The organism is Hydrogenophaga flava NBRC 102514, from assembly GCF_001571145.1.
Taxonomy (GTDB): domain Bacteria; phylum Pseudomonadota; class Gammaproteobacteria; order Burkholderiales; family Burkholderiaceae_C; genus Hydrogenophaga; species Hydrogenophaga flava.
This window is the reverse complement of sequence record NZ_BCTF01000003.1, coordinates 164,456-218,935: the sequence shown is the minus strand read 5'-3', so window position 1 is coordinate 218,935 and position 54,480 is coordinate 164,456. Positions and strand designations below refer to the sequence as shown.

54 protein-coding genes (2 of these 54 only partly in view) are annotated in these 54,480 nt (G+C 68.2%); 27 read left to right on the top strand and 27 right to left on the bottom strand.

The window, feature by feature from the left end:
- From boxC to boxA, 3 genes are all read left to right on the top strand, one after another.
- Positions 1-487: the end of a 2,3-epoxybenzoyl-CoA dihydrolase gene (gene boxC / locus HFL01S_RS04390; protein WP_066255211.1), read on the top strand. 1,184 nt of this gene lie to the left of the window's left edge; the window shows 487 of its 1,671 coding nt (coding positions 1,185-1,671); its start codon lies beyond the left edge, outside the window; its stop codon occupies positions 485-487.
- A 38-nt stretch (positions 488-525) separates the two neighbouring features.
- Complete coding sequence (gene boxB, locus HFL01S_RS04385) at positions 526-1,953, top strand: benzoyl-CoA 2,3-epoxidase subunit BoxB (RefSeq protein WP_066255209.1); 1,428 nt, start codon at positions 526-528, stop codon at positions 1,951-1,953.
- 206 nt (positions 1,954-2,159) lie between these two features.
- Positions 2,160-3,449, top strand: a complete 1,290-nt coding sequence (boxA, locus tag HFL01S_RS04380) for a benzoyl-CoA 2,3-epoxidase subunit BoxA (RefSeq protein WP_066255206.1) — start codon at positions 2,160-2,162, stop codon at positions 3,447-3,449.
- On the opposite strand, the gene HFL01S_RS04375 is transcribed toward boxA, so the two are convergent.
- Complete coding sequence (locus tag HFL01S_RS04375) at positions 3,443-5,869, bottom strand: DUF1631 family protein (protein WP_084383083.1); 2,427 nt, start codon at positions 5,867-5,869, stop codon at positions 3,443-3,445. The genes boxA and HFL01S_RS04375 overlap by 7 nt on opposite strands.
- Positions 5,870-6,009: 140 nt before the next feature.
- Between HFL01S_RS04375 and HFL01S_RS04370 the strand changes: the two genes are divergently transcribed.
- The 6 genes from HFL01S_RS04370 to HFL01S_RS04345 all read left to right on the top strand — a co-directional run bounded on the left by HFL01S_RS04370 (position 6,010) and on the right by HFL01S_RS04345 (position 11,334).
- Positions 6,010-6,654 carry a DUF3305 domain-containing protein gene (locus tag HFL01S_RS04370; RefSeq protein ID WP_066255200.1) on the top strand — a complete coding sequence of 215 codons (645 nt, stop codon included), beginning with the start codon at positions 6,010-6,012 and terminating at the stop codon, positions 6,652-6,654.
- A complete protein-coding gene (locus HFL01S_RS04365) occupies positions 6,651-7,451 on the top strand; it encodes a gamma-glutamyl-gamma-aminobutyrate hydrolase family protein (protein WP_066255198.1) in 801 nt (266 codons plus the stop codon). Before HFL01S_RS04370 ends, HFL01S_RS04365 begins: the two co-directional genes overlap by 4 nt.
- Positions 7,448-8,086 (top strand): DUF3306 domain-containing protein, encoded by a 639-nt coding sequence (locus HFL01S_RS04360; RefSeq protein ID WP_066255192.1) that lies wholly within the window; start codon positions 7,448-7,450, stop codon positions 8,084-8,086. The genes HFL01S_RS04365 and HFL01S_RS04360 overlap by 4 nt, the downstream gene beginning before the upstream one ends.
- On the top strand, positions 8,046-10,127 hold the full coding sequence (locus HFL01S_RS04355) for a 4Fe-4S binding protein (protein WP_066255482.1): 2,082 nt from the start codon (positions 8,046-8,048) through the stop codon (positions 10,125-10,127). The genes HFL01S_RS04360 and HFL01S_RS04355 overlap by 41 nt, the downstream gene beginning before the upstream one ends.
- Before the next feature lie 5 nt (positions 10,128-10,132).
- On the top strand, positions 10,133-10,750 hold the full coding sequence (locus HFL01S_RS04350; protein ID WP_066255190.1) for a TorD/DmsD family molecular chaperone: 618 nt from the start codon (positions 10,133-10,135) through the stop codon (positions 10,748-10,750).
- 101 nt (positions 10,751-10,851) lie between these two features.
- Positions 10,852-11,334: a DUF456 domain-containing protein gene (locus tag HFL01S_RS04345; protein WP_066255188.1), complete on the top strand. Its 483-nt coding sequence runs from the start codon at positions 10,852-10,854 to the stop codon at positions 11,332-11,334.
- Between the two features lie 27 nt (positions 11,335-11,361).
- Here HFL01S_RS04345 and HFL01S_RS04340 read toward each other — a convergent pair whose 3' ends face one another.
- Complete coding sequence (locus HFL01S_RS04340; protein ID WP_066255184.1) at positions 11,362-12,168, bottom strand: metallophosphoesterase family protein; 807 nt, start codon at positions 12,166-12,168, stop codon at positions 11,362-11,364.
- Positions 12,165-13,112: a diacylglycerol/lipid kinase family protein gene (locus HFL01S_RS04335; protein ID WP_066255182.1), complete on the bottom strand. Its 948-nt coding sequence runs from the start codon at positions 13,110-13,112 to the stop codon at positions 12,165-12,167. Before HFL01S_RS04335 ends, HFL01S_RS04340 begins: the two co-directional genes overlap by 4 nt.
- A 165-nt stretch (positions 13,113-13,277) precedes the next feature.
- Here HFL01S_RS04335 and HFL01S_RS04330 point away from each other — a divergent pair, with 165 nt between their 5' ends.
- Positions 13,278-13,946, top strand: coding sequence for an exopolysaccharide biosynthesis protein (locus HFL01S_RS04330; protein ID WP_218008595.1), 669 nt, complete (start codon positions 13,278-13,280; stop codon positions 13,944-13,946).
- A gap of 26 nt (positions 13,947-13,972) precedes the next feature.
- Here HFL01S_RS04330 and HFL01S_RS04325 read toward each other — a convergent pair whose 3' ends face one another.
- On the bottom strand, positions 13,973-16,009 hold the full coding sequence (locus HFL01S_RS04325; RefSeq protein WP_066255179.1) for a sensor histidine kinase: 2,037 nt from the start codon (positions 16,007-16,009) through the stop codon (positions 13,973-13,975).
- On the bottom strand, positions 16,009-17,415 hold the full coding sequence (locus tag HFL01S_RS04320; protein WP_066255176.1) for a sigma-54-dependent transcriptional regulator: 1,407 nt from the start codon (positions 17,413-17,415) through the stop codon (positions 16,009-16,011). Before HFL01S_RS04320 ends, HFL01S_RS04325 begins: the two co-directional genes overlap by 1 nt.
- 450 nt (positions 17,416-17,865) lie before the next feature.
- Between HFL01S_RS04320 and HFL01S_RS04315 the strand changes: the two genes are divergently transcribed.
- The 10 genes from HFL01S_RS04315 to HFL01S_RS04270 all read left to right on the top strand — a co-directional run bounded on the left by HFL01S_RS04315 (position 17,866) and on the right by HFL01S_RS04270 (position 28,257).
- A complete protein-coding gene (locus HFL01S_RS04315) occupies positions 17,866-18,084 on the top strand; it encodes a formate dehydrogenase (protein WP_066255173.1) in 219 nt (72 codons plus the stop codon).
- Between the two features lie 17 nt (positions 18,085-18,101).
- Positions 18,102-21,062 carry a formate dehydrogenase subunit alpha gene (locus tag HFL01S_RS04310; RefSeq protein WP_066255170.1) on the top strand — a complete coding sequence of 987 codons (2,961 nt, stop codon included), beginning with the start codon at positions 18,102-18,104 and terminating at the stop codon, positions 21,060-21,062.
- A gap of 11 nt (positions 21,063-21,073) precedes the next feature.
- Positions 21,074-21,679 carry a formate dehydrogenase FDH3 subunit beta gene (gene fdh3B, locus HFL01S_RS04305; protein ID WP_066255167.1) on the top strand — a complete coding sequence of 202 codons (606 nt, stop codon included), beginning with the start codon at positions 21,074-21,076 and terminating at the stop codon, positions 21,677-21,679.
- Complete coding sequence (locus HFL01S_RS04300) at positions 21,679-21,918, top strand: hypothetical protein (protein ID WP_066255162.1); 240 nt, start codon at positions 21,679-21,681, stop codon at positions 21,916-21,918. Before fdh3B ends, HFL01S_RS04300 begins: the two co-directional genes overlap by 1 nt.
- Positions 21,919-21,928: 10 nt before the next feature.
- Entirely contained in the window at positions 21,929-23,137 is a 1,209-nt protein-coding gene (locus HFL01S_RS04295) for a formate dehydrogenase subunit gamma (protein ID WP_066255159.1), read from the top strand.
- 16 nt (positions 23,138-23,153) lie between these two features.
- Positions 23,154-23,513 carry a hypothetical protein gene (locus HFL01S_RS04290; protein ID WP_066255155.1) on the top strand — a complete coding sequence of 120 codons (360 nt, stop codon included), beginning with the start codon at positions 23,154-23,156 and terminating at the stop codon, positions 23,511-23,513.
- Positions 23,514-23,552: 39 nt separating this feature from the next.
- The gene (locus HFL01S_RS04285) at positions 23,553-24,431 is read left to right on the top strand and encodes a formate dehydrogenase accessory sulfurtransferase FdhD (protein ID WP_066255153.1); all 879 of its coding nucleotides are present in this window, start codon (positions 23,553-23,555) and stop codon (positions 24,429-24,431) included.
- Between the two features lie 57 nt (positions 24,432-24,488).
- The gene (gene upp, locus HFL01S_RS04280) at positions 24,489-25,121 is read left to right on the top strand and encodes a uracil phosphoribosyltransferase (protein WP_066255149.1); all 633 of its coding nucleotides are present in this window, start codon (positions 24,489-24,491) and stop codon (positions 25,119-25,121) included.
- A gap of 173 nt (positions 25,122-25,294) precedes the next feature.
- Entirely contained in the window at positions 25,295-27,838 is a 2,544-nt protein-coding gene (locus HFL01S_RS04275; protein ID WP_066255146.1) for an ABC transporter permease, read from the top strand.
- Positions 27,839-27,849: 11 nt separating this feature from the next.
- The gene (locus HFL01S_RS04270; protein WP_066255144.1) at positions 27,850-28,257 is read left to right on the top strand and encodes a group II truncated hemoglobin; all 408 of its coding nucleotides are present in this window, start codon (positions 27,850-27,852) and stop codon (positions 28,255-28,257) included.
- A gap of 12 nt (positions 28,258-28,269) precedes the next feature.
- Here HFL01S_RS04270 and HFL01S_RS04265 read toward each other — a convergent pair whose 3' ends face one another.
- Both HFL01S_RS04265 and radC read right to left on the bottom strand, forming a co-directional pair.
- Positions 28,270-28,911: a Smr/MutS family protein gene (locus HFL01S_RS04265; protein ID WP_066255141.1), complete on the bottom strand. Its 642-nt coding sequence runs from the start codon at positions 28,909-28,911 to the stop codon at positions 28,270-28,272.
- 34 nt (positions 28,912-28,945) lie between these two features.
- Positions 28,946-29,638 (bottom strand): RadC family protein, encoded by a 693-nt coding sequence (gene radC, locus HFL01S_RS04260; protein WP_066255139.1) that lies wholly within the window; start codon positions 29,636-29,638, stop codon positions 28,946-28,948.
- Between the two features lie 132 nt (positions 29,639-29,770).
- Between radC and HFL01S_RS04255 the strand changes: the two genes are divergently transcribed.
- The 3 genes from HFL01S_RS04255 to serS are packed head-to-tail and all read left to right on the top strand — an operon-like array spanning position 29,771 to position 32,522.
- Complete coding sequence (locus tag HFL01S_RS04255; protein ID WP_066255136.1) at positions 29,771-30,220, top strand: FKBP-type peptidyl-prolyl cis-trans isomerase; 450 nt, start codon at positions 29,771-29,773, stop codon at positions 30,218-30,220.
- A complete protein-coding gene (ispH, locus tag HFL01S_RS04250; protein WP_066255133.1) occupies positions 30,220-31,176 on the top strand; it encodes a 4-hydroxy-3-methylbut-2-enyl diphosphate reductase in 957 nt (318 codons plus the stop codon). The genes HFL01S_RS04255 and ispH overlap by 1 nt, the downstream gene beginning before the upstream one ends.
- 23 nt (positions 31,177-31,199) lie before the next feature.
- The gene (gene serS / locus HFL01S_RS04245) at positions 31,200-32,522 is read left to right on the top strand and encodes a serine--tRNA ligase (RefSeq protein ID WP_066255130.1); all 1,323 of its coding nucleotides are present in this window, start codon (positions 31,200-31,202) and stop codon (positions 32,520-32,522) included.
- 85 nt (positions 32,523-32,607) lie between these two features.
- On the opposite strand, the gene HFL01S_RS25885 is transcribed toward serS, so the two are convergent.
- The 4 genes from HFL01S_RS25885 to HFL01S_RS04225 all read right to left on the bottom strand — a co-directional run bounded on the left by HFL01S_RS25885 (position 32,608) and on the right by HFL01S_RS04225 (position 35,472).
- The gene (locus tag HFL01S_RS25885) at positions 32,608-32,739 is read right to left on the bottom strand and encodes a hypothetical protein (protein ID WP_281179894.1); all 132 of its coding nucleotides are present in this window, start codon (positions 32,737-32,739) and stop codon (positions 32,608-32,610) included.
- A gap of 179 nt (positions 32,740-32,918) precedes the next feature.
- Positions 32,919-33,779 carry a peptidoglycan DD-metalloendopeptidase family protein gene (locus HFL01S_RS04235; RefSeq protein WP_066255125.1) on the bottom strand — a complete coding sequence of 287 codons (861 nt, stop codon included), beginning with the start codon at positions 33,777-33,779 and terminating at the stop codon, positions 32,919-32,921.
- Complete coding sequence (locus tag HFL01S_RS04230) at positions 33,776-34,939, bottom strand: Gfo/Idh/MocA family protein (RefSeq protein WP_066255122.1); 1,164 nt, start codon at positions 34,937-34,939, stop codon at positions 33,776-33,778. The genes HFL01S_RS04235 and HFL01S_RS04230 overlap by 4 nt, the downstream gene beginning before the upstream one ends.
- Positions 34,936-35,472, bottom strand: a complete 537-nt coding sequence (locus HFL01S_RS04225) for a DUF4399 domain-containing protein (protein WP_218008594.1) — start codon at positions 35,470-35,472, stop codon at positions 34,936-34,938. Before HFL01S_RS04225 ends, HFL01S_RS04230 begins: the two co-directional genes overlap by 4 nt.
- Positions 35,473-35,746: 274 nt before the next feature.
- Between HFL01S_RS04225 and HFL01S_RS04220 the strand changes: the two genes are divergently transcribed.
- Positions 35,747-37,867: an Ig-like domain-containing protein gene (locus tag HFL01S_RS04220; RefSeq protein ID WP_066255118.1), complete on the top strand. Its 2,121-nt coding sequence runs from the start codon at positions 35,747-35,749 to the stop codon at positions 37,865-37,867.
- Between the two features lie 18 nt (positions 37,868-37,885).
- Here HFL01S_RS04220 and HFL01S_RS04215 read toward each other — a convergent pair whose 3' ends face one another.
- Positions 37,886-38,518, bottom strand: coding sequence for an MSMEG_1061 family FMN-dependent PPOX-type flavoprotein (locus HFL01S_RS04215; RefSeq protein WP_066255115.1), 633 nt, complete (start codon positions 38,516-38,518; stop codon positions 37,886-37,888).
- 23 nt (positions 38,519-38,541) lie between these two features.
- Here HFL01S_RS04215 and HFL01S_RS04210 point away from each other — a divergent pair, with 23 nt between their 5' ends.
- Positions 38,542-39,327, top strand: coding sequence for a tRNA-uridine aminocarboxypropyltransferase (locus tag HFL01S_RS04210; protein WP_066255112.1), 786 nt, complete (start codon positions 38,542-38,544; stop codon positions 39,325-39,327).
- On the opposite strand, the gene HFL01S_RS04205 is transcribed toward HFL01S_RS04210, so the two are convergent.
- From HFL01S_RS04205 to HFL01S_RS04135, 15 genes are all read right to left on the bottom strand, one after another.
- Positions 39,290-40,039 carry a hypothetical protein gene (locus tag HFL01S_RS04205; RefSeq protein WP_066255109.1) on the bottom strand — a complete coding sequence of 250 codons (750 nt, stop codon included), beginning with the start codon at positions 40,037-40,039 and terminating at the stop codon, positions 39,290-39,292. The two genes, HFL01S_RS04210 and HFL01S_RS04205, sit on opposite strands and share 38 nt — an antisense overlap.
- A 99-nt stretch (positions 40,040-40,138) precedes the next feature.
- Positions 40,139-40,585: an SRPBCC family protein gene (locus HFL01S_RS04200; protein ID WP_066255107.1), complete on the bottom strand. Its 447-nt coding sequence runs from the start codon at positions 40,583-40,585 to the stop codon at positions 40,139-40,141.
- 97 nt (positions 40,586-40,682) lie between these two features.
- Entirely contained in the window at positions 40,683-42,170 is a 1,488-nt protein-coding gene (locus tag HFL01S_RS04195; protein ID WP_066255105.1) for a protein adenylyltransferase SelO, read from the bottom strand.
- A 179-nt stretch (positions 42,171-42,349) separates the two neighbouring features.
- A complete protein-coding gene (leuB, locus tag HFL01S_RS04190; protein ID WP_066255102.1) occupies positions 42,350-43,423 on the bottom strand; it encodes a 3-isopropylmalate dehydrogenase in 1,074 nt (357 codons plus the stop codon).
- Between the two features lie 24 nt (positions 43,424-43,447).
- Entirely contained in the window at positions 43,448-44,095 is a 648-nt protein-coding gene (leuD, locus tag HFL01S_RS04185) for a 3-isopropylmalate dehydratase small subunit (protein WP_066255099.1), read from the bottom strand.
- Positions 44,096-44,106: 11 nt separating this feature from the next.
- Complete coding sequence (locus tag HFL01S_RS04180; protein WP_066255097.1) at positions 44,107-44,358, bottom strand: hypothetical protein; 252 nt, start codon at positions 44,356-44,358, stop codon at positions 44,107-44,109.
- A gap of 35 nt (positions 44,359-44,393) precedes the next feature.
- Positions 44,394-45,815, bottom strand: a complete 1,422-nt coding sequence (gene leuC, locus HFL01S_RS04175; RefSeq protein WP_066255094.1) for a 3-isopropylmalate dehydratase large subunit — start codon at positions 45,813-45,815, stop codon at positions 44,394-44,396.
- Positions 45,816-45,846: 31 nt separating this feature from the next.
- Positions 45,847-46,788, bottom strand: a complete 942-nt coding sequence (locus HFL01S_RS04170) for a LysR family transcriptional regulator (protein WP_066255091.1) — start codon at positions 46,786-46,788, stop codon at positions 45,847-45,849.
- 138 nt (positions 46,789-46,926) lie between these two features.
- Positions 46,927-48,237, bottom strand: coding sequence for a citrate synthase (locus HFL01S_RS04165; protein ID WP_066255089.1), 1,311 nt, complete (start codon positions 48,235-48,237; stop codon positions 46,927-46,929).
- An 18-nt stretch (positions 48,238-48,255) separates the two neighbouring features.
- Complete coding sequence (locus HFL01S_RS04160) at positions 48,256-48,552, bottom strand: FAD assembly factor SdhE (protein WP_439648596.1); 297 nt, start codon at positions 48,550-48,552, stop codon at positions 48,256-48,258.
- A gap of 10 nt (positions 48,553-48,562) precedes the next feature.
- Complete coding sequence (locus HFL01S_RS04155; protein ID WP_066255086.1) at positions 48,563-49,267, bottom strand: succinate dehydrogenase iron-sulfur subunit; 705 nt, start codon at positions 49,265-49,267, stop codon at positions 48,563-48,565.
- A 31-nt stretch (positions 49,268-49,298) separates the two neighbouring features.
- Positions 49,299-51,101 (bottom strand): succinate dehydrogenase flavoprotein subunit, encoded by a 1,803-nt coding sequence (gene sdhA, locus HFL01S_RS04150; RefSeq protein WP_066255083.1) that lies wholly within the window; start codon positions 51,099-51,101, stop codon positions 49,299-49,301.
- A 3-nt stretch (positions 51,102-51,104) separates the two neighbouring features.
- Positions 51,105-51,470, bottom strand: coding sequence for a succinate dehydrogenase, hydrophobic membrane anchor protein (sdhD, locus tag HFL01S_RS04145; RefSeq protein WP_066255081.1), 366 nt, complete (start codon positions 51,468-51,470; stop codon positions 51,105-51,107).
- Between the two features lie 23 nt (positions 51,471-51,493).
- Positions 51,494-51,925 carry a succinate dehydrogenase, cytochrome b556 subunit gene (sdhC, locus tag HFL01S_RS04140; protein ID WP_066255080.1) on the bottom strand — a complete coding sequence of 144 codons (432 nt, stop codon included), beginning with the start codon at positions 51,923-51,925 and terminating at the stop codon, positions 51,494-51,496.
- 153 nt (positions 51,926-52,078) lie between these two features.
- Positions 52,079-52,903 carry a GntR family transcriptional regulator gene (locus HFL01S_RS04135; protein ID WP_066255077.1) on the bottom strand — a complete coding sequence of 275 codons (825 nt, stop codon included), beginning with the start codon at positions 52,901-52,903 and terminating at the stop codon, positions 52,079-52,081.
- Positions 52,904-53,092: 189 nt separating this feature from the next.
- Between HFL01S_RS04135 and HFL01S_RS04130 the strand changes: the two genes are divergently transcribed.
- Both HFL01S_RS04130 and HFL01S_RS04125 read left to right on the top strand, forming a co-directional pair.
- Positions 53,093-54,079, top strand: coding sequence for a malate dehydrogenase (locus HFL01S_RS04130; RefSeq protein ID WP_066255075.1), 987 nt, complete (start codon positions 53,093-53,095; stop codon positions 54,077-54,079).
- Positions 54,080-54,102: 23 nt separating this feature from the next.
- Positions 54,103-54,480 carry the start of an HpcH/HpaI aldolase/citrate lyase family protein gene (locus HFL01S_RS04125; protein WP_245644729.1) on the top strand. Its footprint extends 606 nt past the window's final position, so only the first 378 of its 984 coding nucleotides appear in the window; its start codon is at positions 54,103-54,105; its stop codon lies beyond the right edge, outside the window.

Sequence of the window (54,480 nt, the reverse complement as noted above, 5' to 3'; positions counted from 1 at the left end):
GGCCTTCTGCGCCGACCGCGCCTACATGCTGGTGCTGCCCGACGAGCCCCAGAAGCAGCCGGTGCTGACCCTGGGCGAGATGAACTTCGGCTACCTGCCGATGGTCAACGACCAGAGCCGCCTGCAGCGCCGCTTCTATGAAGAAACCGCCCCGATGGAAGCCGCGCGTGGCGCCATCGGTCAGGCACTCGACGGGGACGCCGCCTTGAAGCTGGGCCTGGTGACCGCCGCGCCCGACGACATCGACTGGGCCGACGAGATCCGCCTGGCGCTGGAAGAGCGCGCCGCCATGTCGCCCGACGCCCTGACCGGCCTCGAAGCCAACCTGCGTTTCGCGCAGAAGGAAAACATGTTCACCCGCATCTTCGGCCGCCTGACCGCCTGGCAGAACTGGATCTTCCAGCGCCCCAACGCCGTCGGCGAAAAGGGTGCGCTCAAGGTCTATGGCAAGGGCGACAAGGCCCAGTTCGATTTCAACCGCGTCTAAGCCCCACCACCGATCCACCCCACCCGCAGGAGACCAGCATGTCCGGTATCAACTACAGCGAGAAGATCCCCAACAACGTCAACCTCAGCGAAGACCGCACGCTGCAGCGCGCGCTGGAACACTGGCAGCCCAACTACCTGCAGTGGTGGCAGGACATGGGGCCGGATGGCTCGCAGAACTTCGATGTGTACCTGCGCACCGCCGTGAGCGTCGATCCGCAGGGCTGGGCCCAGTTCGGCCACGTGAAGATGCCCGACTACCGCTGGGGCATCTTCCTGAATCCCGCCGAGCAGGACCGCAAGATCCACTTCGGTGACCACATGGGCGAAGCCGCCTGGCAGGACGTGCCCGGCGAACACCGCGCCAACCTGCGCCGCATCATCGTCACGCAGGGCGACACCGAACCGGCGTCCGTCGAGCAGCAACGCCACCTGGGACTGACAGCGCCCAGCCAGTACGACCTGCGCAACCTGTTCCAGGTCAACGTGGAAGAAGGCCGCCACCTCTGGGCCATGGTCTACCTGCTGCACAAGTACTTCGGCAAGGACGGCCGCGAAGAGGCCGAAGCCCTGCTCGAGCGCAACAGCGGCAACGCCGACAACCCGCGCATCCTGCAGGCCTTCAACGAGAAGACGCCCGACTGGCTGAGCTTCTTCATGTTCACCTACTTCACCGACCGCGACGGCAAGTTCCAGCTCTGCGCCCTGGCCGAGAGCAGCTTCGACCCGCTGGCCCGCACCACCAAGTTCATGCTGACCGAAGAGGCGCACCACATGTTCGTGGGCGAGTCGGGCGTGGGCCGTGTGATCCAGCGCACCGTCAACGCGATGAACGAGCTCAAGACCGACGACGTGGGCAAGCTGCGCGCCGCCGGCGTGATCGACCTGCCGACGATCCAGCGCTACATCAACTTCCACTTCTCGGTGACCATCGACCTGTTCGGCGCCGACCAGTCGTCCAATGCCGCCACCTTCTACAGCTCGGGCCTCAAGGGCCGCTACGAAGAAGGCAAACGCACCGACGACCACGTGCTCAAGGGCAACACCTACAAGATCCTGTCGGTGGAAGAGGGCAAGCTGCTGGAGAAAGAAGTGCCCATGCTCAACGCGCTCAACGAAGTGCTGCGCGACGACTACATCAAGGACTCGGTGGGCGGCGTGGAGCGTTGGAACCGCATCATTGAAAAGGCCGGCATCGACTTCCGCCTGAAGGTGCCGCACAAGGCCTTCCACCGCAACATCGGCAGCCTGGCTGGCATCAAGGTCAGCCCCGACGGCCGCGTGGTGACCGACCACGAGTGGAACCAGCGCGTGGAAGAGTGGCTGCCGTCCGACACCGACCGCGCCTACGTCGGCTCGCTGATGGGCCGCGTCGTCGAGCCGGGCAAGTTCGCCAACTGGATCGCGCCCCCGGTCATGGGTATCAACCGCCAGCCGGTGGACTTCGAGTACGTCCGCTTCAACTGAGCGGCCAGAATCTGCCTGGGCTTTCACGCACGCGAGCCCGCGAGCGTAAGCCCGGGTGGCTGGCGCAGTGAGGTAAAGGAGGAGCCGGCCGCAGGCCGGCGGGGGACACGAAGGGAGTCAGCCACCCGGGTTCACGCGGTGCCACCACGAAGTCAACACCAGCAACACAATAGAGCACCACAAGAGCACAGCAACGGAGACCCAAGATGAACGCCCCCCTGGAAGCCGCCGTCATCAAGCAGCACCTGATCGACCCCGAGATCTGCATCCGCTGCAACACCTGCGAATCGATCTGCCCGGTCGGCGCCATCACCCACGACTCGCGCAACTACGTCGTCGACGTCAGCAAGTGCAACTGGTGCAACGACTGCATCTCGCCGTGCCCCACCGGCTCCATCGACAACTACCGCCGCGTGGTGCGTGCCAAGGCTTACTCGCTTGAGGAGCAGCTCGGCTGGGACGAGCTGCCCGCCGAGATCCCGGCCGCGGACCTGGCCGCCGCGGCCGCCGACGCCGGTGAACCTGTGGCCGCCGCAGTCGCCGAGCCCGAGCTGGCCCCCGTTCCCGACCCCAGCGGCCAGACCGCTTTCAACTCCGCCCAGTACGGCGCCACCATCCCGCCGTGGAGCGCCGCCCACGCCTACACCAACCTCTATGGCCCCAAGGCTGCACAGAAGACCGTGACCGCCACCGTGGTCGGCAACCTGCGCGTCACCGCGGTCGGCAAGGACTACGACACCCACCACATCGTGCTGGACTTCGGCCCCATGCCCTTCCCGGTGCTCGAAGGCCAGAGCATCGGCATCGTGCCGCCCGGCGCCGATGCGCAGGGCAAGCCGCACCACGCGCGCCAGTACAGCATCGCCAGCCCGCGCAACGGCGAGCGGCCCGGACACAACAACCTGTCGCTGACCATCAAGCGCGTGCTCGAAGACCATTCGGGCCAGCCGGTGCGCGGGGTGGCCAGCAACTACATGTGCGACCTGCAGGTGGGCGACACGGTGCAGGTGATCGGACCGTTCGGCACCAGCTTCCTGATGCCCAACCACCCGAAGTCCAGCATCGTCATGATCTGCACCGGCACCGGATCGGCCCCCATGCGCGCTATGACCGAGTGGCGCCGCCGGCTGCGCGCCAGCGGCAAGTTCGAGGGCGGCAAGCTGATGCTGTTCTTCGGCGCCCGCACGCAGGAAGAGCTGCCGTACTTCGGCCCGCTGCAGAGCCTGCCCAAAGACTTCATCGACAGCAACTTCGCGTTCAGCCGCACGCCGGGCCAGCCCAAGCGCTATGTGCAGGACGCGATGCGCGAGCGCGCCGCCGACCTGGCGCAGCTGCTGCAGGACCCGAACGCCTGCTTCTATGTCTGCGGCCTCAAGGCGATGGAAGAGGGCGTGGTGCTGGCGCTGCGCGACATCGCCACCGGGGCCGGCTTGAACTGGGACGAGGTCGGCACCGCGCTCAAGCGCGAAGGCCGCCTGCACCTGGAAACCTACTGAGCCTCGGCGGTCACGACCTGGTCCAGCGCCCGCGCCATCACCGGCCGGGTTTCGACCAAGCGCAGCCAGCGCTTGCCCATCAGCTTCTCGCAGCTGCGGCGCGTCATGGTGTGGGTGCGACCGCCCAGGCTGGTGAACATGAACAGGCTGGCTTTCTGGCTGCTCCAGACCAGCTGCGCACGCAGCCATTCGCCGCCGGAGTACAGGTCCACCCAGGTGCCGGTCGTCATGCGCGCGAGCATCAGAGCCGGTTCCACCGCGTCCGCGTTCGCTTCCGCGTCGGTGGCGCCAGCGGCTTCTTCGAACGCTTCGACCACCTCCGCCCCCTCAGAAGCTTCGCTGCTGGTGAGCGGCATGGTCTCACTGAAACCGGCGCTGGCCAGTTCGCGCGCGCCGATCCAGGGCTGATCGCGCGGGGTGGGTTTCTGCTGCTCGGGTGAGGCAGGTGCCAGCAGGGTGGCCAGCGCCTGCTGTTCCGAATCGCTTGCCTCGGGCGTGAGCGCCGTGGTGTGGCCGTCCACCCGGGCGCGGGCGCGCCGCAGGCGCAGCACGGGTTCGTGCAGCTTGAGCAGCGCGTCAAAGAAGGTCCGGGTTTCGTCGGGTGACTGGCCCAGGCTCTCCAGCCCCTGGCGCAGGGTCATCAGCATGCCGGGCACGATCTGGAACAGCTGGCTGGGCTGGCGCAGGGTCACTTGGCTGCGCGTGCTCCACAGCAGGTGGCCGATGACCTTTCGGTAACCAAACGGGTCCGGCCCCTTGCCTGGGTGCTGCAGCTCGGCCGAGGCGATGACCAACGACCACGAGCCGTACAGGAAGTCGAGCACGATGGCGGGCGCGTCGTAGAGGTCGGGCCGGTGGCTGATTTCCCAGGCGATCTGGTCCGCCAGCTCCTGGCGCCGCTCGGCGAAGTTCAGCGCCTGCAACTGCCGCTGCCGGCGCTGCTCCTGGGCCTCGTCGTCGCTCGCCCACTGCGCCTTGAGCTCGTCCAGGGCGGAGGCGAAGGGCTCGGCGTCGACCGACCCGCTGTCGTTGAGCGAACGGACCTGCTCGCGCACCGGTTCGAAGAAGGCCTCGAAGCCGGGCGAGAACTCGTCGTTGTAGCGGAAGCTGCGCTGGGCCACCGCCTCGATCCACAGGCGCGCCGGGTGGTCGTTGCGGCTGAAATAGCGCGGCTCGGCCATGGCCAGGCGCAGCAGCGCCGGCTCCAGGGCCACTACCGCCTCGCGCACCGGCGCCAGCAGCAGCGGATCGCCCGAGACCTGGTTGACCAGCTTGCGCACCACGTCCAGACCGACCGCCTGTGACACCTTGTCGGCCTGGTGCTTGAGTTCCAGCAGGACGCGGGTGCGTTCGTGCGGCGCGGCGTAGTCGCCCCACTGCTCCGCATCCAGCGGCGACGCCACATCGACCGGCCGCGCCGGGCGCTCCACCACGGGCAGGTCGCGGTATCGCGTGCGCTCCTGCTCCAGCTCCTCGGGCGCGGGCTGGGGCAGCCGGGCCAGCAGATCGACGTGGTGCAGTTCCTGGCGCACCTGCTCGAAATACGCGTTGTCCAGCGGGTGGTCGAACACCGCCTGCTCACCCGCCATGAAGGCCTGCAGCACCTCGTGCTGCAGCGGTGTCTGGGTGCGCGCCAGGTCCTTCATGCGCAGCGACATCGGCGGTGCGGGGGCATCCTGCCCCTCCCGGGCAAGGCCCAGCCCGGCCCGCTCGGAGGGCGTGCCTTCTTCCAGCCAGCCGCGCGTGGACAGGTGGGGCGCCGTCTGGGGCGCGCCGTCGGCCACCAGGCGGATGCGGTAGCCCGCCTCCTGCACGCGCGCCTGCTGCAGCATCAGGGCCACCTGGCCATAGAGCTGGCTCAGCTCCTTGGCGAGCGGGGCGACCACCTTCTGCATCCACAGGCTGCGCAACTGCGGGTCGGTCTCGCGCTCGGCCATCAGGTCGCGCAGTGTGCGCACGAACACAGAGGGTCGCAGCGGGTTCTTCTCGGCGTGCACGGTGTCAAGCCCGATGAGCGAGCTCATGCGGGCATCCACCATCGACAGCGACTGTTCGACCACCGGCAGCAGCGCCTGCAGCATGCGGGCCGCCTCCAGCGACTCGTTGATCGAGTTGTCATCCACCAACGCCAGCAGGGACGAGTCGGACATGCGCCCCAGAGACGAGGTGGGCCCGTCGTGGTCACCACGCTGGAAGGCCTGCTGCAGGCGCAGCGGGAACTGGGCGGTCAGCTGGTTGCGCTGGCGTTCCAGGCTGAACCAGGCGCGTGCCAGTAGGGTCCGCTGCGCCACCTCGCGGCTCTGGTTTTCCGCGTCCTGCAGCGCCGCCACCGTCACGTTCAGGCAGCGGCCCAGCAGGGCTGGCGCCTCCCTGAGCACCCGGTCAAAGCACTGATCGAGCAACGACGGGGCTGAAGACATGGCAAGGCGGAGACATATGGGGTTTTGTTGTGCGAAAACTCACGCAGATTACACCGAGGCAGGTCCTCCGTACAGGACGAGCTGGTCATTCACCCTGCAGATACAGCCGTCCATCGCCTTGGCGTACAGTCCGTTGTCCTATGAATGCCGAAGCACAAGTTTCTCCGTCGCCGTCCGGGCGCCCCTGTCTGCCGGTGGACGTGGTGATGCGGCGCGAGCCCGTCATGGGACCGATGGCGCGGTGGCAGCCCTGGCGCTGGGTGCTGGCCGACGTGATGGCGGCCGGGGCCCCCGGCGAGGTACCCGTGGGTGCCCCCGAACCGGTGGCCGGTGCACCGCGCGAGGTCCAGCCGCTGCCGGGTGCGGTGGTGGTGGAGGGCGCGCGCTACTGGCTGTTCACCGGCCTGCGCGCCACCCTGTACCGCGACGACGCTGAAGGCTACTTTCTGAATCTCAACAGCCCGTCGCCGTGTTTCTGGGTGTTCTGGCGCGCCGACGAGGAACGGCTGATTGATGGCGAGTCCATGGCCGTGCCGCAGATTGCCACGCTCAGCTACCACGACGCCGGCCGCTGGCTCGATGCGCAGGAAAAGGTGGACCAGGTGCCCGCCTCGCCCGAGGTGGTCGAGTGGCTGCAGGCCTTTGTGGCCGAGCACCACCACATCGAGCCCAAGCGCCGCAAGCGGCCCGACAGCTTCCAGCCGCTGACCGACCGGTTCGGCCAGCCGGCCCGCGTGAGCACCGACAAAGTGGGCCCGCGCCACAGCGGGGGAGGATCCAGATGATGCTTCGCATCGGCATCAGTGCGCGGCTGCTGCACGAACCCCCGCCGGGGCTCGGCCTGCCGCAGAAGCGCCTGCAGTTCCTTGAGAGCTCCATGGCGCACTGGGTGATGGCCCACGGCGCGATCGCGCTCATGGTGCCGTTCGTGGATGAAAACAGCCCCCACCTGGTCAACCGCGTGCCTGCGAGCGAGGTGGTGGACCTGCTCGACGGTCTGGTGCTGCAGGGTGGTGTCGATGTCTGCCCCGAAACCTACGGTGGCACGCTGCTACAGCCCGAATGGGCGGGCGACCCGGTGCGCGACCGCTACGAGCTGGCCCTGCTGCGCGGCTTCATCGAGGCGCGCAAGCCGGTGCTGGGCATCTGCCGCGGCGCGCAGCTGATCAACGTGTACCACGGTGGCACGCTGCTGCAGGACATTCCTTCGCAACGCCGCAGTCCGGTGCTGCACCAGGACCTGGCTCACTACGACCGGCTGCAGCACGAGGTGCGTTTTGAACCGGGCCTGCTGCTCGACCGGCTGTACGGCTCTGCGGTGCACCGGGTCACCAGCATCCACCACCAGTGTGTGGACCGCCTGGGCGATGGGCTGGTCGTTGAGGCCCGGTGCCCGCAGGACGGTGTGATCGAGGCCATCCGCGCCACCGGGCCGGGCTTCGTGCTCGGCCTGCAATGGCACCCCGAGTTCCACCTGCTGCCCACCGAGGCCCGCCAGGGCCTGATCGACAGCGGTCCGCTGATGGAAGCTTTCCTGCAGGCCACGCGCGAACGGGCGGACCGCCACCGCAATTCCGCATGAGCACCGCCGGCGACGACGGATTCCTCTCGCGCTGGTCGCGCCGCAAGGCGCAGGCCCGCACGGGCGAGCCGTTGCCCGAGCCCGCCGCGCCGGTGGCGCCCTCTGTGCCGTCTGCTGCGGCCGCAGCCCCGCTTGTGCCGCCCGAAGAGGTGGCCGCTGCACCCGCGCCCGAGGCCGCGGAAGCCCCGCCGGCGCCCACGCTGGAAGACACGCAGCACCTCACGCCGGCCTCCGATTTCCGCCGCTTCGTGGCCAAGGACGTACCGCCCGAAGTGCGCAACGCCGCCGTCAAGAAACTGTTCGCCGATCCGCACTTCAACGTGATGGACGGGCTGGACATCTACATCGACGACTACACCAAGACCGAACCCATCCCCGCCGCGATGATGGCCCAGATGGTCAGCGCCCAGTTCCTGAAACTGGTCGACGACCCCGAAGAGCAGCAAGCCAAAAAGGCCGAGAGCGCCGCCAGCGAAGCGACGCCCAGCGCCAGCGCCGAGCCCTTGCCGGCCCCCCAAGACACCCGCGCGCCAGACGCGGCAGCCCCACAAGAGACCCACGATGACCACGCTGATCTGCAACTGCAACCAGACCATGCCCCTGGACCCGAAGGCCCTGGGCCGGGCTCTGGATGAAGACCTGAGCCTGCACACCACGCTGTGTCGGCGCGAGGCGCCCGCCTTCCAGAAGGCCTGCCGCAGCCGCGACGACCTGGTAGTGGCCTGCACGCAGGAGAGCCGGCTGTTCAGTGAGCTCTCGACCCAGACCGAAGGCGCGGTGGACCTGGACGTGCGGCCGATCCGCTTCGTCAACATCCGCGAAACCGGCGGCTGGGGCCGCGAGGCACCGCAGGCCACGCCGAAGATGGCGGCCCTGCTGGCCGCCGCGCGCCTGCCCGATGCCGAGCCCGTGCCCACCGTCACCTACAACAGCGAAGGCCGCCTGCTGATCATCGGCCCGCTGGAGCGCGCCGAGGCCATGGCCGCGCTGGTCAGCGACGCGCTGGACGTGACCCTGCTGCCCACTGGCGGCAGCGGGCAGCAGGCGCGCCTGTACCCGGTGCTCGCCGGCCAGCTGCACCGCCTGCAGGGCTGGCTGGGTGCATTCGCCGTGACGGTGAACACCAGCAACCCGATCGACCTGGACCTCTGCACCCGCTGCAACGCCTGCGTGGCCGCCTGCCCCGAAGGCGCCATCGGCCTCGACTACCAGGTGGACCTGTCGCTCTGCAAATCGCACCGCGCCTGCGTCAAGGCGTGCGAGGCGGTCGGCGCTATCAACTTCCAGCGCGACACGCAGGAACGCGAAGAGAGCTTCGACCTCGTGCTCGACCTGCGCGACGCGCCCGGCTTCACCCAGCACGCGTTGCCACAGGGCTATGTGCACCTGCCGCCCACGGCCGATGCCCTGGCCCAGGTGCGCGCCGTCACCCAGCTGCGCGATCTGGTCGGTGAATTCGAGAAACCGAGGTTTTTCACCTACAAGCAGAAGGTCTGCGCCCACGGCCGCAACCAGAGCGTGGGCTGCAACGCCTGCGTGGACGTCTGCTCGGCCTCGGCCATCAGCAGCGACCTCAAGCGCAACCAGATCGTCGTCAACCCCAACCTCTGCGTCGGCTGCGGCACCTGCACCACCGTCTGCCCCACCGGCGCCCTGAGCTATGCCTACCCGCGCGCCAGCGAGCAGGGCGTGAAGCTGCGCACCCTGCTGGCCACCTACGCCAAGGCCGGTGGCCAGGACGCGGCCCTGCTGCTGCACAGCCAGGAAGCGGGCGCCGCCCTGGTCAACGACCTCGGACGTTTGGCGCAGCTGGACAAGAGTGTGCGCGGCGTGCCCGCCCGCGTCATCCCGCTGCCGCTGTGGCATACATCCTCCACCGGCATCGACCTCTGGCTCACCGCGTTTGCCTACGGCGCGCGCCAGGTCTGGGTGCTGATGACCGGCGAAGAAGCGCCGCAGTACCACGAGGCCCTGCGCGAGCAGATGGCCGTGGCCGAATCCATCGTGCAGGCGCTGGGCTACAGCGGCCGCCACTTCAAGCTGATCGAGGTGCGCGACGCGCGCGACCTGCCGCTGCTCGATGCCGAGCTGGGCGAGGCGCCGGCGCAAGGCGTCACCAAGGCGGCCAGCTTTGCGGTGCAGCCCGAAAAGCGCGCCACGCTGGACCTCGCGCTGGACCACCTGCTGCAGGACAGCGCCAGCCGCGCGAACCGCACGAAAGAAGCCGCCATTGCGCTGCCCGCAGCATCACCTTTCGGCAGCCTCAACATCAACCGCGACGCCTGCACCCTGTGCCTGAGCTGCGTCAGCGCCTGCCCGGCCAGCGCCCTGCAGGACAACGCCGAGCGCCCCCAGCTGCGCTTCATCGAGAAGAACTGTGTGCAGTGCGGCCTGTGTGCCACCACCTGCCCTGAAAACGCCATCACCCTGCAGCCGCGCCTGCTGCTCAGCGACGAACGCCGCCAGCCGCGCGTGCTCAACGAAGCGCAGCCCTACCAGTGCATCCGCTGCAGCAAACCCTTTGGCACGCTCAAGGGCATCGAGGTCATGCTCGCCAAGCTCAGCGGCCACGCCATGTTCCAGGGCGAAGCGCTGGAACGCCTGAAGATGTGCGGCGACTGCCGTGTGGTGGACATCTATTCGAACCCGGGCGAGTCCCGCATCTCCGATCTGTGAACGCCATGAACGAACCGATCCCCGTGTCCTCCGCCCTCGACGAAGAAACCGCCCGCGCCGAGGTGTACGGCCTGCTGGCCGCGCTGTACTACGCGCCGCCCGGCTCCGAACTGCTGGCCCAGCTGCGCGTGGCCGTGACCGAAGCGCCCGCGGCCGGCGGTTTCCTCGAAGAACCCTGGCGCCAGTTCGTCGGCACCGTGCGCGACCTCAGCGACGAACAGGTGGCGAACGAATACGACGCGCTGTTCGGCGGCGTCGGCAAGCCCGAGGTCTACCTGTTCGGTTCGTTCTACCTCAGCGGCTTCCTGAACGAAAAGCCGCTGGCCGCGCTGCGCAGCGACCTGGCCGCCCTGGGCCTGGCGCGCGACGAGGCCATGCCCGAGACCGAGGACCACTTCGCCTGCGTGTGTGAAGTCATGCGCTACCTGATCGCCGGTGACGACGTGGAAGTGGCCAACCTCACCCAGCAGCAGAAGTTCTTCAGCGCCCACGTACAGCCCTGGGTGCCCGCCATGTGTGAGGCCATCAGCGCTCACCCCAGGGCACGGTTCTACGCCGCGCTGGCCGGCTTCACGGCGGCCTTTGTCAGCGTGGAAGCGCAGGGGTTCGACCTGATGGCCTGAGGACAGGCCTGCAGCCAGGCAGTGCCCCGCACGCTTGAAGTTGGGTGGTGCGGCTCCATGTGAATGGCGTGATCGGCCGTTTCCGGTCCTGAAAGGCTGTCTTGGAAATCACACTGCTCTGGATTCTGTGTTCCGCCCTCATCGTGGCGGGCCTCGCAGGCACGGTGTTGCCGGTGCTGCCGGGAACGGTGCTGGTCTGGGGCGGCATCGTGCTGGGCGCCTGGATCGACGACTTCCAGCGTGTTGGCACCGCCACCCTGGTAGTGATCACCGTGCTGGCTGCGCTGGCCTGGGTGCTGGACTACGTGGCCGGGCTGCTCGGCGCCCGCAAGGCTGGCGCCAGCCGGCAGGCGCTGCTGGGTGCGGCCATCGGCACCGTGGTCGGGCTGTTCATGGGTGTGGTGGGCGTGCTGTTCATGCCCCTGGTGGGCGCCGCGCTGGGCGAGTACCTGGCGCAGAAGGACCAGACCCGCGCGGTCCGGGTGGGTGTGGCCACCTGGCTGGGCATCATGCTCGGCCTGCTGGCCAAGGTGGTGCTGGCGTTCATCATGGTGGGTCTGTTTGTCGCGGCGCTGCTGATCTGAGGCGCGCCGCCGGTGCATGGCCTGCGCTCAGGCACCGGTGGGTTCGCGGTCGGGCTGCAAGGCCGTGGCGAGCGTGCGCACAAAGGCCTGTTCACGGGCCATGAAGTCCCAGCGTTCGACGCGGCAGCAGCGCCCCTGGGCCGGTTCCCAGCGCACGATGTTCACCGAGTTGGGCACCCCGGGCCGCACGCGCGAGGACACGGCCGTACCCGCCTGCACCACCCACAGCCGGCGCGCCTGCCCATGCAGCGCCAGCGTGTAGGGCAGGTGGATGTGGCCCCCCAGCAGCAGATCGGCCCCGGCCTCGGCCCAGACCCGCACGGCCTCGTCGTGGCCGTACAGCAGGTGGGGGCGGTCGCGCGGCTCGGTCACGGCCAGCGGCTGGTGCACCACCACCACGCGCAACTGGCCGGGGTCTGCAGAGCCCAGAAGCCCGGCCACGCGATCGATCTGCGCAATGGACAGGTCGCCGTTGCGGTGGCGCCAGGCCCGGGTGGTGTTCACGCCGATGACCAGCCATTCGGGCGCAGTGATCACGGGTTCGAGGTCGGCGCCGAAGGCTGCGGCGTAGCGCGCGTAGGGCCGGGTCAGGCGCTCCCGCAGGTCCAGCAGCGGAATGTCGTGGTTGCCGGGGATGGCCAACACCGGCGCGCCCAGCCGGTCGACGAAGGCCCTGGCCGCCTGGAACTGGGCTGGCCGCGCGCGCTGGGTGATGTCACCCGAGAGCACCACCAGGTCTGGTTGCTGCTGCGAGGCCAGGTCCCGCAGCGCGGCCATCACGGGCGGCTGTTCGGTGCCGAAGTGCGTGTCCGAGATGTGCAGCAGCACGCTCATGAATCGGCCTGCAGCAGGTAGAGCGGCTGTTCAAGCACGCGGAAGTCGATCGGTGCGCGCATCCGAGCCACCTCGCCGTCGAAGGCCACCATCACCTCCCGGCGGCCCGGCAGCAGCCGCGGCCGAACCACCAGGTGGTGGAACTCGAAGCTCTCCACGCCGGCCGCTTCGCCCAGGCGGCCCATGGCGCCGTGCAGCAGCAGGCCGAGCATGGACAGGGTGCCGATCGGGCGCAGCATCAGCGCGGCCATGCTGCCATGCCCGGGCGTGCCGGCGACGGTGTCTTCCGGGGTGGCGCCGAACTGCTCCAGCTGCAGGCGGTTGTTGCCCACGAACAGCGTCAGCGTTTTCACGTCCCGCACCTGGTCGCCCAGCTCGATGTGCAGGCGCAGCCGGCGCTGCGCGCGCAGCAGCGTGGCGCAGGCCGCGACAAAGGCCACCCAGCGGCTGCGGCCGAAGCGCGCCTTGTAGGCCTCGCGGTCCTGCAGCAGCTCGGGGTAGATGCCCAGGCTGGCGTTGACCAGGAACACCCGGTCGTTGATGGCACCCACCTGCACCGGCCGCGGTCGCGCGTCCAGCAGCAGCTGCGCCGCCGCGGCCGGGTCGGTGGGGATGCCGTGGGTGCGGGCGAAGTAGTTGAAGGTGCCGTAGGGCATCGCCCCCATGGCGCAGCCGGCCGCGTGCGCCGCCTGGGCCACCGCATTGAGGCTGCCGTCGCCGCCCACGGCGACCACCGCCGAACGGCGTTGCACCGCCTCCGCCGCGGCCCGGGCCGCCACGCGCGGCAGCTCGGCCGGCTCGCATACCCGCAGTTCGCCCCGGCGGCCGCGCGCCGCCAGGGCCGACTCGATCACGGCCCGTTTGGCGTCGATGTCCTGGGCGCCGGCGCCGGCATTGATGACGAACAGCAGGGGGGAGTCGGGGTCGAAGGGGGGTGCCGGCATCGGTGAGCAATGGTGAGGTTGCACAGTGTGAGTCGGCACGGCGGCGCGGCGTTCAGTTTTTTTCGATCCGCCCCTTCGGCCCAGGCTCCTTGCAACGCGAGCCGCCAGCGGGCACAGTGCAGGTGTTTTTTCCTTCAGAGAGACCACGCGTCTCCTTGAACCCGCATGCCAGGCCAGCCATCCCCCACCCCGACACCCTCCGAGCTCCGCAAGGACCGGCGCCGCGCCACCGTGGCGCGGATCGTGGACGCCCAGTTGTCCTCCATGGGCGGCACCCTGGCCGACACCATCGGTCATGACAGCCGCCAGCGTCTGGTCTGGCTGGCCCTGCTGGCCATGCCCCTGCTGTTCCCGGTGGCCCTGCCCGGCATGGGCTCGGCCGTGGGCGTCTTCTGTCTCGTGATCGCGTTCGGGCTTTGCGCCGGCCGGTCGGTGCCCCTGCCTGCGTGGCTCGGTGAGCGGACGTTGAACGACCGCGTCCGGGAGCTGCTCACCCGCATGCTGTCCCGTGTCATCCACCTGGTGGCACGTCTGGGGCGGCCGCGGCTGCTGGGCCTGAGCCACCACTCCGCGCGCTGGGCCAACGGCCTGATGCTGTCGGTGGCGGGTGTGTCCATGGTGGTGCCGGTGCCCGTCATCAGCTTCGACAATGTGCTGCCCGCCCTGGCCATGGTGCTGACCGCCTGGGGCTTGCGCCTGCGCGATGGCCTGATGCTGCTGGCCGGCCACGTGGCGACGCTGGTGGCCGCCACGTCGGTGGTGCTGCTGTGGTGGGGCGGCTCGCAGCTGGTGGTCGACGTGCTCACGAGGCTTGGCGTCCCCGCCCTGCAGTGACCGCAAGCGCGGCACACGCCACCGGTTCATCCGCCGGGCCGTCCGTCCCGTGTGTTCACCGCCGCCGGCGCCTGCGGCTCGGTCAGCAGCCGCACGCTGAACACCGCGCCGCTGTGGCCATCCTCCCGGTTGCCTGCAACGATGCCACCACCGTAGCGCTCCACCAGCCCCAGACTGATCCACAGGCCCAGCCCGTTGCCGTCGTTCTTGGTGGTGAAGAAGGGCCGGAACAGGCGCTCGGCCACGCCCGGTGCCAGCCCCGGACCCGAGTCCTGCACCTGCAGCAGCGCACCGCACGCGCCGTGCTCGTCGGCCCAGTCCCGTGTGAGCAGTCGCAGCGTGCCGCCCTGCGGCATGGCCTGGATGGCGTTGATCAGCAGGTTGATGATGACCTGCTGCAGCTCTTGCCGGTTCAGGCCCACGCGCTGCGTGGCCTGCAGATCGCGCACCACCTCGATGCGGGTCTGCGCCAGCAGGTGCGCCACCAGCACCAGGCTGTCGTGCACGGTCTGGTTGAGGTCCAGCGTCTCCACATAGCCGGCGTACTCGGTGGGCCGCGCGTACTGCAGCAGCTGGGTGACGATCAGGCGCATGCGCTCGACCTGTTCGTCCAGCAGTTTGAATTCGGCTGTCACCGGCTGGGCCTGCGGGCCCAGGGTGTCGCGGATCAGGTCGAGGTTGCCCTGCATCACCGCGATCGGGTTGTTGATCTCGTGCGCGATGCTGGCCGTGAGCTGGCCGATGGCGGCTAGCTTCTCGCTCTTGACGAGCTGTTGCTGCGCCAGCCGCAGCGAGGCGTTGCTCTGCTTCAGCTCGCGCGTGCGCTCGGCCACCTTCAGATCCAGTTCTTCACCCCAGCGGCGCAGCGCGGTGGTCTTCTCGTCGATCACGTCCAGCAGCTGGTCCAGGTGGCTGGCCAGGGCGCCGAGCTCGTCGCGCGCCGGCAGCGCACCCACGCGGGCGGCGCTCTCGCCATCTTCCACGCGCTGCATGGTGCGGTTCATCTGCTCCACCGGGCGGAAGATGCTGCGCGCCCAGCGCACCGAGAACCAGGCCGACACCGCCATCACCGCCAGGAAGATCAGGCCGATGACGGCCAGCATGGCGTGGCGCACCCAGCGGAAGGGTGATTCCAGAAAGCCAACGTAGAGCATGCCCACGCGCTGGCCCGCGGCGTCCAGCAGCGGTTCGTAGGCCGAGACGTACCAGTCGTCGACGACGAAGGCGCGGTCCAGCCAGGTCTGGCCCTGGCCGAGCACGCGGTCGCGCACGGTCTGCGACACGCGCGTGCCGATGGCGCGCTGGTCCTGGAACAGGCGCACGTTGGTGGTGATGCGCACGTCGTCCAGGAACAGGGTGGCCGTGCCCTCGCTGCCGAAGGGCAGGGCGCCGTCGGGGTAGACGATACGGTTGATGTGGTCGATGAAGTCCAGGTTCTGGTTGAGCAGCAGGCCGCCCACCAGCAGGGCCTGGGGCTGGCCAGCGGCGTCCAGCACCGGCTGCAGCGCCAGCAGCACCAGGGCGCGGTCTTCCGTGGCGCGGGCATCGGGCGCGGCGTTGCGCGTGCTCACCAGCGGGATGTGCAGGCGCGGCAGCAGTTGCGGGGCGAGGGCCGCGAGTTCGTCGCGCGAAAGGCGCACGATCTGCGCCGACCTTGCGGGCGTCGTCATGGTCGTCTGCAGCAGCGAGGCCACCCCGGAGGGCAGTGTGGCGCGCGGGTCGTCGTGGCGCATGAGCAGCAGGAAGTCCAGCCCCAGCTCCTGCCGGTCAGCGGCCAGGCGTGCGGCCAGGTCGCCGCCGGCCATGGCCTGCAGCAGGCGCTGCGAGCGCGCGACGCCGCGCGTGCCACTGCCCACCTCGGCCAGGGTCTGGTCAAAGTAGCCGCGCGCCACGGCCAGGTCGCTGCGCACCTTGGTGATGAGCAGGCGGTCGTAGGTGACGCTGCTCCACACCGCGATCGCCAGCACCAGCAGCGGGAACACCACCAGCAGCGGCAGCAGCGCCATCGCCAGCAGCTTGTTGCGCACCGAGGTGGCGAGCCAGCGCGGCGTGGGCAGTCTCATCAGCGGCCGAAGTCCTGCGAGCTGTGCCCCCACTCCGCGACACGCCGCTCCAGCGTGCGGCGCGACACGCCCAGCAGCTCGGCCGCGCGGGTCTTGTCGCCCTGCACCGAGTCGAGCACGCTGAGGATGTGCTGCTTCTCCAGGGTCGCCAGGTCCATCGGTGCCCCCGCCTCGGCGCCGGCGCTGCGCACGGGGTCCCCGGGGTAGAGGGCGGAGACGTTGAGCGACCCGAGGATGAGCGAGCGCTCGATCAGGTTGCGCAGCTCCCGCACGTTGCCCGGCCAGTCGTACTGCGTGAGGTAGTCGAGCTCCTGAGCACTGATCGCCAGCGGCGCCACGCCGAGCGCAGGCGCGAGCTGTTCCATGAAGTGCTGAACCAGGGCCGGAATGTCGACCTTGTGCTCGCGCAGCGGTGGCAGGCTCAGTTCCACCACCTGCAGGCGGAAATACAGGTCCTTGCGGAAGCGGCCCGCGGCCACCTCGTCGGCCAGGCGGCGGTTGCTCGCGGCCATGATGCGCAGGTTCAGCGGCACCAGCTGTTCGCTGCCCACCGGGCGGATCTTCAGGTCTTCGATGGCCCGCAGCAGCGCGGCCTGGATCGGCAGTGGCAGCTCGGCCACTTCGTCTAGGAACAGCGTGCCCCCCTGCGCGTAGTGGAACAGGCCTTCGCGCGCGCGCACGGCGCCGGTGAACGCGCCGCGCGCGTGGCCGAAGAGCTCGCTCTCCATCAGCTCGGGCGACACGGCGGCGCAGTTGAGCGGCACGAAAGGTCCGTTGGCACGCGGCCCGTTGGCGTGCAGGGTGCGGGCCACCAGCTCCTTGCCGGTGCCGGACTCGCCCTGCAGCAGCACGGTGCTGTCCACCGGCGCCACGCGGGCCACCGAGGCGCGCAGCTGCTGCATCGCTTCCGACGCGCCCACCAGCGCCTGGTTGCGGCCGTTGGAGCTGGCCACCGCGCGGCGCAGCACGAAGTTCTCGCGCCGCAGCCGCGAGCGCTCGAAGCAGTGCTTCACGGCGTTGAGGATCTGCGGCACCCGGAAGGGCTTGAGGATGAAGTCCGACGCGCCGGCGCGCAGCGCCTCGATGGCGGTGTCCAGATCGGCGAAGGCGGTGATCAGGATGACCTCGCCGCTGAAGCCCTGCTCGCGCAGTTCCTTGAGCCAGGCCACACCGCTCTTGCCGGGCAGCGAGATGTCGAGGATGACCAGGTCCGCGTGGTGGCCGTGCAGCCAGTCGGCACCTTCTTCTGCGCTGGTGGCGCTCATCACGAAGTGGCAGCGGGGCGCCAGCGTCTTGACCAGGAAATTGAGCATGCCCTGCTCGTCGTCCACGACCAGGATGGACCAGTCGGGCCAGCCTTCAAGGCCTTTGTCGGGTGAAAGGAGGGGCGCAGAAGAGGTGTCCACCCGACGGCATTCTACGGAGGAGGTGGAGCAATTCACTCGGATATTGGCGCCAATCCGACAGCGCGCACCGCCAGTGCAGCGGTGGCGGTGTGCAGCGGCTCGCGACAATTTGTCGCGCCGGTCTCGACAGCCTGTCGCCACGAGGGGTGGTTGCGGTGCCGGAGCTGCGGGTAATCCCTTGGAACAGGTGGTTTGGAGGGTGGTTCAAAGCCCGGATGCCGTTGTTGGGGGATGTGTTGGGTTGGCATGGTTCTGGCTGGAAGGCGGTCGCTTTCGTGCCGGTGCCAGCAGACCGGGTCGGCTGGGCTGTCAACCCGTTCCGCCGGCGAGCGCCGATGCATGGCGTCGGCTTGCGCCGGCACGGGGCCTTGGTTAGATTCCACATATGCAAAAAGCCCACATGGTGTGCCGGTGCACGCCAGCCGGGCGTTGTTCCCACAGGAGACACGCATGAGCAAGCCCCAACCCGAATCCCGAGGCCGCCTGAACCGCCGCACGCTGTTTGCGGGCGCTGGCACCGCCGGTGCGCTGGCCGCGGCGGCCAGCCTGCTGCCCGGCACGCAGGGCACACCGGAACCCGAGGCCGCGCCCCGTCCGGCCCCCGAGCGGGGCGGTGGCTACAGCCTGACCGATCACGTCAAGCAGTACTACAAGACCACCCGGATCTGAACCCGAGGAGCCCCACGATGTTGCTCACCAAAAAATCAGCGGGCGCGGCCGCCACCGGCCGCAGCCACGCCTTTGTTCACAGCCTGCAGCGCGGCCTGGCGTCGGCACTGCCCACCATGGATCGCCGCTCGTTCCTGCGCCGCTCGGGCCTGGGTGTCGGCGTCGGCATCGCCGCCTCGCAGTTGACCCTGGTCAAGAAGGCCAAGGCCGCTTCGGGTGGCTCGATCGACGGCACCGGCAAGATCGAAGTCAAGCGCACCGTCTGCACCCACTGCTCGGTGGGTTGCGCGACCGATGCCATCGTCGAGAACGGCGTCTGGGTGCGCCAGGAACCGGTGTTCGACTCGCCGATCAACCTCGGGTCGCACTGCGCCAAGGGCGCGGCCCTGCGCGAGCACGGCCACGGCGAGTACCGCCTGCGCTACCCGATGAAGCTGGTCAACGGCAAGTACCAGAAGATCAGCTGGGACCAGGCGCTGGAAGAGATCACCGCCAAGATGAAGGCGCTGAAGGAGGCCAGCGGCCCGGATTCGGTCTACTTCATCGGTTCGTCCAAGCACAACAACGAACAGGCCTACCTGCTGCGCAAGTTCGTCAGCTTCTGGGGCAGCAACAACTGCGACCACCAGGCGCGCATCTGCCACTCCACCACGGTGGCCGGCGTCGCGAACACCTGGGGGTATGGCGCGATGACCAACTCGTACAACGACATGCAGAACAGCAAGTGCGCGTTGTACATCGGCTCCAATGCCGCCGAGGCGCACCCGGTGTCCATGCTGCACATGCTGCACGCCAAGGAAAACGGCTGCAAGATGATCGTGGTGGACCCGCGCTTCACCCGCACGGCCGCCAAGGCCGACGAGTACGTGCGCATCCGCTCGGGCACCGACATCCCCTTCCTGTTTGGTCTGCTGCACCACATCTTCAAGAACGGCTGGGAAGACAAGCAGTACATCAACGACCGTGTCTATGGCATGGACAAGGTGCGTGAGGAGGTGCTGGCCAAGTGGACTCCAGCGGCCGTCGAAGAGGCCTGTGGCGTCAAGGAAGAGCAGATGGCCAAGGTGGCCAAGATGCTGGCCGAGGCCAAGCCCGCCACCATCGTGTGGTGCATGGGCCAGACGCAGCACACCATCGGCAACGCCATGGTGCGCGCTTCGTGCATCCTGCAACTGGCGCTGGGCAACGTGGGCAAGAGCGGTGGCGGCACCAACATCTTCCGCGGCCACGACAACGTGCAGGGCGCGACCGACGTCGGCCCCAACCCCGATTCGCTGCCCGGCTACTACGGTCTGGCCGCCGGTTCCTGGAAGCACTTCGCAGCCACCTGGGGTGTGGAGTACGACTGGATCAAGGCCCAGTACGCCGAGGGCATGATGGAAAAGCCCGGCATCACCGTCTCGCGCTGGATCGACGGTGTGCTGGAGAAGAACGAGCTGATCGACCAGGGCCCGAACCTGCGCGGCGTGTTCTTCTGGGGCCATGCGCCCAACTCGCAGACCCGCGGTCTGGAGATGAAGCGCGCGATGGACAAGCTGGACTTGCTGGTGGTGGTGGACCCGTACCCGTCGGCCACCGCGGCCATGGCGGCCATGCCCGGCAAGCCGGAAGACCTGAACCCCGACCGCGCGGTCTACCTGCTGCCGGCGGCCACGCAGTTCGAGACCAGCGGTTCCTGCACCGCATCCAACCGCTCCATCCAGTGGCGCGAGAAGGTGATCGACCCGCTGTGGGAGAGCCGCAGCGACCACATGATCATGTACCAGTTCGCGCAGAAGCTGGGCTTCGACAAGGAACTGTGCAAGAACTACAAGATGCAGCAGGTCAAGGGCATGGACGAGCCCGTGGTCGAGGACATCCTGCGTGAGATCAACCGCAGCGTCTGGACCATCGGCTACACCGGCCAGAGCCCCGAGCGCCTGAAGGCCCACATGCGCAACATGGGCGCCTTCGACGTGAAGACGCTCAAGTGCAAGGGCAAGGTGGTGGACAAGGAGACCGGTTACGACATGTCGGGTGACTACTTCGGCCTGCCCTGGCCCTGCTACGGCACGCCGGAGATCAAGCACCCCGGTTCGCCCAACCTGTACGACACGTCCAAGCACGTGATGGATGGCGGTGGCAACTTCCGCGCGAACTTCGGCGTGGAGAAGGACGGCGTGAGCCTGCTGGCCGAGGACGGCTCGCACTCGCTGGGCTCCGAGATCACCACCGGCTACCCCGAGTTCGACCACCTGCTGCTCAAGAAGCTGGGCTGGTGGGACGACCTGAGCGATGCCGAGAAGGCCAAGGCCGAAGGCAAGAACTGGAAGACCGACCCCACGGGCGCCATCATCCGCGTGGCCATGGCCCACGGCTGCCACCCGTTCGGCAACGCCAAGGCGCGCGCCATCGTCTGGAACTTCCCCGACGGCATCCCGCAGCACCGTGAGCCGATCTACGGCATCCGTCCCGACCTTGTGGCCAAGTACCCCAGCCACGACGACCAGAAGAACCGCTGGCGCCTGCCCATCCTCTACAAGTCGCTGCAGCAGAAGAACATCGAGGACAAGGTCCACGAGAAATTCCCGTTCATCATGACCTCGGGCCGCCTGGTCGAGTACGAGGGCGGCGGCGAAGAGACGCGTTCCAACCCCTGGCTGGCCGAGCTGCAGCAGGAGATGTTCATCGAGCTCAACCCGGCCGCCGCGGCGGCCCGCGGCATCCGCAACGGCGAGCGCGTCTGGGTCAGCACCCCCACCGGTGCGCGCCTGAACGTGCAGGCCCTGGTGACCGAGAGGGTGGACGAGCACACGGTGTTCATGCCCTTCCACTTCTCCGGCCGCTGGCAGGGCGAGGACATGAAAGCCTACTACCCGAGCGGCGCGATGCCGGTGGTGCGCGGCGAGGCCATCAACACCTCGACCACCTACGGTTACGACATCGTGACCATGATGCAAGAAACCAAGACGACGGTCTGCAACGTCGAGAAAGCATAAGGAGACGCACGATGGCACGAATGAAATTCATCTGTGACGCCGAGCGCTGCATCGAGTGCAACGGCTGCGTCACCGCCTGCAAGAACGAGCACGAGGTGCCCTGGGGCGTGAACCGCCGCCGCGTGGTCACGCTCAACGATGGCGTGCCCGGCGAGAAGTCGATCTCGGTGGCCTGCATGCACTGCAGCGATGCGCCCTGCATGGCGGTCTGCCCGGTCAACTGCTTCTACCGCACCGACGAAGGTGTGGTGCTGCACGACAAGGACGTCTGCATCGGCTGCGGCTACTGCAGCTACGCCTGCCCCTTTGGCGCACCGCAGTTCCCCAGTTCGGGCACCTTCGGTGTGCGCGGCAAGATGGACAAGTGCACCTTCTGCGCCGGTGGCCCGGAGGAGCACGGCAGCGAAGCCGAGTTCGAGAAGTACGGCCGCAACCGCCTGGCCGAAGGCAAGCTGCCGGCCTGCGCCGAGCAGTGCTCGACCAAGGCCCTGCTCGCCGGCGACGGCGACGTGGTGGCTGACATCTTCCGCAGCCGCGTGCTGCGCCGTGGCAAGGGCGCCGAAGTCTGGGGCTGGGGCACGGCCTACGGCACCGCACAGGGAGGGACCAAGTCGTGATGCGCAAGACCCTGACAATCCTCGGGCTGTTGGCGTCTGCCGCGGTCCTCTCCGCCTGTGGCGAGAAGCCGCAGGAAACCACCGGTGTGCGACAGGACACCGCGCCCTACACCGGCGTCGGCAAGAGCCAGTACCAGCAGCCGGGCTGGACGGTCGGCGACAAGGCCAGCTGGGAGCAGCAGCTTAAGGCGCGTGCCCAGTACGGCATGAACGACTACACCCGCGTCAGCACCCAGTGAGGAACCGCGCATGAGCCAACCTACCTTTGCCCGACTGCGCGGCTGGGGCGTGGCACTGTCGCTGGCCGGGACGCTGGGCCTGGCCTACGCACAGGCCGCCAGCACCCCGCCCGACGATCCCGCACCGCCCGCCACCCAGCAGGCGGCTCCGGCCGTTGGTGGCGTCAAAAGCGCGAACATCTTCGAGATCGCGCCCGACGCCAGCTCCGACCCGAACTACGCCAGCCAGACCAATGCCCAGCGCAAGCAGGTGCAGCCCGGCAACAACGCGCCCATGTGGCGCGATGTGGGCAAGGGCGTGACCGGCTACAGCAGCCTGCCGGTGACGCAGGCGCCCGAGGCCGGCAACCTGATCCAGCCCTTCGTGCAGTACCCGGGCTCGCGCCTGACGACGGCGGGCGAGGCCTGGCGCCAGGTGCGCAACGACTGGCTGATCCCCTACGGCGGCGCGCTGCTCTTCATCGTGCTGCTCACGCTGGCAATCTTCTACAAGACCAAGGGTCCGCTGGGCGGCCACCTGCCCGACACCGGCCGCAAGATCGAACGCTTCACCCCGTTCGAACGCGCCGCCCACTGGTCCAACGCCGGGGCCTTCGTCGCGCTCGCGATCTCCGGCATCGTCATGGCCTTCGGCAAGTTCTTCCTGCTGCCGGTGATCGGCAGCACGCTGTTCGGCTGGCTCACCTTTGCGCTGAAGAACGTCCACAACTTCGTGGGTCCGCTGTTCGCGGTGTCGCTGCTGATCATCGTGGTCACCTTCATCAAGGACAACATTGCCAACGCCGCCGATTTCGTCTGGCTCAGCAAGGCCGGCGGCATGTTGAGCGACAAGGAAGTGCCTTCGCACCGCTTCAACGCCGGCGAGAAGGGCCTGTTCTGGTGGGGTGTCACCATTCCTGGCATCGTGGTGGTGGGTTCGGGCCTGTTCCTGGACAAGCTGCTGCCGGGCATGCTGTACCTGCGCGGCGACATGCAGATCGCCCACATGCTGCACCTGGTGTGCGCGCTGTTGATGATGACCCTCATCATGGGCCACATCTACATGGGCACGGTCGGCGTCAAGGGCGCCTACGGCGCCATGAGGACGGGCTACGTGGACGAGGCCTGGGCCAAGGAACACCACGAGCTGTGGTACGACGACGTCAAGGCCGGCAAGATCCCCGCCCAGCGCAGCAAGACCGGCCCGGCCGCACCGCTCCAGGCGCCCGCCGAGGCCTGACCCCGAGGACGACAACATGAAGAAGACATTCCTGCTGATGGCGCTGGTCGCCGTGTCCACGGCCGCTCTGGCCAAGTTGCCCGCCCCCGTGCTGGACGACGCCGCCAAGGCCAAGGCCGAGGAGGCCAAGGCCAAGACCGCACACGCCGGCAAGGTGGATGCCTACAAGCTGTGCCTGTCGATGGACAAGGCCGCGGTCAACCACCAGAAGACCCTGGCCGCGGCGGGCAAGGCAGCCAAGCCAGCCACCGCCACGCCGCCCTGCGCCGACCCGGGTGCCTTCGTCTGGCCGGCGCCCGCTGCTCCGGCTTCGGCCGCGGCTCCTGCTGTACCCGCGCCTGCACCAGCCGCGGCAGCCCCGGCCAAGAAGTCCTGACGGCTCCCGCCGCCCTCGCGGCGGCGTATCCTTGACCGCATGAACCTGGCCGATCTGCCCCACGTCGTCGCCCCCGACCAAGCTGCTGCGCTGCGGCCGCGCCTGACGCAGGCCCATGCCGACCTCACCCGCGAGGTGATGGTGGTGGACGAGTCCGGCCAGCCGCGCGCCATCCGCATCCCGGCCGAGCGCGACCTCACGGTCTATGTGGACAAGCGCGAGCTGGTCACCCTCATGACCCTGGGGGCCCACCCCGAATGGCTGGTGCTGGGCTACCTGCTCAACCAGCGGCTGGTGGGCGGTGTGCACGACATCGAGTCCATCACCGTCGACTGGGACGTGGGCGCCGCCGCCGTGGTGACGCGCGCGGGCATCGACCGCATCGAGGAGCGCACCGCACGCCGCGTGGTCACCACGGGCTGTGGCCAGGGCAGCGTGTTCGGCGGCCTGATGGACGACGTGGACCGCATCGTGCTGCCGCCGCAGGCGAAGCTGAGGCAGTCTCAGCTCTACGACATCGTCAACACCATCCGGGTGCACGACAGCACCTACAAGACCGCCGGCTCGGTGCATGCCTGCGCGCTGTTCGTCAATGAAGACCTGCAGCTGTTCGTGGAAGACGTGGGCCGCCACAACGCGGTGGACACCATCGCCGGCTGGATGGCCCTGCAGCAGCCGCTGCCCGCGGGCGAAAAGGTGTTCTACACCACCGGCCGCCTGACCAGCGAGATGGTCATCAAGTCGGCCCAGATGGGGGTGCCGGTGGTGATTTCGCGCAGCGGCATCACCGAAATGGGACTGCACGTGGCCCAGCGCGTGGGCCTGTGCGCCGTCGGCCGGGCCACGCACAAGCGCTTCCTGTGCTTCTCGCACCCCCAGCGCATCGTCTTCGACGACATGCCGCCCCCCGCCGCATAAACTTGCGGCAGCGCCAGCCCAGGGCGGCTGGCCATTCATTTTTTCGAGTCCCCGTTCATGAGCCGCGACGTCCACATCATTGATCACCCCCTGGTCCAGCACAAACTCACGCTGATGCGCAAGAAGGACACCAGCACCAAGAGCTTCCGCGAGCTGGTGCACGAGCTGTCGGCGCTGCTGGCCTACGAGCTCACGCGCGACATGCCGATGCAGCAGATCGAGATCGAGACGCCGCTGGAGAAGATGATGTCGCCGGTGATCGACGGCAAGAAGATCGTGCTGGCGTCCATCCTGCGCGCCGGCAACGGCTTTCTGGACGGCATGCTGCAGGTGCTGCCCGGCGCGCGCGTGGGCCACATCGGCCTGTACCGCGACCCAGCCACGCTCAAGGCGGTGGAGTACTACTTCAAGATGCCCAGCGGCATGGAGGAGCGCGACGTGATCGTGCTCGACCCCATGCTGGCCACCGGCAACTCGGCCGTGGCCGCGGTGGACCGGCTCAAGGAAACCCACCCGCGCTCGATCCGGTTTGTGTGCCTGGTCACCTGCCCGCAGGGCATCAAGACCTTCCACGACGCCCACCCCGATGTGCCGATCTACACCCCCGCGGTGGATCGCGAACTCAACGAGCACGGTTACATCGTGCCGGGCCTGGGCGACGCGGGCGACCGGATCTTCGGAACGAAGTGAACTGACCCACCCCCGCGCCGCGCCTGCGGCGCGTCACCCCCTCAAGGGGGCAACGCGAGCGGCCTGGCGGAGCCAGTTCCGCCGCGTTCTCGAATCGGGCACATGCTCCTGCAGCGTTTCAAGCATATCCATACGGTCGCGCGCGGTTGATGCGCTTGCGGTAAGGTCGCCGGATGGCTGCTGCTCCTGATTCCCTTTCGGTCTCGTTCTGGTCCCTGGGCTGGCGTTCGCTCTGGCGCGACTGGCGCGCGGGCGAGTTGCGGCTGTTGCTGCTGGCGGTGACGCTGGCGGTGGCGGCGCTGACGGCGGTGGCGTTTTTTGCCGACCGGCTGCAGGGTGGCCTGCAGCGCGACGCAAGGGCGCTGATCGGTGGCGACGCGGTCATCCAGAGCGACCGGCCGGCGCCCCCTGTGTTTGCTGCCAAGGCCGCCGAGCTGGGCCTGCAGACGGTGCAGACCCTGAGTTTCCCGACCATGGGGCGGGCGCGGGACGAAGAGGGCGGCGCTGCGCGTCTGGTGGCGCTCAAGGTCGTGGCGCCCGGGTATCCGCTGCGTGGCAGCCTGCGTGTGGCCGACGGCCCCGAGGCGGCCGACGCACCCACCCGCGACATACCCGCGCCGGGCACGGCCTGGGTCGACGCGGCCCTGCTGTCGGCGCTGCAGCTTCAGATCGGCCAGCCGCTGCTGCTGGGCGACGCGAGCCTGACGCTGGCCAAGGTGATCGTGGTCGAGACCGACCGCGGGGCCGGTTTCATGAGCTTCGCCCCGCGGGTCATGATCAACGCCGCCGACCTACCGGCCTCCGGCCTTGTGCAGCCGGCCAGCCGCGTCGGCTACCGGCTGGCGGTGGCGGGCGCCGACCCGGCAATGAAGCAGTACGTGGCCTGGGCCGAGGCCGAACTGAAGAAGCCGGAGATCCGCGGCCTGCGGCTGGAGTCGCTCGAAGGTGGCCGGCCCGAGATGCAGCAGACGCTGGAACGCGCCGAAAAATTCCTCAACCTGGTCGCGCTGCTGGCGGCGCTGCTGTCGGCGGTGGCGGTGGCCATCGCGGCGCGCGGCTTTGCCCAGCGCCACCTCGACGACTGCGCCATGATGCGCGTGCTCGGCCTGTCCCAGGGCACCATGGCGCGCGCCTACGCCTTCGAGTTCACCGTGGTCGGCCTGGTGGCCAGCGGCCTGGGCGTGCTGGCGGGCTTCGGGTTGCACTACGTGTTCGTGCTGCTGCTCTCCGGACTGGTCGAGTCGGCGCTGCCGGCCGCGACGTTCTGGCCGGTGCTGCTGGGACTGGGCATGGGGCTGACGCTGATGATGGCCTTCGGCCTGCCGCCGGTGCTGCAACTGGCCCAGGTGCCGCCGCTGCGCGTGATCCGGCGCGACGTCGGACAGCTCAAGCCCGCCACGCTGGCGGTGCTGGGCCTGGGTGTGGCCGGTTTTGCTGTGCTGCTGCTGGCCGCCAGCCGCGACCTCAAGCTGGGCGGCATCGCGGTCGGTGGTTTTGCCGCCGCGGTGGCGGTGTTTGCGCTGGTGAGCTGGGCCGCGGTCTGGCTGCTGCGCCGCAGCGTCAACGAGAGCACCGCGCCGCGCGCGCTGGTGCTGGCCACGCGCCAGCTCTCCGCACGGCCGGCTTACGCCGTGGTGCAGATCAGCGCGCTCGCGGTGGGTCTGCTGGCCCTGGTGCTGCTGGTGCTGCTGCGCACCGACCTGATCGCCAGCTGGCGCAACGCGACGCCGCCCGACGCGCCCAACCGCTTCGTCATCAACATCCAGCCCGAGCAGGCCGATCCGTTCCGGCAGGCACTGACCGACGGCGGTATCGGCCAGTACGACTGGTACCCGATGATCCGCGGCCGCCTGGTGAGCGTGAACGGCGCCGCGGTGCAGCCGGAGAACTTCGAGACCGACCGCGCCCAGCGCCTGGTCGAGCGCGAGTTCAACCTCTCGCACAGCGCCCAGCCGCCGGTCCACAACGACATCGTCGCCGGCCGCTGGACGCCGGAGGAAAAGGACGGGCTCAGCGTGGAGGAGGGGCTGGCCAAAGAACTGGGCCTCAAGCTCGGCGACCGGCTCGGATTCGAGATGGCGGGCATTCCGGTCGAGGGCCGCATCACCAGCCTGCGCAAGGTCGACTGGGGGTCGATGCGGGTGAACTTCTTCGTGCTGTTCCCGGTGTCGCACTTGCCCGACCTGCCCACCACCTACATCAGTGCCTACCGGGTGCCTGACGCGAACAAGACCTTCGACAACGCACTGGTGCGGCAGTTTCCGAACATCACCAACGTCGACATGAGCCAGACCATCGCGCAGGTGCAGCGTGTGCTGGGTCAGGTGATCAGCGCGGTGGAGTTCCTGTTCGGGTTCGCGCTGGCCGCCGGCCTGGTGGTGCTGTTGGCGACCATCACGGCCACGCGCGGCGAACGCGAGCGCGAGTTCGCGGTGCTGCGCGCGGTGGGCGCGGGTTCGAAGCTGCTGCGCGATGTGCAGCGGGTGGAGTTGCTCGGCGTGGGCCTGCTGGCGGGCGTGCTGGCCTCTGTGGTGGCGATTGCCGTCGGCTGGGCGCTGGCGAAATACGCCTTCGAGTTCAGCTGGCAGCCTTCGCCCTGGGTGCCGCTGGCTGGCGGCCTGGCGGGCGGCGTGCTGGCGCTGGCGGCGGGCTGGTGGGGCCTGCGCAGCGTGTTGCGCACGCCGGTGGTCGAAACCTTGCGCCGAGCGGCGGTTTGAATCTGGACAACATGGAAGACACACAAGTTCCGGTGGCGCCCTCCACGCCCTTCGAATGGATCGGCGGCGAAGCCCGCGTGCGGGCGCTGGTCGACCGTTTCTACGACCTGATGGACATCGAGCCGGGTTACCACGAGCTGCGGGTGGCGCACGGCAACACGCTCGACGACGCGCGCCAGAAGCTGTTCTGGTTTCTCTGCGGCTGGCTCGGCGGCCCCTCGCACTACGAAGACCGGTTCGGCCACCCGCGCCTGCGCATGCGGCACATGCCGTTCCAGATCGGTATCGTCGAGCGCGACCAGTGGCTGGCCTGCATGGACCAGGCCATGGGCGAGACCGGGGTGCCCAAGGACCTGCGGGTACGCCTGAAAGACAGCTTCTTCAAGACCGCCGACTGGATGCGGAACACGCCGCAGTGAGTCGGCGAGACCTCAGCGCCCCACCGGCTTGAGCAGCACCACCAGCGCCCCGGCGCCACCTTCGGCCGGCCGTGCCTGCACGAAGGCCAGCACTTCCTTCTTCTGCACCAGCCAGCGCTGCACCCGGCCCTTGAGCACCGGCGTGCGTCCTGGCGAGCCCAGCCCCTTGCCATGCACCACGCGCACGCAGCGCAGCCCCAGCTGGTGCGCCTCGCGGACGAAGCGGCCCAGCGCCTCGCGCGCCTCGTCGGTGCGCAGGCCGTGCAGGTCGATGTGCTTCTGGATACTCCAGTGGCCCTCGCGCAGCTTGCGCGTCACATCCGGCCCCAGGCCCGGCCGCCGGTAGCTCAGCGACTCGTCGGTGTGCAGCAAGGTCTCGACGTCGAACTCGTCCGACAGCGCCTCGCGCATCACGGCGTGCTCGTCGAGCTGCCGCTGCCGAGGCTCGGTCGAGACCGGCGCGGGCGGGTGCACCACCCGGCGCTGATGGGCCAGGGGGCGCACCGGGCCGACGGCCAGTTCGAACAGGCGCTTCTCGCGGTCCAGGCGCTGCGCGCGCAGGCGCTCGGCCTCGCGCGCCGCGGCTTCGGCCGCCGCCCGCTGGGCGATCACCTTCTGCAGCGTCTTGAGGTCGGCGAGGGCGCGCACTTTCATGGTGGCGCGATTCTCGCCCAGGGAGCTTGACCTTTCAGACCAGGCCCATTTCGGCCATGGAGGCTGCGGCGTCGCGGGTGACGATGAAATGGTCCAGCACCCGCACGTCCACCAGCGCCAGCGAGGCCTTGAGCGACTGCGTCAGCGATTCGTCGGCGCGCGAGGGCCGCGCCTCGCCACTGGGGTGGTTGTGGGCCAGCACCACGGCGGCCGCGTGGTGGTGCAGGGCGCGCAGCACCACTTCGCGCGGATAGACCGAGGTCTGCGAGAGCGTGCCGCGGAACAGCTCCTCCAGCGCTAGCAGCCGGTTCTGGCTGTCCAGGAACAGCACGCAGAACACTTCGTGCGCGCGGGCGCCCAGCTGCAGCTGCAGGTACTCGCGCACCGCCTTCGGGCTGTCGAACAGCGGGCGCTGCTGCAGCTCCTGCGCCAGCGCCCGGCGGGCCAGCTCCAGCACCGCCACGACCTCGGCCCGCTTGGCCGGGCCCAGGCCCTTGACGGTCTTGAGCGCCTCCGCGCTGGTGTGCAGCAGGCCGCCGACGCCACCGAAGCGGTCGAGCAGTTCCTGTGCGAGCTGGATCACGTGTTTGCCGCTGATGCCCGTGCGAAGCAGCAGCGCCAGCAGCTCGGCGTCGCCCAGTGCGCCGGGGCCCCGGCTGAGCAGCTTTTCGCGCGGGCGCGCGTCGGCGGGCAGGCTCTTGAGCCCGGTGGCGGCCAGTCCATTCATCTGTGTGTACTCCCTGTTGCCGCCGGGGCGGTCGCCGGTTTTTACAATAGAGGCCCTCGCCCGGCGCCGTCGTCCGGGCCGTTCTGTGCGTGCTGTGTGCGCCGCAACCCCTGTTTCATCCCCCATTTGTCCATGACACACGTCCAAGAAGGTTCTTTTCTCACCCTGCACTACCGCCTGTCCGGTCCGCAGGGCAAGGTGGTGATCGACACCTTCGAGCAAGGGCAGCCCGCCACCCTGAGCCTGGGGGCTGGCGAACTCTCGCCCGCCATCGAGCAGCGCCTGATCGGTCTGGAAGAGGGCACCACCCAGGTGATCGAACTGGCCGCTGGCGAAGCCTTCGGCGAGCGGCAGCCCGAGATGGTCCAGTGGGTCGCGCGCAAGCTGCTCAACGAGCTGGGAGACCCGCACGAGAAGTACACCGCGGGCGACGTGGTGCAGTTCCCCACACCCGATGGCCTGGGCCAGTACGCCGGTTCCGTGGTCGAGGTGCGCGAGGACGGCGCGGTGCTGTTCGACTTCAACCACCCGCTGGCCGGCCAGCCGGTGAAGTTTGAAGTCCAGCTGATCGGAGTCCTCTGATGGCTGAAATCCTGCTCGCCGAGCCGCGCGGTTTCTGCGCCGGTGTGGACCGCGCCATCGAGATCGTCGAGCGCGCACTGGCCAAGTTCGGCCGGCCGATCTATGTGCGCCACGAGATCGTTCACAACACCTACGTGGTCAACGACCTCAAGGAGAAAGGCGCGATCTTCATCGAGGAACTGGACGAGGTGCCGCCCGGCGCCACGCTGGTGTTCTCGGCCCATGGCGTGAGCCAGGCGGTGCAGAAGGAGGCCGAACGGCGGGGTTTCCGCATCTTCGACGCCACCTGCCCGCTGGTGACCAAGGTGCATGTCGAGGTCGCCAAGCTGTTCAAGGAGGGCTATGAGTTCCTCATGATCGGCCACAAGGGTCACCCCGAGGTCGAAGGCACCATGGGCCAACTGAGCGAAGGCATCCACCTGGTCGAGGACATCGACGACGTGGCCAGGGTGCAGCCCAGGCAGACCGATCTGCTGGCCGTGGTGACGCAGACCACGCTGAGTGTGGACGACACGGCGGGCATCCTGGCGGCCGTCAAGGCTCGCTTCCCCAAGGTGCGCGAACCCAAGCAGCAGGACATCTGCTACGCCACGCAGAACCGGCAGGACGCGGTCAAGCTGCTGAGCCCACAGGTGGACATCGTCATCGTGGTCGGCAGCCCGACCAGCAGCAACAGCAACCGCCTGCGCGAAGTGGCCCACCGCCTGGGCACCGAGGCCTACATGGTCGACAACGCCAGCGAGCTGAAGGCCGAGTGGTTCGACGGCAAGCAGCGCGTGGGCCTGACGGCCGGCGCCTCCGCACCCGACATCCTGGTGCAGCAGGTGATCGACCGCCTGCGCGAACTCGGCGCGATCTCGGTGCGCAAGCTCGACGGCATCACCGAGACCATCAAGTTCCCGTTGCCCAAGGGGCTGAAGATCCACGGCGACGGTCCGCTGGAACACATCCACTGAACGCCGCTACCTACAATCGCCGAATGCTTGACATCCTTCAACTCCGCAAAGACCTGGACGCCGTCGTCGCGCGCCTGGAAACCCGCAAGAACCCCCAGCCCTACCTCGACGTGTCCGCCTACCAGGCGCTGGAACACGAGCGCAAGGCCCTGCAGACGCGCACCGAAAGCCTGCAGGCGCAGCGCAACAGCCTCTCCAAGCAGATCGGCATGCTCAAGGGCAAGGGCCAGCACGCCGAGGCCGACGCGGCGATGGCGCAGGTGGGCGAAATGAAGGCCGAGCTTGAAGCCTCGGCCGCGCGGCTGGACGTGATCCAGGGCGAGCTGCAGACCTTGCTGCTGGCCGTGCCCAACTTGCCGCACGAGAGCGTGCCGGTGGGCGCGGGTGAAGAGGGCAACGTGGTGGTGCGCCAGTGGGGCACGCCCAAGACCTTCGACTTCCCGGTCCGCGACCACGTGGACATCGGTGAAAATCTGGGCCTGGACTTCGACACCGGCACCAAGCTGGCCGGCTCGCGCTTCACCTTCATGCGCGGCCCCATTGCCCGTCTGCACCGCGCGCTCGCCCAGTTCATGCTGGACACGCAGACCCAGCATCACGGCTACACCGAGTGCTACACGCCCTATATCGTCAACGGCGAGACGCTGCGAGGCACGGGCCAGTTGCCCAAGTTCGAGGGTGACTTGTTCGCTGTGAAAAAGGGCGGGCAGGAGGGCGAAGAGATGCCTGACACGCAGGCGCTGTACCTGATTCCCACCAGCGAGGTGACGCTGACCAACGTGGTGCGCGACACCGTGCTGGCCGAGGCCGACCTGCCGATCAAGATGACAGCGCACACCCCATGCTTCCGCTCCGAAGCCGGCAGCGCCGGGCGCGACACGCGCGGCATGATCCGCCAGCACCAGTTCGACAAGGTCGAGATGGTGCAGATCGTGCACCCCGAGAAGAGCTACGAGGCGCTGGAGGAGATGACCGGCCACGCCGAGGCCATCCTGCAGAAACTCGGCCTGCCCTACCGGGTGATGAGCCTGTGCACCGGCGACATGGGCTTTGGCGCCAGCAAGACCTACGACCTGGAAGTCTGGGTGCCGGCGCAGGGCACCTACCGCGAGATCAGCTCGGTCTCCAACTGCGAGGCTTTCCAGGCACGGCGCCTGCAGGCCCGCTTCAAGAACGCCCAGGGCAAGAACGAGCTGGTGCACACCCTCAACGGCTCCGGCCTGGCCGTGGGCCGTGCGCTGGTGGCGGTGCTGGAAAACTTCCAGAACGCCGACGGCAGCGTGACGGTGCCCGAGGTGCTGCGTCCCTACATGGGTGGCACCGAGCGCATTGGCGCAGGCGTTTGATCCAGAGATGCCGCGGAACCGGCTCCGCCGGGCCGCTGGCATCGCCCCCTTGAGGGGGTGACGCCGCAGGCGGCGCGGGGGTGGGTCAATTCAGCCGGAAACCCTTCGCCTGCATGCAGTGGCGGACCAGCTCCTCGGCCTGGTCGCCCTTGATCTTGGCCAGTCCAGTCTGGAACTTGCACTCCGACTCCACGTTGGCGGTGTCGAACGCGTTCACGCCTTCCTTCTGCCATTGCCGCTTGGTCGATGAGCACGCCGCCAGGGCGATGAGGACGGTGATGGCGAGCGGCAAACGGTACGCGGGGCCTCCGGGGCGGACATTCGGGCAAAAGGGGGAGCGCGCATTGTGCCCGCGGCACCCCGGCCCGCCGCCGTTCCCCGCCCCAAAAAACGGGATCAAGCGTGAATAAACAACGCCGGGTCCACCGCGGTCTGGTTGAGCAGCACGCTCCAGTGCAGGTGGGGGCCGGTGACGCGGCCGGTGGCGCCCACCGCCCCCAGGTTCTGGCCGGCCGCCAGCACGTCGCCGACCCGCACATTGATGCGGCTGAGGTGGCACAGCATGGAAAGCAGACCCCCGCCGTGGTCCAGCCAGACGGTCTGGCCGTTGAAGAAGTAGTCGCCCGTGTCGGCCACCCGGGCCGCCAGTGGGGTCCGCACCGGTGTTCCGGTCGCGGCTGCGATGTCCATGCCGCTGTGGGGCTGTCGCGCCTGTCCGTTGAACACGCGACGCAGCCCGAACGAGCTGGAGCGGCGCCCGTCCACCGGCGCCAGCATGCGCAGATCGGGCGGCACCGGTTCGGTGAAGCGGGCGATGACGGCCTGCTGGTGGATGCGTTCACGCTCGTGTCGCGCCAGGTTCTCGGGCGAGAGGTCGACCGCGCGCGGGGCCACCGTCAGGCGCTGCTCGGCGTAGGCCTTGGGGCCGATCCGGTAGGGCATGGTGCGCCGGCTCCCACCAGTCTCAACCTCGATCTGTGCGTCCCCGAGCGCGGCCGACAGCGGTATGCCGACCAGCGCGGTCCAGCCCGCCGAGTCGCCGACCACCAGCAAGGGCGCGTCGCCGGCCCAGGCCTGGGGCCGGTTCGTGGCCGGGCCGAGGGCCAGCCGGGCCACGCCGCCGGGCACGGGCGATGCCTGCGGCCAGTCGCTGGGCGGCTGGCTTGCAGTGTCCGCGCGGGCCGCGGTCAGCACCCCCAGGCCCATGGCGGCCAGGGTGCCCAGCACCTGGCGGCGGGAGTGCGTGGGTCGCGTCATGCCGCCGTCCAGGCACCGCCGGCCTGCGCCGAGCGGATCACCGCGTCGACAAAGCGCATGCCCATCCAGCCGTCGTGCGCGTTGGGAAAGTGCAGGGCCAGCGGGTCGGGGCTCTGGCCGGCGCGCCGCGCCGCGATGGCTTCGGCCGCGTCCGAGTAGAGGTTGGCGAAGGCCTCGGGGAAGCCCTCGGGGTGTCCGGCGGCCACGCGGGTGCCGCGCAGGGCCAGCGGCAGGGCGCCCGGGCCGCGCGGCGTCAGGCGCTGGGCGGGGGCGTCCAGCGGCTTGAAGTCCAGCACCTGCGGATGTTCCTGCTGCCATTCGAGCGAGCCGAGCGAGCCGCTGACGCGGATGCGCAGGCCGTTCTCGACCCCTGCGGCGGCCTGGGTGACCCAGAAGCTGCCGCGGGCACCGCCCGCCATGCGCAGCAGCACACCGGCGTAGTCGTGCGCGCTGCGCTCGGGCACCACGCAGCCCAGCTCGGCCGCCACCTCGCCGACCTCCAGCCCGCTGATGAAGCGCAGCAGCTGGTGGGCGTGGGTGCCGATGTCACCCATCACCAGCGAAGGGCCGCCGCGCGCCGGGTCGGCCTTCCAGGCCACGCGGCCGGGGCCGGGCTTGGCTCGACCGCCCTGCACGTACTCCACCTGCACCAGGCGGATCTCGCCGAGCTGGCCCTCGGCCACCATGGCGCGCGCCTGGCGCACCATCGGGTAACCGCTGTAGTTGTGGGTCAGGCAGAACACGCGGCCACTGGCTTGAACCTTCTCGAACAGGGTCTGCGCCTCGGCCAGGGTGTTGGTCATGGGCTTGTCGCAGATGACGTCGAAGCCGTGGTCCAGCGCGGCCATCGCGGCGGGAAAGTGGCCGTCGTTGGGCGTCATGACCGCCACCGCGTCGATGCCGTCCGGACCCTGCGATTCGGCCGCCAGCAAGGAGGCCAGGTCGGGGTGGCAGCGGTCCGGGGCCAGACCCATGGCCAGGCCGGAGGCCACCGAGCGCTGCGGATCGGACGAGAGCACGCCGGCCACGATGTCGTAGCGGTCGTCCAGGCGGGCCGCCATGCGGTGGATGGGACCAATGAAGGAGCCCGGGCCGCCGCCGATCACGGCGAGACGAAGGCGGCGCCCGAGCAGGGCGATGACGGGGTTGAGGTCGTTCATCGGACGGTGATGGTGATGCGGTCGCTCATCACGACCGGGTGGTGGGGAATGTGGTTCTGGTCGCCCAGCACCAGCTGGAGGGTGTGCTGGCCCGGCTTGAGGTCGAGCGACACCTCGGTCTGGCCGGCACCGAAATGACGGAAGTTGTCGTTGGCTGGCAGCGGGGCGTTGGCGTCCCACTCGTTCACGTTCACCAGCAGGTGGTGGTGACCGGTGCCTGCCTTCTCGACGCCGGCCGGGGCCACACCCATGCCGCTTAGGCCGAACACGACCTTCACCGGGCTGCTCACCGTCGCGCCGTCGGTGAGGTTGACGAAGTACAGCCGTGCCGCTGCCGGTGCCTCGACCTTTTTGTAGCCGCTGGTGAGCACCGGTGTGCTGGCCGTGACCTTGGCTGGTGCGGTGGCCTGGGCGTTGGGGTTCATGGCGCCGTGCATGCCACCATGGTGACCGTGCATGGAATGGCCGCAGCCGGACAGTGCAAAGACGGCGGCTGTGGTGCCTGCGAGGGCGAGTCGGGAAGTCACTGACATGGGGTTCTCCTCTGGGTTGAAGATGGCCGAGCATACGCAGTTGACCACCGCGACCGCGGGCTTTACCTGTGGATACAACGGCGGCAGGGTTTCTGTGCCGGTCCACTCTGGCGCCCGCGTGGTTTGCGTCGCCTGCGCGACGCAAACCAGTGCGCAGGGCTCAGGGAAAACGCGGAGGGCGCTGGCACTTGGCCGTGCAGCGGCGTACAACGGCGTGCACAAATTCACAACAAGACCTCCCGGCGCCCTGGGCGGTCACCATCAGGAGACTCCCATGACGCCATTTCATGCCCGCCTGATCGCGGCCGTCCTGTCGATTGCGCTGATTCCCGTGGCTGCCGTGGCGCAGGCCGTGTCGGTGCGCGACGACGACACGGCTGGCCCGTTCCCGAGCAACCGCCACACGGTGGTTGACTTCGGCAACGCGACCTTCCGGCGCGTCAACCTGCCCCGGCCGGACTGCGCGGTGCGGGTGAGCGACTGCCAGGACATCGACGTGATCAACACGCTCGACGGCTTCTCGACCCAGCCGCGCATCACGGTGCCGTTCACCGGCGACATCGACGTGGCGTCGGTCAGCAGCGAGACGGTATTTCTCTACAACCTGGGCGACACGCAGACCCTGCGTGGCTTCGGCCAGAAGGTGGGCATCAACCAGGTGCTGTGGGACCCGGCCACGCGCACGCTGGTGTTCGAGCCCGACGAGCTGCTGGCCGAACGCTCGCGCTACGTGCTGGTGGTGACCAACGGCGTGCGCGACGCCAGGGGCCGGCGCATTGTGCCCGGTGCCGCGCTGGGCGGCGGGCGCCACCGTGCGGAGCACCACCGCGAGATGCGCGAAGGGGCATCGGCGGTGCGCCTGGGCCGCGGGCTGGCGGTGGCGGCGGCCTCGGTCTTCACCACGCAGAGCGCCACCGGCGAGCTGGTGAAGGTGATGCGCCGCATCAAGGCAACGAACCCGGCGCCGGTGGACTTCATGATCGGCAGCGCGGGCGGTGCGCCGGTGCGCGCGGTGTTCCCGCTGACCGGCGTGGCCGCGGTCGACCTGCAGCGCCAGGTCGGGGCCGCCCCGGGTGCGCTGGCGCCGCAGGCCGTGCCGCTGCCGGCGCTGTTCGCGGCGGGGAATGTCGTCGGCCAGATCGCCTACGGCCGCTACCAGTCGCCCAACTACCTGGCCGCTGGCCAGTACATCCCGGCGACCCCGACGCTGGTGGGCCGGCCGCAACCGCAGGGTACGAACGAGCTGGTGTTCCAGCTTTTTGTGCCTGCCGGTGCGAAACCCGCCGCCGGCTGGCCGGTGGCCATCTTCGGCCACGGTTTCACCGACAGCATGTTCGGCGCGCCGTGGACGGTGGCGTCTGTGCTGGCCTCGCGCGGCATCGCGACGCTGTCGATCAACGTGGTGGGCCACGGCGGCGGCGCGGCCGGCGTGCTCAACCTGACCACCGCCGGCGGTGTGGTGTCGGTGCCGGCCGGTGGCCGTGGCTTTGACCAGGACGGCAACGGCGCCATCGACAGCACCGAGGGATCGAGCGCCGCGCCGCCGCGCACTGCGATCTCCAGCCGCGATGGCCTGCGCCAGACCGCTATCGACCTGATGCAGCTGGTGCGGCAGGTGGAGGCAGGCATCGATGTCGAGGGCGATGGCAGCACCGACCTCGACGCCCAGCGCATCTACTACGCCGGCCAGTCCTTCGGCGGCATCTACGGCACCATCCTGCTGGGCGTCGAGCCGTCCATCCAGGCGGGTGTGCCCAATGTGCCGGGCGGTTCGATTACCGAGGTGGCGCGGCTGGGCGCGTTCCGCGGTCTGACCGGCCTGGCGCTGGCCACCCGGGTGCCGCAGCTGTTGAACCTGCCACCGTCGGCCAGCCTGCCGGTGCCGTTCAACTTCTTCGAGAACATGCCGCTGCGCGACCTGCCGCCGGTGGTCAACAACGTGCCGGGCGCGATGGAGATCGCGCAGGTGATCGACCGCTGGGAATGGGTGCAGCAGGCGGGCAACCCGGTGTCCTACGCCCACCTGGTCCGCCAGCAGCCGCTGCCGGGCAGCGCGGCCAAGCCGGTGATTCTGCAGATGGCCAAGGGCGACCAGACGGCGCCCAACCCGACCTCGACTGCCATCGTGCGCGCGGGTGGCCTGCAGGCGCAGACCACCTACTTCCGCAACGACCTGGCCTTCGCCGCGAACCCGGCGGTGCCGAAAAACCCGCACACCTTCCTGACCGGGCTGGCGAGCCCGGCGGGACCGACGATCGCGGTGCTGGCGCAGACGCAGATCGCGGAGTTCTTCCGCAGTGGCGGCAGCCTCGTGATCGACCCCGACGGGCCCGGTCCGCTGTTCGAGGTGCCGCTGGTGCCGCCGCTGCCCGAGGGGCTGAATTTCCTGCCCTGAAGCGCGGCCGCAGCGCCGTCAGAGCGTCTGGCGGTAGCGCTCGAGCATCTGCTCCTGCGTTTCCGCGGCGATTTCCTCGCCGCGGAATTCGCGGATCTGGTCGCGCATCATCTCGGTCATGCTGGGCAGGGCGGCGCGGTCGATGTGGTGCTCTGCGTCCCAGAGGTGCGAGCGCATCAGGGCCTTGGCGCAGTGCAGGTAACAGGCCTGCACGGTGACCCGGATCGCCAGCTTGGGGCTGCGGCCGGGCTCCGCACACAGGGCGAGGTCAGCCGCATCGATGCTGAGTACGGCGCGGCCGTTGACGCGCAGGGTTTCGTCCATGCCGGGGATCATGAACAGCAGCCCGACGGGCGCGCCGCCCTCGCCGCCGCGCACGATGTTCTCCAGCGTGTCCAGCCGGTTGTTGCCCGGCGCGTCTGGGATCAGCAGGGTGTGGGCATCCGGCGCGTGCACGAAGCCGGGCGCACCGCCGCGGGGCGAGGTGTCCATGCCGTGCGCGGCATCGCCGCTGCCGATCACCACGAAGGGCGAAAGTCCGATGAAGCGGCGCGCGTGCGCGTCGAGCTGCGGAATCTCTTTCTTGGACGAGCGCTCGCGCACTGGGTCGTAGAGCGTGCGCAGGGCTTCGAGGGAGGTCAGGGTGTTCATCGCAGGGAGCATACATTTGACGGATGTCCCCTGTTACCCAAGAACCCTTTTCCCCTCCCGGGCCACACGCGGTGGCGCGGCAGCGCGCCCTGCGCCTGGCCGCCTCCAGCAAGCCCTTTGTGGCACGGGGTGCCAACCTGCAGCGCTGCACGAATTGCCGACTGCCGCCCACACACTGCATCTGCGCGTTGCGGCCGGTGGCGCCTTCGAACGCGGGCTTCTGCCTGCTGCTGGGCGACATCGAAGCGCTCAAACCCACCAACACCGGCTGGCTGATCGCCGACGTGGTGCCCGACACCTGGGCCTTCGGCTGGTCGCGCACCGAGGTCGACCCGGCGCTGAACGCGTTGCTGACCGACCCGCAATGGCAGCCGCATGTGGTGTTCCCGCCCGAGTACGCGGCGCCCTCGCGTGTGGTGTCGGCGCCAGTGCCCGACGACAACAGGCGCCCCCTGTTCGTGCTGCTGGACGGCACCTGGTCCGAGGCGCGCAAGATGTTCCGCAAGAGTCCCTACCTGCAGAACTTGCCCGTCATGGGGCTGCACCCCGATCACAGCTCGCAGTACCGGCTGCGCCGCTCGGCGCAGGACCACCATTTCTGCACCGCCGAGATCGGTGCCATGTGCCTGGACCTGGCCGGCGATGCCCCGGCGGCGGACGCACTGGATGCGTGGTTCGGGCTGTTCAGCGAGCGCTACCTCAGCGCCCGCGGGCAGGGGCCATTGCGGGTCGACAGCGAGGCACAGCGGCGCGTGCACGCGCTCGGCGGCATCACTCGTCCGGCGCAAAGATCCGCAGACGCACCGTGAACTGCCCGTAGCAGTTGTTGCTGGCGGCCGAGGCGAAGGCGATGTCGTCGGGTTCGATGACCAGGCGCATCACCACATCGCTGCCGCCGATCACCGAGCGCCGGAACTCCTCGGTCACGTTGACCATCTGGGGCTCCCGCAGCGGCACCCAGAAGCGGTGCGTACCGGTGTCGGCGAGCTCGGTGGTTGTGATCCACGGCCCGCCGTAGTTGGTCGGGCCGGGCACATAGGACGTGCGCGGGTAGCTGGCGACCCGGAAGCGGCAGCTTTCGCGGGTGGCTCCGGAGTAGGTGCCGGTGGAGCCCGTGGACAAGGGCCGGGCCTCGGTGACGCGGATCGGCGCCGTCGGTGCGAAGCTGCTGATTTCCAGCAAGGCGTTCACCGTGTTGAGTGCAGCCCCGGCGGGCACAGTGCCCCGGAACAGCATCACGCCCTGAGAGCGGTAGGCCATCAGCCGGTTGCAGGGGAAGGGCTGGGCGCCGGGAAAGTAGTCGGAACGGAAGCCCGCCATCACGGTGGCTTCGGCGTAGCGGACCGTGGTGGTGATGGGCACGATCGGGTGCGTGTTGAGTCCGCACACCGCCAGGTCGTTGCGGTACTCGTTGTGCTGGGCGGTGGACGAGTGCGCCACCAGGGGGGCTTCGGACTCCCGACAGCCCGCCAGCGCAAGGCCGGCGAGCAGCAGGGACAGGCAGCGGGCAAGGGGTGTCATGGGGCGTCCTCCTGAGAACGGGTGTCGGACCGGATCGGGCCGACGCCTGCATTCTGGGAACGGACGCGGCACCCCGCATCGCCCGTCCGGAGGATGGCCTCAGCCCGGTATCTCGGGCTCCACCAGCTGGGCCAGCAGCGCCAGCGTCTCCTGCCAGCCGAGGTAACACATCTCGACCGGAATTGCCGCGGGGATGCCCTCCTGCACGGCCGTCAGCTCGGTGCCGCAGGAGACGGCCTTGAGACTGATGGTGGTGATCATCTGGCCGGGCAGGTTGGGGTCGTCGAACAGGTCGGTGTTGACGATCTTCTCGTTGGGCACCAGCTCCAGGTACTTGCCACCGAAGGCGTGCGTCTGGCCATTGCTGAAATTGGTGAACTGCATGCGGTAGACGCCGCCGACGCGCGCGTCCATCTCCAGCACGCGGCCGGTGAAGCCGTGCGGCGGCAGGAATTTGGCCATCGCGTCGGGGTCGAGGAAGGCGCGGTAGATCCGCTCGGGCGGCGCCTTGAGGACGCGGTGGAAGCGGACGGTGCCGGTGCTCATGGGGTTTCTCCTTGGTCGGGGTGTCGGTGGACGGCAAGGCCGGGTCAGGCCTTGGAACGACGACGAAACAGGGCCGCCGTTTTCGACAGCCGCCGGCTCAGGTGCCGCAGAAGGTGCGGTAGCCCTGCGTCTGTTCGGGCGTGCCGGGCAGGGCGGCCGGGGCGTGTTCGCTGCGCTCGGTGAACGGGTCGGTCACGATGGCCAGCAGGTGTTCGAAGACGCGCAGGTCGCCCGATTCGGAGGCAGCGTCCAGCGCGTTTTCGACCAGGTGGTTGCGTGGAATGAACAGCGGGTTGGTGGCGTCCATGCGCGCGGCCACCTCCGCCGCCGGCTCACCCTGCGCGGTCAGACGCCGCTGCCAGTGCGCCAGCCACTCGCCGGCGGCGGCGTGCGCGTCGCCCCAGAGCGTGAGCCATTCCTGCGGCGCTCCGCGCAGCACCGACGACAGGCGGCGAAAGCCCAGCGTGAAGTCGACACGGTGTTCGTGCATGCGCTGCAGCAACTCATTGACCAGGGTGCGGTCGGCCTCGTCGTCGGCGCCGTCGCTGCGCAGACCCAGCTTGAGGCGGTGCAGGTTGAGCCAGTGCGCCGAGAAGCGCTCGCCGAAACCGTCCAGCACCCGGGTGGCGGCGGCCACGGCCTGCTCGTCGTCGCTGTGGAAGAGCGGCAGCAGGGTTTCGGCCAGCCGCGCGAGGTTCCACTGCGCGATGCCCGGCTGGTTGCCAAAAGCGTAGCGGCCGTGGGTGTCGATGGAGCTGAAGACGGTCTGCGGGTCGTAGGCCTCCATGAACGCGCAGGGCCCGTAGTCGATGGTTTCGCCCGAGACCGTCATGTTGTCGGTGTTCATCACGCCGTGGATGAAGCCGACCGACATCCACTGCGCGACCAGCTTCGCCTGGCGCTGCACCACGGCCTCGTAGAAGGCAAGGAACCGGTCCTCGCGACCGACCAGCGCCGGGTCGTGGCGGGCGATGGCGTGCTCGGCCAGCTGCCGCACGCGATCGGTGTCGTTGCGCGCGGCGAAGAACTGGAAGCTGCCGACGCGGATGTGGCTGGCCGCCACGCGCGTGAGGATGGCGCCGGGCAGCGGGCGCTCGCGGCGGACGGTTTCGCCGGTGGCCACCGCCGCCAGCGAACGCGTGGTCGGGATGCCCAGCGCGTGCATGGCCTCGCTGATCAGCACCTCGCGCAGCACCGGCCCCACGGCGGCCTTGCCATCGCCGCCGCGCGAGAACGGCGTGCGGCCCGAGCCCTTGAACGCGATGTCGCGGCGCTGCCCCCGCGCGTCCAGCACCTCGCCTAGCAGCAGCGCGCGCCCGTCACCGAGCTGCGGCGAGAAGCCCCCGAACTGGTGGCCGGCGTAAGCCTGCGCCACCGGAGTGGCGCCTTCGGGCACGCGGTTGCCCGCGAACACCGCCAGCCCCTCGTCGGACGCCAGCGCATCGGCATCGAGCCCGAGCTCGCCGGCCAGATTGCGGTTCAGGTGCAGCCAACGCGGCGCCGGCACCGCCGCCGGCTGCCAGGGCATGGACATGCCCTCCATCAGCGCGTAGCTGTTGTCGAAGGAGAAGAGGGGAGTGGACACAGGGCGCGCGTGAAACGGGGAAGCCACGATTGTGGGCGCATGCCAAAGACCTTGAGGAACGCGTGCCTGCATCAAGAGCACCCGTGGAACCGGCTTCGCCGGGCCACAGGGTGCGTCCCCCCTCCCAGCGCCGCAGGCGCGCCAGAGAGGGGGAAGCCGCGCAGCGGCGCAGGGGGGAGTTACGAGGCCAGCGCCTTCACCACCGCGTCGCCCATCTGCACGGTGCCGACCTTGGTCGTGCCCTCGCTCCAGATGTCGCCGGTGCGCAGGCCCTGGGCCAGCACCTTCTGCACGGCGGCTTCGATGCGCTGGGCGGCTTCTTCCTGGTTGAGCGAGAAACGCAGCATCATCGCGGCCGACAGGATGGTCGCCAGCGGGTTGGCGATGCCCTTGCCCGCGATGTCGGGCGCGCTGCCGTGGCTGGGCTCGTACAGGCCCTGGTTCTTGCTGTTGAGCGAGGCCGAGGGCAGCATGCCGATCGAGCCGGTCAGCATCGAGGCCTCATCGGACAGGATGTCGCCGAACATGTTGCCGGTGACCACCACGTCAAAGGCCTTGGGCGCCTTGACCAGCTGCATCGCCGCGTTGTCGACGTACATGTGCTGCAGCTCGACGTCGGGGTACTGGGCGTGCACCTCGATCATGGTGTCCTTCCAGAACTGGAAGGTCTCCAGCACGTTGGCCTTGTCGACCGAGGTCACCTTCTTGTTGCGCTTGCGCGCAGCCTGGAAGGCGACGTGGGCGATGCGCTCGATCTCGGGCTTGGAATAGCGCATGGTGTCGAAGGCTTCGGGCGCGCCCTTGAACTCGCCGTCCGGTGCCTCGCGGCGACCGCGCGGTTGACCGAAGTAGATGTCGCCGGTCAGCTCGCGAATGATCAGGATGTCCAGGCCCGCGATCAGCTCGGGCTTGAGGCTGGAGGCGCCGACCAGTTGCTCGTAGCAGATGGCGGGGCGGAAGTTGGCGAACAGGCCCAGGTTCTTGCGCAAGCCCAGGATGGCCTGCTCGGGGCGCAGCGGACGGTCCAGTTTGTCGTACTTCCAGTCACCGACGGCGCCGAACAGGATGGCATCCGCTTCCTTGGCGAGCTTGAGCGTGGACTCGGGCAGCGGGTGGCCGTGCGCGTCGTAGGCGGCGCCGCCGACCAGGGCCGATTCCATCTCGAATTTCAGGCCAAGCGCGTCGAGGACCTTGACCGCTTCGGCGACGATTTCGGTGCCAATGCCGTCACCGGGGAGAACTGCGATTTTCATTGTGTGTGTGGAAGTTGGGGTGAATCACATCGCGTGGGCGAGCCACGGTTTCGTGGCCAGGCGCTCTTTCTCGAACGCCTCGATCTTGTCCTTGTGGCGCAGCGTCAGGCCGATGTCGTCCAGCCCGTTGATCAGGCAGTACTTGCGGAAGGCGTTGACCTCGAAGGGGATCTCCTCGCCCTGCGGCTTGACGATGACCTGGCGCTCCAGGTCGATGGTCAGCTGGTAGCCCGGGAAGGCAAACACTTCGTTGAACAGCTGGTCCACCTGCGCCTCGCTCAGCACGATGGGCAGCAGGCCGTTCTTGAAGCAGTTGTTGAAGAAGATGTCGGCGTAGCTGGGCGCGATGATGGCGCGAAAGCCGTACTGATCGATGGCCCAGGGCGCGTGTTCGCGGCTGGAGCCGCAGCCGAAGTTGCGGCGCGTGATCAGCACCGAGGCGCCCTTGTACCGCGGCTGGTTGAGCACGAAGTCCGGGTTGGGCTTGCGCGCGCTTTCGGGCACACCGGGTTCGCCCGGCTGGTCCAGGTAGCGCCACTCGTCGAACAGGTTGGGGCCAAAGCCCGTCTTACGGATCGACTTGAGGAACTGCTTGGGAATGATGGCGTCGGTATCGACGTTCTCGCGGTCCATGGGGGCCACGAGGCCCTGGTGAATGGTGAATGTCTGCATGGTGTGGGTGTTCAGTTGGTCGCGCCCTTGACGGCTTCGCCGGCTTTCTCCAGCCCGGAGCCGACCGCCTGGCCGGCGGACTTGCCGCCCTCGACGGCCTTGTCCTTGATCTCGATGGCCTTATCGACCACCACGTCCTTGACCTCGATGGCTTTGTCCTTGACAACGTGGGCGTCCTGCTTGACGCCTTGAACGGTGTTGGTGCTGCAGGCGGCCAGGGACATCAGGGTGGCGGTGACGAACAGGGTCTTGAACGGGGACATGAGGGACTCCTTGGGAAAGCGCTCGGGAATGGCGTTCAGGCGATGGTGCGGATGTCTACGAAATGGCCGTGGATCGCCGCGGCGGCGGCCATCGCGGGCGAGACCAGGTGGGTGCGACCGCCAGCGCCCTGGCGGCCTTCGAAGTTGCGGTTGCTGGTGCTGGCGCAGCGCTCGCCCGGCTCCAGCCGGTCGGCGTTCATGGCCAGGCACATCGAGCAGCCGGGCTCGCGCCACTCGAAGCCGGCGGCTTTGAAGATCTCGTGCAGGCCCTCGCGCTCGGCCTGGTCCTTCACCAGACCGGAGCCGGGCACGACCATCGCCAGCTTGATGTTCTTGGCGACCTTCTGGCCCAGCTTCTTCACGACCGCGGCGGCCTCGCGCATGTCCTCGATGCGGCTGTTGGTGCAGGAGCCGATGAAGACCTTGTCGACAAAGATGTCGGCCAGCGGCTTGCCCGGTTCGAGCGCCATGTAAGTCAGCGCACGCTCCATGGCGCCGCGCTTGCTGGCGTCCTTCTCCTTCTCGGGGTCGGGCACGCGGGCGTCCACGCCCAGCACCATCTCGGGCGAGGTGCCCCAGGTGACCTGCGGCAGAATCTGCGTGGCGTCGAGCTCGACCACGGCGTCAAAGTGCGCGCCGGCGTCGGAGTGCAGCGTCTTCCAGTAGGCGACGGCCTGGTCCCATTCGACACCGGTCGGGGCCAGCGGGCGGCCCTTGACGTACTCGATGGTCTTCTCGTCCACGGCCACCAGACCGGCGCGCGCGCCGCCTTCGATGGCCATGTTGCAGACCGTCATGCGGCCTTCCATGGACAGCGAGCGGATCGCGCTGCCGGCGAACTCGATGGTGTAGCCGGTGCCACCGGCGGTGCCGATCTTGCCGATGATGGCCAGCACGATGTCCTTGGCGGTCACGCCCTTGGCGAGCTGGCCTTCGACCTTCACCAGCATGTTCTTGGCCTTCTTGGCCAGCAGGGTCTGCGTGGCCATCACGTGCTCGACCTCCGAGGTGCCGATGCCGTGCGCCAGCGCGCCGAATGCGCCGTGGGTGGAGGTGTGCGAGTCGCCGCAGACCACGGTCATGCCGGGCAGGGTGGCGCCGTTCTCGGGGCCGATCACGTGCACGATGCCCTGGCGCTTGGACATGAAGGGGAAGAAGGCGGCGGCTCCGAATTCCTTGATGTTGCTGTCCAGCGTGGTGATCTGTTCTTTGCTGATCGGGTCGGTGATGCCGTCGTAGCCCAGTTCCCAGCCGGTGGTGGGCGTGTTGTGGTCGGCGGTGGCGACCACCGAACTCACGCGCCAGACCTTGCGGCCGGCCTGGCGCAGGCCCTCGAAGGCCTGCGGGCTGGTGACTTCGTGCACCAGGTGGCGGTCGATGTAGAGGACGGACGTGCCGTCTTCTTCCGTATGGACGACGTGTTCGTCCCAGATCTTGTCGTAGAGCGTGCGTGCCATGGGGTGGGGTTCTCCTGTGGGGCTTGAAATTCTAGGTCGGGGTGGCGGGCCCGGCGGCCTGTGTGGACAGGTGGTCCACCAGCAGCCGGGCACTGACGGGCAGGCTGGAAAAGTCGCGCGCCACCAGGTCGATGTGGCGCGTGGCCCAGTCGTCGGTGAGATCGACCGCCTGCAGATCGCCAGCGCCCTGCATCAGTTCGAAGGCGCGGCGAGGCATCAGGCCGACGCCCAGTCCGTTGTGGATCATGCGGCACATGGCGTCCAGGCCTGAGACGCGGATGCGCAGCCGGATGTTGCGGCCGCTGGCGGTGGCGGCGGCGTGCATGGCGCGGTAGATGGAGCTGTTGGCGTGCAGGCCGACGTGGTCCCATTCGAGGCTGTCGGCGAAGGCCATGGCCGTGTGCCTGGCCAGCGGATGGCGGGCCGGTACGATCAGCACCAGCCGGTCCTGGCGGTAGGGCAGGGTCTGCAGACCCTGGATCGGGTCGTCGCCTCCGACATGGCAGATGCCCAGGTCGGCCGCGCCTTCCTGCACCGCCCGCAGCACCTCGGTCGAGAGGTGTTCTTCGAGGTCGATCTTGATCGCGTCGTGCGCGCGGATGAATCCGCCCAGGTCCTCGGGCAGGAACTGCACCGTTGCCGAGATATTGGCGTGCACCCGCACATGGCCGCGCACGCCATCGGCGTACTCCGAGAGTTCGCCCTGCATCTTGTCGAGGCTGAACAGCACGGAGCGGGCGTGGTGCAGCAGGCTCTGGCCGGCCGGGGTGGGTGTGACGCCGCGCGCGTGGCGCATCAGCAGGGGCGTGCCGACCGTGGTCTCCAGATCCGACAGCCGCTTGCTGACCGCCGACGGTGCCATGAACTCGGTCTCGGCCGCCTTGCCGATGCTGCCGCGCTCGCACACCGCCACGAAGAGCTGCAGCGTGGTGAGGTCGAGTCGGCGGGTGAAGGCGCGGTCGGGGGTGTTCATTGGAGAGTCATCGCATATCAAGATGACTTTCAGTATTTTCCCTTGTTTGATGGTTGAATGGCATCGTGGTTGACGATGTCAGACCCCGCAAAAACAAAACCCGCCAGAGGCGGGTTTTGTGCGGCAAGGAAGGCTGGATCAGCGCTTGAAGCTGGCGGGGACGTCGCGGCGAGCCGAGCCCGTGAACAACTGGCGCGGACGGCCGATCTTGTACTCGGGGTCGGCCAGCATCTCGTTGAGCTGGGCGATCCAGCCGACGGTGCGGGCCAGAGCGAAGATGCCGGTGAACAGGCTGACCGGGATGCCAATGGCGCGCTGCACGATGCCGGAGTAGAAGTCGACGTTCGGGTAGAGCTTGCGGCTGACGAAGTACTCGTCTTCCAGCGCGATCTTTTCCAGTTCCTTGGCCAGCTTGAACAGCGGGTCGTTCTCCAGGCCCAGTTCGGCAAGCACCTCGTTGCAGGTTTCCTGCATCAGCTTGGCGCGCGGGTCGTAGTTCTTGTACACGCGGTGTCCGAAGCCCATCAGCTTGACGCCACTGTTCTTGTCCTTGACCTTCTCCATGAACTCGCCGACCTTGGAGACACCGCCCTGGCGCTGGATGTCTTCCAGCATGTTCAGGCAGGCTTCGTTGGCGCCGCCGTGGGCCGGGCCCCAGAGGCAGGCCACGCCGGCCGCGATGGCGGCGAACGGGTTGGTGCCCGACGAGCCGCACAGGCGGACCGTGGAAGTGGAGGCGTTCTGCTCGTGGTCGGCGTGCAGGATGAAGATGCGGTCCAGGGCCTTTTCCAGCACCGGGCTGACCTTGTAGTCCTCGCACGGCGTGCCGAACATCATGCGCAGGAAGTTGCCCGAGTAGCTCAGCTCGTTGCGCGGGTACATGTAGGGCTGGCCGACACCGTACTTGTAGGCCATGGCCACCAGCGTGGGCATCTTGGCGATCAGGCGGATCGCCGCGATCTCGCGGTGCTTCGGGTTGTTGATGTCGGTGCTGTCGTGATAGAAGGCCGACAGGGCGCCCACCAGACCGGTCAGCACGGCCATCGGGTGCGCGTCGCGACGGAAGCCGCGCAGGAAGAACTGCATCTGCTCGTTGACCATGGTGTGGTTGGTCACGAGCTTGTGGAAGTCGCCGCGTTCCGTTTCGTTCGGCAGTTCGCCGTTGAGCAGCAGGAAGCAGGTGTCGAGGTAGTCGGCCTGGGTGGCCAGTTGTTCGATCGGGTAGCCGCGGTACAGCAGCTCGCCCTTGTCGCCGTCGATGTAGGTGATGGCCGACTGGCAGGACGCCGTGGACAGGAAGCCGGGGTCGTAGGTGAACATGCCGGTCTGTGCATACAGCTTGCGGATGTCGATCACGTCCGGGCCGATGCTGCCGCCGTATACCGGCATCTCGACGCTGGGGCTGCCGTTGGAGAACGACAGGGTGGCTTTGTTGTCTACGAGTTTCATGCGGGTTCCTGGTAGAGGTTAATCGGGTCGTCGGGCAGCGCGAAGCATGCCCAGCACCTGAGTGACGTCGTCGCTGGCCTGATCGCCCTCGGGCTTCTTGCGGCCGAGCAACAGATCAAGCAGATCGTTGTCGGAGAGATCCATTAGAACCCCCAGAGCTTCGGCCTGCCTGACAGTCAAGCCAGTTTCGTGCCTGGCAAAGAACTGCTCGATGAACAGGTCGTTCTCGAGCAGTCCACGGCGGCAGCGCCAGCGCAGCTTGCTCAATGCCGGGGCATCGAGCAAGGCGTCACCGGGGCTGGCATCCATGGTCATAAACGCGGGATCAGACGGCGCGGCGCACCATCAGTTCCTTGATCTTGCCAATGGCCTTCGTCGGGTTCAGGCTCTTGGGGCAGACGTCCACACAGTTCATGATGGTGTGGCAACGGAACAGGCGGTACGGGTCTTCCAGGTTGTCCAGACGCTCGCTGGTGGCCTGGTCGCGGCTGTCGGCGATGAAGCGGTAGGCCTGCAGCAGCCCGGCGGGGCCAACAAACTTGTCGGGGTTCCACCAGAAGCTGGGGCAGCTGGTCGAGCAGCTGGCGCAGAGGATGCACTCGTACAGACCGTTGAGCTCTTCGCGCTCCTCGGGGCTCTGAAGGCGCTCGCGCTCGGGCGCCGGGGTCTCGTTGATCAGGTAGGGCTTGATCGAGTGGTACTGCTTGAAGAACAGCGTCATGTCCACGATCAGGTCGCGCACCACCGGCAGGCCGGGCAGCGGCTTGAGGACGATGTCGCCCTTGAGCGTGTTCAGGTTGGTCAGGCAGGCCAGGCCGTTCTTGCCATTGATGTTCATGGCGTCCGAACCGCACACGCCTTCGCGGCAGGAGCGGCGGAACGACAGCGTGGGGTCCACGGCCTTGAGCTTGACCAGGGCGTCCAGCAGCATGCGCTCGGTGCCGTCCAGTTCGACCTGGATGGTCTGCATGTACGGCTTGGCGTCCTTGTCCGGGTCGTAGCGGTAGATCTTGAAAGTGCGTTGTGCCATTTTTCAGTGTCCTTGTGTTCGCTGATTCCGGTCAGAAGGTGCGTGGCTTGGGCGGAACCGTCTCGGCCGTCAGGGGCTTCATGCGCACCGGCTTGTAGTCCAGCTTGTTGCCGTCCTGGTACCACAGGGTGTGCTTCATCCACTCGGCGTCGTTGCGGCCCAGCGGGCAGGTCGGGTGGTTGACGTCGTGCTCGTAGTCGCGCACCAGGTGGGCGCCGCGGCATTCCTTGCGGGCGGCCGCGCTGGTCATGGTGGCCTGGGCAGCTTCCATCAGGTTCTCGACTTCCAGCGCTTCGATGCGCGCCGTGTTGAACACCTTGGAGTTGTCCTTCAGACCGATGGCGGCGACACGGTCGCGCAGGGCGTTGATCTTCTGCACGCCAGCGTCCATCTTGTCTTGCGCACGGAACACGCCAGCGTGTTCCTGCATGATCGAACGCATGTCGTTGGCGACGTCCTGGGCGTATTCGCCGTTCTTGGCGTTGTCCAGGCGGGCCAGGCGGGCCAGGGTCTTGTCGGCGGCGTCCTTGGGCAGGTCCTTGTGTTCCTGCTTGGGGTTGACGTTGGCGATGATGTGGTTGCCGGCGGCCTTGCCGAACACCAGCAGGTCCAGCAGCGAGTTGGTGCCCAGGCGGTTGGCTCCGTGCACCGACACGCAGGAGCATTCGCCCACCGCGTAGAGGCCGTTGACCGGACGGTCTTCACCGTTGGCGCGCTCGACCACCTGACCGTGGATGTTGGTCGGGATGCCGCCCATCTGGTAGTGGATGGTGGGCACGACCGGGATCGGCTCGCGCGTCACGTCGACGTTGGCGAAGTTCACGCCGATCTCGTACACCGAGGGCAGGCGCTTGTGGATGGTGTCGGCTCCCAGGTGGTCCAGCTTCATGTGGATGTAGTCCTTGTTGGGACCACAGCCACGGCCTTCCAGGATTTCCTGGCCCATGCAGCGGGACACGAAGTCGCGCGGCGCCAGGTCCTTCAACGTGGGGGCATAACGTTCCATGAAACGTTCGCCGTTGCTGTTGAGCAGGATGGCGCCTTCGCCGCGGCAGCCTTCGGTCAGCAGCACGCCTGCGCCGGCGACGCCGGTGGGGTGGAACTGCCAGAACTCCATGTCCTGCAGCGCGATACCGGCGCGGGCGGCCATGCCCAGGCCGTCGCCGGTGTTGATGAAGGCGTTGGTGGAGGACTGGAAGATGCGGCCGGCACCACCGGTGGCCAGCAGCACGGTCTTGGCTTCCAGCACGTAGGTGTCGCCGGTTTCCATTTCGAGGGCGGTCACGCCCACGCAGTCACCGGAGGCATCGCGGATCAGGTCCAGCGCCATCCATTCCACGAAGAAGGTGGTTTTGGCGGACACGTTGGCCTGGTAGAGCGTGTGCAGCATGGCGTGGCCGGTGCGGTCGGCCGCGGCGCAGGCGCGCTGCACCGGCTTTTCGCCGTAGTTGGCGGTGTGGCCGCCGAACGGACGCTGGTAGATGGTGCCGTCGGGGTTGCGGTCGAACGGCATGCCGAAGTGTTCCAGCTCGTACACGACCTTGGGTGCTTCACGGCACATGAACTCGATGGCGTCCTGGTCGCCGAGCCAGTCGGAGCCTTTGACGGTGTCGTAGAAGTGGTATTCCCAGCTGTCTTCGCTCATGTTGCCCAGCGAGGCGGACACGCCGCCCTGCGCCGCCACAGTGTGCGAGCGGGTGGGGAAGACCTTGGAGAGCACGGCCACCTTGAGGCCGGCGCGGGCCAGCTGCAGGGAGGCACGCATGCCGGAGCCGCCGGCCCCGACGATGACCACGTCGAACTTGCGCTTGGAAAGGGATGCGGTGGTGGTCATGGATCAGAGTCTCCAGAGAACTTGAACAGCCCAGCCCAGGCAGGCCACGAGCCAGACGATGGTGAAGATGTGCAGTGCCAGACGGATGCCCGTGGGCTTGACGTAGTCCATCCAGATGTCGCGCATGCCGATCCAGATGTGATAGGCGATGGCGATGAAGACTGCGAAGGTCAGCGCCTTCATCCATTGCGGGGCGAAGATGCCCGCCCAGCCCTCGTAGCCCAGAGGACCGCTGGTGAGCAGCACCTTGGCCAGCACGATGAGGGTCAGCAGGGCGAAGAGCGCGCCGGTGATGCGTTGGGCGAGCCAGTCGCGCAGCCCGTAGTGGGCGCCGGTGACGACGCGTTTGGAACCGTAGTTGACGGACATGTTGGTTTCCTTCTTTCGCGGGATCAGTACAGGCCGAACAGCTTGGCGCCGAGGACCAGCGTCAGCCCGATCGACAGCACCAGTGTCACGATGGCGGAGGACTTGCCGAATTCCTTGCTCACGGCATGGTTGACGTCCATGTAGAGGTGGCGCAGGCCGGCGATCAGGTGGTGCAGGTAGGCCCAGATGATGGCCAGCACCACCAGCTTGAACAGCCAGCCGGGAACAAAGCCGATGCCGCCCGAGAAGGCTGCGCTGAAACGTTCGTAGGAGATTTCGGACGACACCGAGGTGTCGAACAGCCAGACGATCAGGGGCAGCAGGATGAACATCAGGCCGCCGCTGGCACGGTGCAGGATCGACACCCAGCCGGCCAGGGGCAGGCGGTAGGTGGTCAGGTCCTTGAAGGCGTTGATGTTGCGGAACTCGGGCCGCTTCTTGGTCAACTCGGTCATGGTGGGAGCTTTCTTCCGTGGGGGTTCGGGGTTGGAAGGGTGGCTTGTAACTCGGTGGTAACCCGGATTACAAACCTTCAAATTCTATTGCAACGCAGCATACCCAAGCCTGACATCTGGCCTTGATGTGTCGTGCTCCGGCGCGTTGGCGACTCAGTTCAGTTCGTTGTGGTAGTGCCGGGTTTCGGTTCGGTAGAGCCCGCGCCGCAGTTCCATCGGCACGTCGTTGTAGGTGTAGGCCAGCCGTTCCACGCTCAGCAGCGGGTGACCCACTTCGACCCCCAGCAGTGCGGCGGCGTCGGCATCGGCGGCCACCGCCTTGATCTTTTCGGTGGCGCGCACCATGCGCACGCCAAACTGTGTTTCGAACAGGGCGTACATGGGGCCCTTGTCGCTGGAGAGCGTTTCCAGGCTCAGTCCTTTGAATGGTGTGCCGGGCAGCCAGATGTCTTCCAGGATCGCGGGTGTGCCGGAGAAAGACAGCACCCGCCGGACCTGCACCAATGAGTCGCCGCCCTTGAGGTCGAGTTGCCTGGCCACCTCGGCCGGACCGCGCAGGCGGCGGCATTCGATGATGCGACGCTCGGCCGGGCCCTGGGCTTCCGGCGCGCTCGCGTCGGGCAGCACGCGCAGGAAGCGGTACTGGATGTGCTGTTCGGCGTGGGTGGCGACGAAGGTGCCCTTGCCCTGGCGGCGCACCAGCAGGTTGTCGGTGGCGAGCTCGTCGATGGCCTTGCGCACCGTGCCTTGGCTCACGCGGAAGCGGGCGGCCAGGTCGAATTCGCTGGGGATCATGTCCCCCGGCTTCCATTCACCCGCCTGCAGGCTGCGCAGGATCAGCGACTTGATCTGCTGGTACAGGGGGCTGAAGGCCGGTGTCGGTTGAAGAAGCGCTGCCGATTCGGTGCCTGCCGCATCGGCGGGGGCACGCGGGTCCTCCGGGGACAGGTCGGGCTGCGAAGGATGTGCGGAGGCCATGGTGTCGGTGGGTGAGCGGGCGAATGACCCAACGCCGTGGCCCGCTATTTTGAGTGTGCAATCATATCTTATATAAGACATAAGACAAATTGACGCCTACGGGTTTACGCGGGTACACTCGCGGGCTGTCCAAGGGGTCACGCCCCCCCGATTTTTCAACTTTCCAATGTCCCTTCTGGAGTTTTCACCATGAGCAAGAAGCCCGTCCGTGTTGCCGTCACCGGTGCCGCAGGTCAGATCGGTTACGCCCTGCTGTTCCGCATCGCCTCCGGCGAAATGCTGGGCAAGGACCAGCCCGTGATCCTGCAACTGCTGGAAATTCCGGACGAGAAGGCCCAGAACGCGCTCAAGGGCGTGATCATGGAACTGGAAGACTGTGCCTTCCCGCTGCTGGCCGGCATCGAAGCCCACTCCGACCCGATGACCGCCTTCAAGGACACCGACTACGCCCTGCTGGTCGGCGCCCGTCCCCGTGGCCCCGGCATGGAGCGCGCCGACCTGCTGGCCGCCAACGCCCAGATCTTCACCGCCCAGGGCAAGGCCCTGAACGCCGTGGCCTCGCGCAATGTGCGCGTGCTGGTGGTCGGCAACCCCGCCAACACCAACGCCTACATCGCCATGAAGTCGGCCCCGGACCTGCCGGCCAAGAACTTCACCGCCATGCTGCGCCTGGACCACAACCGCGCTGCCTCGCAGATCGCCGCCAAGATCGGCTGCGCCGTCGGCGACATCGAGAAGCTGGCCGTGTGGGGCAACCACTCGCCCACCATGTACGCCGACTACCGTTTCGCTACCGTGAACGGCAAGAGCGTCAAGGACACCATTAACGACCACGACTGGAACGCCAACACCTTCCTGCCGACCGTGGGCAAGCGCGGCGCTGCCATCATCGCCGCCCGCGGCCTGTCGTCGGCTGCTTCGGCCGCCAACGCCGCCATCGACCACATGCGCGACTGGGCCCTGGGCACCAACGGCAAGTGGGTCACCATGGGCATCCCGTCCAAGGGCGAGTACGGCATTCCGGCTGAAGTGATGTTCGGCTACCCCGTCACCTGCGAAGGCGGCGAGTACAAGATCGTCGAAGGCCTGCCCATCGACGCCTTCTCGCAAGAGTGCATCAACAAGACCCTGGCCGAGCTGGAAGGTGAGAAGGACGGCGTCAAGCACCTGCTCTGAGCTGGTAACCGCCTGGTAACTCCGTGAAACCTCACCCGCGCGACATCCTTGCTGGGGCCCAGGCCGGTGCATTTGCATTGCCGGTCTGCGACCACTACAGCGGTGTCGAGGCGCGGATGAGGAAGAGCCTGCAGCTGCAGGCCGAACTGAGTGCCGAGTTCGGCGCCTGCGTCTTCGATGTCACGCTGGACTGCGAAGACGGGGCGCCCGTCGGTGGTGAGGCCGAGCACGCGGCCCTGGTCACCGAGTTGGCGCAGGGCGCACCAGCGGGTGCCCGCGTCGCCGTCCGGGTCCACCCGGTGGACCATCCCCATTTCGACGCCGATGTGGCGACCATCGCGGGCCGCGCCGGTGCGCGCCTGTGCCACCTGATGGTGCCCAAGGTCGAGTCGCCGGCCGAT

What these genes read in the sequence shown, in the direction of transcription:
- boxB (WP_066255209.1), top strand. Translation starts at nt 526, where the DNA reads ATGTCCGGTATCAACTACAGCGAGAAGATCCCCAACAACGTCAACCTC.
- HFL01S_RS04130 (WP_066255075.1), top strand. Translation starts at nt 53,093, where the DNA reads ATGAGCAAGAAGCCCGTCCGTGTTGCCGTCACCGGTGCCGCAGGTCAG.
- HFL01S_RS04310 (WP_066255170.1), top strand. Translation starts at nt 18,102, where the DNA reads ATGTTGCTCACCAAAAAATCAGCGGGCGCGGCCGCCACCGGCCGCAGC.
- HFL01S_RS04265 (WP_066255141.1), bottom strand. Translation starts at nt 28,911, where the DNA reads ATGAAAGTGCGCGCCCTCGCCGACCTCAAGACGCTGCAGAAGGTGATC.
- serS (WP_066255130.1), top strand. Translation starts at nt 31,200, where the DNA reads ATGCTTGACATCCTTCAACTCCGCAAAGACCTGGACGCCGTCGTCGCG.
- HFL01S_RS04295 (WP_066255159.1), top strand. Translation starts at nt 21,929, where the DNA reads ATGAGCCAACCTACCTTTGCCCGACTGCGCGGCTGGGGCGTGGCACTG.
- HFL01S_RS04315 (WP_066255173.1), top strand. Translation starts at nt 17,866, where the DNA reads ATGAGCAAGCCCCAACCCGAATCCCGAGGCCGCCTGAACCGCCGCACG.
- HFL01S_RS04325 (WP_066255179.1), bottom strand. Translation starts at nt 16,009, where the DNA reads ATGAGACTGCCCACGCCGCGCTGGCTCGCCACCTCGGTGCGCAACAAG.
- HFL01S_RS04230 (WP_066255122.1), bottom strand. Translation starts at nt 34,939, where the DNA reads ATGAACGACCTCAACCCCGTCATCGCCCTGCTCGGGCGCCGCCTTCGT.
- radC (WP_066255139.1), bottom strand. Translation starts at nt 29,638, where the DNA reads ATGAATGGACTGGCCGCCACCGGGCTCAAGAGCCTGCCCGCCGACGCG.
- HFL01S_RS04290 (WP_066255155.1), top strand. Translation starts at nt 23,154, where the DNA reads ATGAAGAAGACATTCCTGCTGATGGCGCTGGTCGCCGTGTCCACGGCC.
- HFL01S_RS04210 (WP_066255112.1), top strand. Translation starts at nt 38,542, where the DNA reads ATGTCCCCTGTTACCCAAGAACCCTTTTCCCCTCCCGGGCCACACGCG.
- leuB (WP_066255102.1), bottom strand. Translation starts at nt 43,423, where the DNA reads ATGAAAATCGCAGTTCTCCCCGGTGACGGCATTGGCACCGAAATCGTC.
- HFL01S_RS04360 (WP_066255192.1), top strand. Translation starts at nt 7,448, where the DNA reads ATGAGCACCGCCGGCGACGACGGATTCCTCTCGCGCTGGTCGCGCCGC.
- sdhA (WP_066255083.1), bottom strand. Translation starts at nt 51,101, where the DNA reads ATGACCACCACCGCATCCCTTTCCAAGCGCAAGTTCGACGTGGTCATC.
- HFL01S_RS04330 (WP_218008595.1), top strand. Translation starts at nt 13,278, where the DNA reads ATGCCAGGCCAGCCATCCCCCACCCCGACACCCTCCGAGCTCCGCAAG.
- boxA (WP_066255206.1), top strand. Translation starts at nt 2,160, where the DNA reads ATGAACGCCCCCCTGGAAGCCGCCGTCATCAAGCAGCACCTGATCGAC.
- HFL01S_RS04135 (WP_066255077.1), bottom strand. Translation starts at nt 52,903, where the DNA reads ATGGCCTCCGCACATCCTTCGCAGCCCGACCTGTCCCCGGAGGACCCG.
- HFL01S_RS04255 (WP_066255136.1), top strand. Translation starts at nt 29,771, where the DNA reads ATGACACACGTCCAAGAAGGTTCTTTTCTCACCCTGCACTACCGCCTG.
- HFL01S_RS04235 (WP_066255125.1), bottom strand. Translation starts at nt 33,779, where the DNA reads ATGACGCGACCCACGCACTCCCGCCGCCAGGTGCTGGGCACCCTGGCC.
- HFL01S_RS04340 (WP_066255184.1), bottom strand. Translation starts at nt 12,168, where the DNA reads ATGAGCGTGCTGCTGCACATCTCGGACACGCACTTCGGCACCGAACAG.
- fdh3B (WP_066255167.1), top strand. Translation starts at nt 21,074, where the DNA reads ATGGCACGAATGAAATTCATCTGTGACGCCGAGCGCTGCATCGAGTGC.
- HFL01S_RS04350 (WP_066255190.1), top strand. Translation starts at nt 10,133, where the DNA reads ATGAACGAACCGATCCCCGTGTCCTCCGCCCTCGACGAAGAAACCGCC.
- HFL01S_RS04225 (WP_218008594.1), bottom strand. Translation starts at nt 35,472, where the DNA reads ATGTCAGTGACTTCCCGACTCGCCCTCGCAGGCACCACAGCCGCCGTC.
- HFL01S_RS04285 (WP_066255153.1), top strand. Translation starts at nt 23,553, where the DNA reads ATGAACCTGGCCGATCTGCCCCACGTCGTCGCCCCCGACCAAGCTGCT.
- HFL01S_RS04300 (WP_066255162.1), top strand. Translation starts at nt 21,679, where the DNA reads ATGCGCAAGACCCTGACAATCCTCGGGCTGTTGGCGTCTGCCGCGGTC.
- HFL01S_RS04335 (WP_066255182.1), bottom strand. Translation starts at nt 13,112, where the DNA reads ATGCCGGCACCCCCCTTCGACCCCGACTCCCCCCTGCTGTTCGTCATC.
- HFL01S_RS04275 (WP_066255146.1), top strand. Translation starts at nt 25,295, where the DNA reads ATGGCTGCTGCTCCTGATTCCCTTTCGGTCTCGTTCTGGTCCCTGGGC.
- upp (WP_066255149.1), top strand. Translation starts at nt 24,489, where the DNA reads ATGAGCCGCGACGTCCACATCATTGATCACCCCCTGGTCCAGCACAAA.
- HFL01S_RS04355 (WP_066255482.1), top strand. Translation starts at nt 8,046, where the DNA reads ATGCCCCTGGACCCGAAGGCCCTGGGCCGGGCTCTGGATGAAGACCTG.
- HFL01S_RS04160 (WP_439648596.1), bottom strand. Translation starts at nt 48,552, where the DNA reads ATGACCATGGATGCCAGCCCCGGTGACGCCTTGCTCGATGCCCCGGCA.
- HFL01S_RS04220 (WP_066255118.1), top strand. Translation starts at nt 35,747, where the DNA reads ATGACGCCATTTCATGCCCGCCTGATCGCGGCCGTCCTGTCGATTGCG.
- HFL01S_RS04180 (WP_066255097.1), bottom strand. Translation starts at nt 44,358, where the DNA reads ATGTCCCCGTTCAAGACCCTGTTCGTCACCGCCACCCTGATGTCCCTG.
- HFL01S_RS04370 (WP_066255200.1), top strand. Translation starts at nt 6,010, where the DNA reads ATGAATGCCGAAGCACAAGTTTCTCCGTCGCCGTCCGGGCGCCCCTGT.
- HFL01S_RS04155 (WP_066255086.1), bottom strand. Translation starts at nt 49,267, where the DNA reads ATGGCACAACGCACTTTCAAGATCTACCGCTACGACCCGGACAAGGAC.
- HFL01S_RS04170 (WP_066255091.1), bottom strand. Translation starts at nt 46,788, where the DNA reads ATGAACACCCCCGACCGCGCCTTCACCCGCCGACTCGACCTCACCACG.
- HFL01S_RS04365 (WP_066255198.1), top strand. Translation starts at nt 6,651, where the DNA reads ATGATGCTTCGCATCGGCATCAGTGCGCGGCTGCTGCACGAACCCCCG.
- HFL01S_RS04375 (WP_084383083.1), bottom strand. Translation starts at nt 5,869, where the DNA reads ATGTCTTCAGCCCCGTCGTTGCTCGATCAGTGCTTTGACCGGGTGCTC.
- HFL01S_RS04165 (WP_066255089.1), bottom strand. Translation starts at nt 48,237, where the DNA reads ATGAAACTCGTAGACAACAAAGCCACCCTGTCGTTCTCCAACGGCAGC.
- sdhC (WP_066255080.1), bottom strand. Translation starts at nt 51,925, where the DNA reads ATGACCGAGTTGACCAAGAAGCGGCCCGAGTTCCGCAACATCAACGCC.
- ispH (WP_066255133.1), top strand. Translation starts at nt 30,220, where the DNA reads ATGGCTGAAATCCTGCTCGCCGAGCCGCGCGGTTTCTGCGCCGGTGTG.
- HFL01S_RS04205 (WP_066255109.1), bottom strand. Translation starts at nt 40,039, where the DNA reads ATGACACCCCTTGCCCGCTGCCTGTCCCTGCTGCTCGCCGGCCTTGCG.
- sdhD (WP_066255081.1), bottom strand. Translation starts at nt 51,470, where the DNA reads ATGTCCGTCAACTACGGTTCCAAACGCGTCGTCACCGGCGCCCACTAC.
- HFL01S_RS04215 (WP_066255115.1), bottom strand. Translation starts at nt 38,518, where the DNA reads ATGAACACCCTGACCTCCCTCGAAGCCCTGCGCACGCTCTACGACCCA.
- leuC (WP_066255094.1), bottom strand. Translation starts at nt 45,815, where the DNA reads ATGGCACGCACGCTCTACGACAAGATCTGGGACGAACACGTCGTCCAT.
- HFL01S_RS04270 (WP_066255144.1), top strand. Translation starts at nt 27,850, where the DNA reads ATGGAAGACACACAAGTTCCGGTGGCGCCCTCCACGCCCTTCGAATGG.
- leuD (WP_066255099.1), bottom strand. Translation starts at nt 44,095, where the DNA reads ATGCAGACATTCACCATTCACCAGGGCCTCGTGGCCCCCATGGACCGC.
- HFL01S_RS04200 (WP_066255107.1), bottom strand. Translation starts at nt 40,585, where the DNA reads ATGAGCACCGGCACCGTCCGCTTCCACCGCGTCCTCAAGGCGCCGCCC.